This is a genomic window from Campylobacter concisus, from assembly GCF_902460845.1.
Classification (GTDB): Bacteria; Campylobacterota; Campylobacteria; order Campylobacterales; family Campylobacteraceae; genus Campylobacter_A; species Campylobacter_A concisus_X.
In genome coordinates, this window is record NZ_CABPVS010000007.1 from 1 (window position 1) to 51,971 (window position 51,971).

Below are 51,971 nucleotides of genomic sequence, written 5' to 3' on the forward strand. Positions count from 1 at the left end.
ATTATATTGATAATCAAAAAGCTATTTTTTGATAAAAGCTTATAATTCGCTTTTTACAAACTATTGACATTTGGAATTTATATATTTAATTAATATATTTTTTTCTTAAAAGATAAAATTTCTCATATAAAGTTATATCTTATAAAGATAGTATATAATCACGTAAAAATTTAAATAATACAAAAAATAATAATAAGGAGTAATCTTGGCTAAAGAAGCTGGAGTAGTAAAATTTATTAGTGGCAAGGCGGTCGCTATCGATCAAAACGGAAATGAGAGAGAGCTAAAAGTAGGTGACATCCTTTATATGGGGGAGAGTATCAAGACAAGTGATGCCGCTGATAAAATAACAATTGTTTCAAATAATGGAAAAGAGATTACGATTGTAGGCAATGATACACTTGCTTTAAATCAAAGTACTATAGGTGCGGAAGGCTTGGCAGATGTTAGTGATTTGCAAAATGCTATTTTAAATGGTGGAGATTTAACAAAACTTGAAGAGACCGCAGCTGGTGGAAACACTGCTGCTGGTGGTGGAGATGGTGTTAGCCTAAGTGACGCTAAATTTGCTGAGGGTGGCCACTACTCAAACATTAATGCAACATATAGAAATTTAAGTGATACAAATAGAGCTTTTGCATCATACGATAGCCCAATAAGCGGATACAATGGTGGAGATGATACTATAATCCCAAGCGATCCTCTTGTAACTTTTATAAGCGATCTTAATAACGATGGTACTTTAAGTAGGGTTGAGCATGCACGCGATACAAATTTAAATACATCAAAAGTTCTTATTACAATTCCAAATGATGGCACAGTAAGGGCTGGAGATATACTAAATATCACTATAACTAAGCCAGATGGTAATACTGAAAATAAAACAATTCCTATCACTCCAACTATCATAAGCAATGGTTATCAGTTTGATGCACCAATACAGACTGGCAAAATTTCAAAAGTTGATGCAACTATTACAAATTTCCAAGGAAATGTTAGTGGTAGAAGTGAAGATAGCGTAACTTCAAGTGGCTTTAGTGCTCCAGAGGTTAAATTTACAGAAGATAACAGCCCTGATAATAATCTATTAACATATACTGAAAATGCTAAAGACGGCAAATTAAATGAAACTCCAGTCCTTATAACTGTAAAGGATGTGATTGTTGGAGATGTGCTTCACGTGACTTTGACAAAACCTGATGGCAAAACTGAGGTTAGAGATGTACCTATCGATCAAGACATAATAAATAATGGATATAAGATAGACAATATGCCAGTTGAACATAACGAGCCTTCAAAAGTAGAAGCTTTTGTATCAGATCGTACAAACACAATGAGAAGTGCAACTGCAAGTGACTCTACTACTCTTGATGTAAAACCGACTTTGAAATTTGATGAAGATCTAGACAACAATGGCTATTTATATGATCCAGAAAATAGTAAAGATAATGACTTTAGAAGCACAACAGTAGAGATAACTTTACCAAAAGATGTAGTTGTTGGTGATAAGATCGTTATAACTTATACTGATCCACTAACTAAGCAAGATACAACAAAAAAGATTTCTCTTACACAAGAGATGGTGGATAATCAAAAAGTGAATACATCTCTTCCAATATTTCCAGGTGTGAAGACTACTGCTAGTGTTCATGTGGTAGATAAAAACAATGTTCTAAAAAGTGAAGAGTCGGCTCCAGATAGTGTAGAGCCTATTGGTAGAAATTTAGAAATGACATTACCAGAAGAAAAGACTCTTCATGAAATTTCAAGACAAGAGAGTATGGATGAGCATGAAGTAAATGAGACAACAGCTCTTATAAGACTTCCGAATAAAATAGATAATGGTGACATAGTTACACTTACTATAAACGAGCCTACAAATGGCGTTTATACAAGAAATTTCACTATAAATATGAATGATAAAGGTGAGGTAACAAGTATAACAGAGATCGGCAATGGCGGACAAAATTTCCCATTGACAAAAGAGAGTTATAATCAATACTCATTTAAAGTACCAGGCTTTGATCTAAGAAATGGACAAGATACGACTATCAGAGCTAGCATCACAAACATGACACCAGGCAGACATACATCTATAAATGAGTCAGAAGTATCGGCTAGTTTAGAATATGTAAAAAAACCTGAAGTTATCTTTGGAGAGGCTAATGGCACTAGGAGTATGAGCAGAGAGCAAGCTATGAGTGATGGTGATCTTGATAGCACAACAGTTACCATCAAGCTTCCTAAAAATGCAGTAAGTGGAGATAAACTAACTGTAACTATAAAAGAGCCAAATGAAGCTACTGCTAGAGAAATAAAATACATTATTGGAAAAGATAATAATGGTAAGTTCTTTGTAAAAGATAGCGATGGCAATAAAATAGATACAGAAATAGATGGTAGAAGCTTTAAAATTTCTGGCATTAAAACAGCAACTGGTCTAGAAACTAAAGTAACAGCTGAGATAAAAGATAAAGATGGTATTCAGCATGCAGAAGATACAAGCACGGTTACTATCTCAAATATAAACGATATGGCAGTATATTTCAAAGAGGATGCTGACCGTAACGTATCTTTAACGAGAGCAGAGAGTAAGGACCCAGATGGTGACCTACACAAAACGACAGTGGTAGTAAAAGTGCCAAATAACGTTATAGCTGGTGATGTGGTAACTATAAAAATAGATAATGGCACTCCAAAAAAGTATAGTGTTATAAGTAATCTAAATGGAGAAATAAAGTTAGAACATGTAAAAGGCGATGGCACTAAAGAAACTATTACTACAAATTCCACAAAGAATAATGAGATAGAAATTCCTGGCGTAGAGATCATTGCTGGCAAGACCATCAATGTAACTACTGAGACTACCGATGCAAGCGGTGGTAAAAAAGCTGAAGCACAAAATCATAACACTCTTGAAACGCTTAATAATGATATGAAAATCACTTTTGATGAAGATAGTGATAATGATGGCATCTTATATAATGCTGAGGCAAATCGTGATCACAACGAAGACACAACAACAGCAACTATCAAGCTTCCTTCAAATTTTGTTTTAGGTGATAAATTAATAGTAGAGTCACATAACGAAGACACACCAAATAATAAAACAACTAAGACATACGAGATAAAAAAAGACAATAACGGCAAATTGATAGCCAAAAATGGTAGTGAAGAGCTTGATATTACCGATGATGCTGATGGCAATAAGGTGGTCAAATATACACTTGGCTTAACAGAAGATCATAAGACTATCATTAATGCCAAGGTTACTGATAATACTGGTGCTGATAAGGTTGAGACAAATAGCGATATTACGCTTGATGCTCAAGGTAGCGGATCTGGAACAGGCTTTAGGCTATTTATTGATGAGGATAAAGATAGAAACGGAGTTCTAAGTAGAGATGAAGCTATGAAGGATGGAAAATTAAATACCACTTCGGCAACACTTCAAATCCCAACCACTGTAAATAGTGGTGATGTTATAAAAGTCAAAGTAAATGGTGGAGTAGAACAAGAATATACTGTTGTTTCAAATGTCGGCAATCGCATTACTCTAAAATTTCCAGATAATCACACTGAATTACTTCCAACAGATAATAAGCTAAAAATTTCTAATGTTCATATCGATAAAGATAATCCAGCAGTGGTTAAAGCTACTATAAAAGATATTAATACAGGAAGTGAAGTAGTAAAAACAGCTAAAGCTACGCTTCAAGCGATAGACACAAAAGGTATAAAAGTCGAATTTGTTGAAGATAATGCAAGTAGAGACAATGTAATAGACAGAGATGAAGCTATTTTGGACAATGATATAAAAAAGACAATTATAAGCGTTCAGGTGCCGCATAATGTCACAAATGGTGATAAGGTAGCAGTAACAATAAAAGAACCTCAAGCTAATGGTACAACAGGGTCTAGAACCATAACTTATACAGTTTCAAAAACTGCTAATGGTAAAATTTCATTAACAGACGATAGTGATCGTACTCATACTCCACATGAACTAGAAAATAACACTATAAAAATTCCTGGCGTTGCTATGCTTCCGGGTCGTTATACTAGTGCAGAAGCTACTATAACAAATGGTTCTGAGACTACAACTAGTAGCGAAGCAAAAGCTAAACTTGCTCCTTTAAGTGAAGCGGGATTAAGTGTAAGCATAGTTGCTGACAAAAATGACAATGGTATTATCTCAAGAGATGAGTCAGGTAGTAAAATTTCAAAGGTTCATGTTTCTATCCCAGGAAGTGTTGTAGCTGGTGATAAGATAGATGTTAAGATAACAAATCCTGATGGATCTACTGCGACTAATCATTACGAAGTTATGAAAAAAGATGTAAATGGAAAAATTACACTTAAAAATTTAGATGATGGTTCTCAACAAACGCTTGATAGAGATAAGCCACTTGATCTCAATGCTACTATCGCAGTTGATAAAGAAACAAAAGCTGAAGTTACCCTAACTGACACATTTGGTGAGAGCAAAACAGTAAGCGATACGGCACATGCTGAAATCGATGCTATAAGAGGTATCATGTTTAATAAAGATATAAAAACCTCAGAAAATGGCGAAAGATCTACTACGGTTAAAGTTTATCTTAATGAAGATGCTAGAAATGGAGATACAGTAGAGTTTAAATACACTGATCCAGACAACCACCATGCACTAACTAAGACTGCAACACATACTTTATCGGCTGAAGATATAACAAAAGGTGTATTCGAGCAATCATTAGATATTAATGCTAGATCAGCTTATGATTTGGAAGTCAAAGCTACTCTTAAGACCTCGGATTCGGATGGCTTAGAGTCTAAATCTTATGAGCCTTATAAACCACTTCATATAGGCGTTGAAAACTATACGGTTAAATTTGACGCAAGTAAAGACATGAAAGGTGGCAAAGGCAACGATACTTTGGTCTTTGATGGCGACAAAGTTAACTTTAACAATATTTCTAATCTTGATTCAAAAGTGGAAAGCTTTGAAAATCTTGAGCTTAAAGGAAAGACAGAGATCAAATTTAATGTACAAAATATCCTTGATATCACTGATAACCCTGATACGGTGCTTAAGATAAAAGGTGGTGATGTTGATGCTAATGGCAATAAAATCACAAAAGTTGATCTAGATCACAAATGGGATCGTGACTCTAACTACGACGCTAGTGGCTTTAAAGGCTACTCAAGCATAGATCAAATAAATGGAAAAACTATCCATATCCAAATAGACGACAAAATCCACACCGATCTTTAATCCCAAAAATGAGTGCGTAAATTCGCACTCATTTCAAACTCAAACTCACATTATTTTTTAAGTCTTGTTTTACTAATATTTGCTCCTTAAAGGAGAAAATATGAAAAATTTAATAGCCGTTATTATAGTTATTGCTGCACTTGCTTTTGGCGCTTTTAAGTATATAAATTCATTTGTTGCACTTGATGAAAATGTAAATGCAAAGTGGTCACAGGTGTTAAATCAATATAAAAGAAGAGCCGAGCTTGTGCCAAATTTAGTTGAAACTGTAAAAGGCTACGCAGCTCATGAGCAAAAAATTTTTGAAGATGTGGCAAATGCTAGAAGTAAGAGCATGCAAGTAAGCGTTGATGCAAGTGGCCTTAGCGATGAAGCTAAGATGAAAGAATTTATGACAGCACAAAGCTCATTTGGTTTGGCTCTTGGTAGGCTTATGGCAGTTAGCGAGAACTATCCAGAGCTAAAAGCAAATCAAAATTTCTTATCTCTTCAGAGTCAGCTTGAAGGTACGCAAAACCGCATAAGCGTAGCAATGCATGATTATATCGAAGCTGTAAAAGAGTATAACGTAGCCCTTAGAAGCTTTCCAAATAAATTTATAGCAAGTGCTTTTTATCCTGAGCTAAAGCCAAAACAAAATCTTGAAATAAGCAACGAAGAGAAGATAAATCCAAAAGTTTCATTTGAGAAATGATGAAGAAAATTTTTGCTCTTTTATTTTTTACATTTTGCTTTTGTTTTGCCATAAATTTTAAAGAGCAGATAAATGATGAGGCTCAAATTTTCTCTAAAAATGAGAAAGCTGAGCTTTTAAACTTAGTGCAAAATTACGAGCAAAATAGTACGACGCAAATTGCTATAGTGACTCTTAAATCACTAGAAAATAAAAGCATAGAAGAGATCTCTCTTGAGGTAGCTAGAGGCTACAAGCTGGGACAAAAACAAAGCAGCAACGGAGTGCTTTTAATAATCGCTCCAAACGAGAGAAAAGTGCGTATAGAAGTTGGTTATGGGCTTGAAGGTGTGCTAACTGACGCTATATCAAGCCAGATCATAAATGATGTGATAGTGCCTAAATTTAAGCAAGGAGATATGGGCGGTGGCGTGATAAATGGCATAAGAGCCATCATAAAAGTAGCTAGTGGTGAAGAATTTGAAAGTATGAGTGATGATGAAGAGATACCGTTTGGAATAGTTGCCTTTTTTGCTGGCATGATCTCGTGTTTTATCTCTGGCTTTTTAGGTAAATTTTTTATGCGAATTGGCTTTAGTGCGTGTTTTGCAGGGCTTACATCTACGGTATTTGAGCAATTTTTTGGCGTGCAAAATTACTTCATTGTCTTTGCCATTGTATTTATAATATTTTTTATTATTTTAAAAAATGCCTTTAAAAAAAATACTCAAAGCAAAAATGCACATAGTGGCTTCAGACGAGATAGATCAGACTCAAATAGCAGTGGCAGTGGCCATTCAAGCAGTTCAAGAGGTGGTGGCTTTAGTGGCGGCGGAGGCGGTTTTGGCGGAGGCGGGGCAAGTGGCAGCTGGTAAAATCTCATCAAAGATTAGCTTGTAAAGCTTAAATCCTTTAAAATATATAAAAACTTAGGAGCAAAGATGCTAGCTAGCGAACTGCTTAAAAGCCATTTTGCTAAATTTGATCTAGTGGCGGTGCTTAGTAAATTTTTAGAGCAAAGTCATTTTAATAGAGAAAAATTTGATCTACTTAAACAAAATAACTTTAAAAATTTAGATAAAAATATAAAGCAAGAGATAGTTGGTACTACTGGTTTTAAAGAGTTTTTTGACGATAAATTTCAGAGCTTTTTATGCGAGCTTATGCAAAGTAAAGTTTTGATTGTTTCTGGCAAAGAGTATAAATTTAGTGAGCTTGAAATTTATACTTGTTTTGACGCAAATACCTACAAAAGGCAGTGTGAGGCAGGAGAGATTTACTTTCACAACTTTGGCTTTGACATATCTTTTAAAAGCGAGCCATCGCTTTATGGTGGCATTTTAGTAAGAAGCCTAAAGCCCTTAAACGGGCAAAATTTTATCTTTGGGCCAAGAAAATGTGCCTTGCATATCTTAAATAGCAAAATTAGTAATTTAAACTTTGATCTAAAAGAGGTTGATTTTAGAAAAGATGAGATTACTTTTACGTCACGTATTAGATCATTTAGTGATAAAAATCAGCAAGAAAATGATTGTCTTAGAGCATTTACTGCTGAGTTTGAAAAAGCCTTAGAGCTTGATGAAAATTATAAAAAGAGATTAAATGCCTATAAAAAGGGGTGAGATTCATCTTCTTATCGGCTTTTGCGGTGAGAAATTTAGCCCAAAAATGCTAGATAAGAAAGATCACAGAAGAGTAAAAAAATACCCAAATTTAATAAAACAAAACTCATTTAAAATATCTCGCTACTTAAAATTTAAAGCAAAGATGCGAGGTAAAATCTGTCTTTCTCATAAAGAAAATATCGCAGTTTTAGCCATTTCAAAAGAAAAGATTGGAGTCGAAAATTTAAAAAAGAAATTTTAGCTCTAAAATCAATGAAGGATTTTAAGAAATTTATGCTTGATGAAAATGCAAGTGTGGCTTACGCGAGCGGCTTTGTAAAAGGGGCGCAAAGTGATGAGGTGCTGAAGCGCCACAACGCTTTTATCCTAAATTTTGCTGACTCGCTAAATGAGAGCCTAACTCAGGCAAAAGAGCTTGCTCTAAAGCTAAAAATAGCAGCACTTGTGATCGCGTTTTTACTGCTATGGTTTTTATTTTAGTGCGCTTATCTCGGCACCTGTGATGGGCATCATCATCCTTGGTGTGCTTCTTATGCTCTTTATTTTTGCTATTTTTGGCATAAATTTAAGCATTTTTGGTGTATTTGGGCTAATCCTTGCAAGCGCTGTTGGGATTGATTACATGATATTTGCGCTAAATAATAGCCTTAGCGAAAAAGAGCGAATTTATGGGATATTTTGCGCATTTATTACGAGTTTTATCTCGTTTTTCACACTCTCGTTTAGCCAGACCGCCGCTCTTAGCGTCTTTGGACTAAGTGTTAGCCTTTGCGTGCTGATATATGGGCTATGTGCTAGCGTTTTATCTTGTAAAAATATAAAAATTTAGCTTTGTTTTTATGCCACAAGCGTTTTGGCTAGCTCGGGGCTTTGATGGTTTTTGTTATTTTAACTCATTAAATTTCGCGTAGGGGGGGGTTTATAAAAGATAAAATTTATGCGAAAAATATCTCACTTTTTAGGCGAAGCAAGCATAGATAGGCACTTAGCACGCTTTGCTCTCTTACGTAGTTGCGCTCCCCTTTTAAAAGAAGCCTCTCAACCTCGATGTTACCGTCTCTATCGCCAGCCGCAACATATACTGTGCCAACTGGCTTGCTAGCTGTGCCACCACCTGGTCCTGCTATACCGCTAATAGCAAGTGCAAAGTCCGCATTTGTCGTGCTTAGCGTGCCTTTTACCATCGCTTTTACGCAAGGCTCGCTCACAGCTCCGTAAGTATCTAAAATTTCATCCTCAACGCCTAGCCACTCGTGCTTTATGTGGTTTGCGTAGGTTACTAACGAGCCATCAAAGCTAGCTGAGATGCCGCCATATCTTGCAAATTTAGCTGCCGCCAGCCCAGCCGTGCAAGACTCGGCAAATGAAATTTTAAGCCCCTTTTGCATGAGCCTCTTTGCTACAAATTCGATCACATCTTTTTGCGGGATAAATTTTTGCGAAAATAGCGTTTTTACACCTTGTAAAAAGCTCTCGATCTGGCCAAATTTATTACTTTTTGCCCTTACTAGTATCAAATTTGGCAGGATCTGCGCAAGGGTGATATCGACCTCGTAAGTTTTAGCAAGTGGCAGCATAAGGATCTTAGCACTATCAGCGTCAATGTCTATTAGGTGAAAGTAGCTAAAATCAGGCTCGTACTCGGTAAGAAACTCGCCTAGCTCTTCATTTGGATTAGCTTTTATGAGATTTATCTGAGCGTTATTTAGGCTTGCTAAAAAGCTATTTTTAGAGTAGTCTAAGCTATCTTTAAGTGCAAGTGTTGTGCTATCTTTTAGCTCAAGCGAGCCCCCTGTTAGCGTCGCTATGATCTTTGCGGCGATGGCAAAATTTTCATCTGAGCCAAAAATGCTTACAAAGTCGTAATCTTTTGATAAATTTTCGATGATAAAAGGTAGCTCTTTGCTATTTTTTGGAGCAAAACTGACAACTCCAAGCTCGCCAAAATGATCCTCGTAACTTTGAAAAATGTAGTTTAGAAATTCTCTATTTATCTCAAGATCTTCGCCTATTATCAAGATACTTTGTCTCATTTTTAAGCTCCTTTTTTTGCCTCATTATACTATTTTTCAGTGTGATTTAACCAGCACAGGTGTAAAATTAGCAAATTTTAAAATCAAGGTAAAAAATGGACTACAAAGAGACACTTTTACTCCCAGAGACAAATTTCCCGATGCGCGGAAATCTCCCACAAAATGAACCACAAAGACTAAAATCATGGTACGAAGACCGCAAGGTTTATGAAAAAATGAAGAAAAACCGCCAAAATGCGGCTAAAAGCTTCAACATCCACGACGGCCCTCCGTATGCAAACGGACACCTACATATCGGCCACGCGTTAAATAAAATTTTAAAAGATATCATCACAAAAACGCACTATTTTTACGGCGAAAACGTCCGCTACGTGCCAGGCTGGGACTGCCACGGCTTGCCGATCGAGCAGCAAGTAGAAGTTAAGCTTGGCGATAAGAAAAAAGAGCTTAGCAAGGTCGAGATCAGGGAGCTTTGCAGACAGCACGCGAGAGAATTTATAGACATTCAACGCAATGAGTTTAAAACTCTTGGCATCATCGGCGACTTTGAAAATCCATACATGACGATGAAATTTGAGTTTGAGGCTGACATCTACAAAGCACTTTGCGAGATCGCTAAAAAGGGCCTTTTGGTAGAGAGAAGCAAGCCAGTTTACTGGAGCTGGGCGGCTAGATCGGCACTGGCTGAAGCTGAGGTCGAGTACGAGGAGAAAGAGGACTATTCTATTTACGTAGCGTTTGAGCTTGATAGCGACGCACTAGAAAAGCTTGGTGTAAAAGAGGCGAGTGCAGTTATCTGGACGACCACGCCTTGGACACTTCCGGCAAATCAAGCTATCAGCCTAAATCCAGATGAAATTTACGTTCTAACGGCTGAAAATTTAATCTTTGCAAAGCCACTACTTGAGAGTATCATGAAGAGTGGACTAAGCAAAGGTGAGATCAAAAAAGAGTTTAAAGCAAGCCTGCTTGAAAAGGCTCACGCGATAAATCCACTAAACGGCAGAAAGTCTAAAATTTTACTAGGCGATCACGTCATGATGGACGGCGGTACTGGACTTGTTCACACAGCTCCAGGACACGGCGAGGACGACTACTACGTCTGCTTAAAATATGGCTTTAGTGAAATTTTGATGCCAGTTGATGATGGTGGCTGCTACGATGAAAGCATAAAACATCACGGACTATTTAGAAGTGACGTGGTAGATGAGTTTGTCGGTATGCACATCTTTAAAGCAAATGAGAAAATTTTAGAGCTACTTGGCAAAAATTTACTTAGCGTCTCTAAATTTAGACACTCTTATCCTTTCTGCTGGAGAACGCACAAGCCTGTTATCTATAGAGCGACAAAGCAGTGGTTTATAGCTATGGACGAGCCAAAACTAGGTGGCAAAACGCTTAGACAAACAGCACGTGCAGAGCTTGAAAAGGTTAAATTCTACCCAAGCGTTGGCATAAAAAGAATAGGCTCTATGATAGAAAATCGCCCAGACTGGTGTATCTCTCGTCAGCGTGACTGGGGCGTGCCGATCGCATTTTTTAGAGATAAAGCGACAAAAGAAGTTATATTTGATAGTGAAATTTTAGACCACATCGTGGCTATCTTTAAAGAAAAAGGCGCTGATGCGTGGTGGGCGCTAAGCATAGACGAGCTTTTGCCAAAGGGCTCAAAATACAAGGCTGAAAATTTAGAAAAAGTGATGGATATCCTTGACGTTTGGTTTGACAGCGGCTCGACATGGCATGCGGTCTTGCAAAGCGACAACTACGATGCTGGCAAATACCCTGCAAGCATGTATCTAGAGGGTTCAGACCAGCACCGTGGCTGGTTTCAAAGCTCGCTTCTAGTAAGCACAGCTATAAATTCTCACGCACCTTATGAGAGCATCCTAACTCACGGCTTTACAGTCGATGCTAAGGGTGAGAAGATGAGCAAGAGCAAGGGCAACGTCATCGCTCCACAAGACGTGGCCAAAACTCACGGCGTAGAAATTTTACGCCTTTGGGTTGGCATGAGTGATTACTCAAGTGACCTAAAAATAAGCGAAGATATATTAAAGCAAATCAGCGAGCAATACCGCAAAATCCGCAACACAATCCGCTTTTTACTAGCAAACGTAAATGACCTAGAAAGCCTAAATACAGAATTTAACATCCTTGATAAGTGGATCTTAGCACGCGCTAAAAAGGTCTTTGATGAGACGAGCGCTTGCTTTAGAAACTACGACTTTTCAAAGGGCTTTAACATCCTTTTAAATTTCCTATCGGCCGATCTTAGCGGCGTATATCTTGATGTTTGTAAAGATAGACTCTACTGCGACGCAAAAGACGCCCCAAGAAGAAGATCAGCTCAAAGCGCAATGGCGATTATCACAAAGGCACTTTTGCCACTCATCGCTCCAACGCTTACTTACACTGTCGATGAGGTGATGGACTACGCTCCGAAAATCATCAAAGGCGACGCAAAAGACGCGTTTGATCTAGTCTATGAGCCAATCAAATTTGACCTTAGCTTTGAAGATGAGCTGCTTTTTGCCAGCAGGGAGAAATTTAACGAGATCGTAGATGTTCTTAAGAAAGACAAAAAGATAAAATCAACCCTAGAGCTAAGCCTAGAGACCACAAACCACAACATCACAAGCTACGACGAGCGCGAAGTGGCCGATCTTTACATGGTAAGCTCAGTTAGATCTTACGATGATAGCGAGCCATTAGCCGAGTTTGAGCTTGAGAATGATAAATTTAAGATCATAGCAAGCAACCTTCACAAATGCCCAAGATGCTGGAAATTTAACGCTAGCAAAGAAGACGCGCTATGCCCAAGATGCGAAGAGGTCATAAGTGCTAAGTGAGCCAGTAAGCGTAAGCATCATAGTCACAACGATCGCTGCGGTGGTCGTTGTTAGCTTGTTTGGCATATTTTTGGTTAATAAATTTAAAGGATAAAAATAGTGGTAACTTTAAAAGAAGCTTTAAAATTTTCAGCTGAAGAGATAAAAAAATTACGAGCTGAACTTGAGGCAAAGATCATAAAAGAAAAAGAGCTTGGCGCTTATGTCGAGCAGCTAGCAAATTTAGAGATCGCAAAACTAGGCGAGGGCGTACCTATCGCTATAAAAGATAACATCCAGGTAAAAGGCTGGAATGTAACAAGCGCTTCAAAAATTTTGCAAGGCTATGTGGCACCATATAATGCAACTGTCATTGAGAAGCTACTTAGTAAAAATTTAGCTCCATTTGGCCGCACAAATATGGACGAATTTGCGATGGGAAGTACGACTGAGAGCTCATTTTACGGCAAAACACTAAACCCACTAAATCACGCTCACGTCCCAGGTGGCAGTAGCGGTGGCTCAGCAGCAGCAGTCGCAGCCGGCCTTGCAGTAGCCGCACTTGGTAGCGATACTGGTGGCTCGATCCGCCAGCCAGCGGCATTTTGTGGATGCGTAGGACTTAAGCCAACTTACGGCAGAGTGAGCAGATATGGCCTTGGTGCCTACTCAAGCAGCCTTGATCAGATAGGGCCGATCGCTCAAAACGTAGAAGATGCAGCCATTTTATATGACGCGATCGCTGGACACGACCCAAAAGATAGCACGAGTGCAGATGTGCCGTTTGTGAGCGTTAGTGACAAGATAGATGGCAACAAAAAACTAAAAATTTGTGTCATCAAAAACTACGTAGAAAACGCAAGCGAGCAGACAAAAGCTGCTTTAAATTTAGCTATAGAGAAGCTAAAATCACACGGCCACAGCGTAGCTTACACAAATTTTGAAGACTCAAAATATGACGTCGCAGCCTACTACATCATTGCAACCGCAGAGGCAAGCGCAAATTTAAGCCGCTACGATGGCGTGAGATACGGCAGACGTGCAGATGCTAAAAATTTAAAAGAACTATATGTAAATTCACGCTCAGAGGGCTTTGGCGAAGAGGTAAAAAGGAGAATTTTACTTGGTACATTTGTGCTAAGTAGCGGATACTACGATGCTTACTACATCAAAGCGCAAAAAGCAAGAGCGCATATAAAAGCTCAGTATGAGAAAATTTTAGAAGAAAACGATCTCATCTTCATGCCAGTTGCCCCAAGCACAGCTTATAAATTTGGAGCACACAGCGATCCGCTTCAAGCCTATCTAAGCGATATCTACACGATTAGCGTAAATTTAGCAGGCCTACCAGCTATCTCTGTGCCAGTTGGCAAAGATGATCAAAATTTAAACGTGAGCGCCCAGCTCATCGCAAAAGCGTGGAACGAACAGACCTTGATAAATGGTGCCAAGAGCTTAGAAAATTTAATAAAAGGATAAAAATATGAAGATAGTAAAGAGAGCTTTAACATTTGAGGATGTGCTTCTTGTGCCGCAGTACTCTGAAATTTTGCCAAAGCAAGTTGATGTCAAAACCAGGATCAGCAAAAACGTCACGCTAAATATCCCGATCGTCTCTGCTGCGATGGATACAGTGACTGAGCATAGAACTGCTATTATGATGGCGAGGCTCGGCGGTATCGGCGTAATACATAAAAATATGGACATCGAGAGCCAAGCAAAAGAGGTCAAACGCGTCAAAAAAAGCGAAAGTGGCGTCATCATCGATCCTATATTTATAAATCCAGAAGCGACCGTGGCTGAAGCTCTAAGCCTTATGTCAGATCTTCATATTTCAGGCGTTCCAGTCATCGACAAGGACCGTAAACTAATAGGAATTTTAACAAATCGCGATCTTAGATTTGAAACAAATATGAGCACTTTGGTAAAAGACCGCATGACAAAAGCACCGCTCATCACTGCACCAAAAGGTTGCACACTTGATGATGCGGAGAAAATTTTCTCTCAAAATAGAGTTGAGAAGCTACCTATCGTCGATAAAGATGGCAGACTTGATGGGCTTATCACCATAAAAGACCTAAAAAAACGTAAAGAGTATCCAAATGCAAACAAAGATAGCTACGGCAGACTTCGCGTGGCTGCGGCTATTGGCGTGGGTCAGATTGACCGTGCTAAAGCACTAGTTGATGCTGGCGTAGACGTCATTGTCATCGACTCGGCTCACGGCCACTCAAAGGGTATCATTGATACTTTAAAAGAGGTGAAAGCAAATTTCAAGGTTGACGTTGTAGCTGGTAATATCGCAAACCCAGCGGCCGTAAAAGACCTAGCAGAAGCAGGCGCAGACGGCATAAAAGTGGGCATTGGACCAGGATCTATTTGTACCACAAGGATCGTTGCTGGCGTTGGCGTGCCTCAAATTTCAGCGATTGATGACTGCGCAAGCGAAGCAGCGAAATATGGCATCCCAGTTATTGCTGATGGCGGTTTAAAATACTCAGGCGACGTGGCAAAAGCCCTTGCGACAGGCGCTGCTTGCGTTATGGCAGGAAGCTTGCTAGCAGGTTGCGAAGAGAGTCCAGGTGAACTTATAACATACCAAGGTCGCCAGTACAAAGTATATCGTGGCATGGGCTCAATAGGCGCTATGACAAAGGGCAGTTCGGACCGCTACTTCCAAGAGGGCACCGCTCAAGACAAGCTTGTGCCTGAAGGCATCGAAGGCCGTGTGCCATTTGCTGGCAGCATAAAAGATGTGATACATCAGCTAATAGGCGGCCTAAGAAGCGCTATGGGCTATGTTGGCGCAAAAGATATCCCAACTCTTCAAGAAAGAGCTGAATTTGTCGAGATAACAAGCGCTGGACTAAAAGAGAGCCACGTCCACGACGTAGTTATCACTCACGAGGCACCAAACTACAAAGTTAATTAGTGTTAAATCTGCAAACTAGAACTATTAAATTTAACGAGCCACTCTATCTTGAGAGTGGCCGTATACTATCAAATTTCAAGCTTATTTATGAGACTTACGGCACACTAAATGCTGATAAAAGCAACGTTATCGTGATCTGTCACGCCCTAACTGGCTCGCACCACGCAGCTGGCACCTACGCAGGCGATGAGAAAGCTGGCTGGTGGGACGGGCTAATAGGCAGCAAAAAGGCGGTCGATACCGATAAATTTTACGTTATCTGCGTAAATATTTTAGGCTCATGCTTTGGCTCGACCTCGCCGCTAAGCGTTGATAGAAGTAGCGGCAAAGAGTATAGGCTAAATTTTCCAGTCCTTGCCATAAGCGACGTGGTAAAGGCGCAAATGAGGTTATTTAGCGAGCTTGGCATCACAAGGGCAAGAGCCGTGATAGGTGGCAGTCTTGGCGGTATGCAAGCACTTTGCTATGCTATCGAGTTTCCAGAATTTGCCCAAGATATCATAATGCTAGCAAGCACCTACCAGACTAAGCCATGGGCGATAGCGTTTAACAAAATCGCCATCGAAGCCATTTTAAACGATGAAAATTTCAAAAATGGCGAATACGACGTGGAATTTATAAGAAAAAATGGTCTAAAAGGCATGGCTTACGGCAGGATGGCAGGGCACATCAGCTTTTTAAGCCCTGATAGCATGGATGAGAAATTTGGACGAAACTACGTCGAGACTGACGGCCTTTACGAGCTTTCCGGACGTTTTCAGGTAGATCGCTACATGGAGTATAATGGCTACAACTTTCCAAAGAGGTTTGATCCACTAAGCTATCTATACATCGTAAAAATGATGAATATCTTTGACTGTACAAGGCACTATGACAACTTAAAAGACGCCCTTGCGCCGATCAAAGCAAACTTGCACCTAATCGCTTTCAAAGGCGATCTACTCTTTCCGCCATGCTGTATGAGAGAGATTTATGACACACTTTGTGAGATGGGGCGAGGAGAGAATACAAATTTCGTAGAGATAGATAGCAACTACGGCCACGACGCATTTTTGGTCGAGATAGAAAAATTTGATGGATATATAAAAAATATATTAAAAGGATAGAAAATGGAGCAAAAAGAGCAAAGCTTTGAAGAAAAATTAGCACTAGCAGATAAAATTTTAAACGATCTAAATAAAGATGATGTGAGCTTAGAAAATAGCATAAAGCTGCACGAACAAGGCAAAAAGCTACTAAATGAGGCAAGAGAAATTTTAGAAAACGCAAAACTTAGCATAAAGCAGGTGGATGATGAGTAGAATTTGTGCTCTTCAGCTACCAACTCAGCCTTTAAGTGAGGCAAGGCTTGATTATTATCTAAAAATTTGTGCGGACGAAAATGCAAGGCTTGTTGTGCTTGGTGAATATGTGCTAAATAGCTTTTTTAAAGAGCTCATTAGCATGCCAAAAAGCCTTATAAAAGAGCAAAGCGAGCGCAAAAAAGAGGCTCTTTTTGCAATGGCAAAAAAGTATGATCTAAATATCGTTGCACCCATTGTAAATCTAAAAGGCAAGGAAATTTTTAAAAGTCTAGCCAAATTTACCCCAACACAAGTCAAGCTATATGATCAGCAAATTCTCATGCCTTACGCTCACTGGAATGAGGCGAAATTCTTTAATAACACAAGCGATGAGCTAAATTTGCCTATCTTTACCTATGATAAATTTAAAGTTGGCGTCATGTTTGGCTTCGAGGCGCACTTTGATGTGTGCTGGGCCTATATGAGCGCCAAAAAGGTCGATATCGTGCTCGTGCCAACGGCTTGTACATTTTTTTCTCAGGCGCGCTGGGAGGAGCTTTTAAAGGTTAGGGCCTTTACAAACAACGTCTACGTTCTCCGCGTAAACCGCGTAGGAAGCCATAAAAGTGACGATGCGCAGTGGAGCTTTTACGGCGATTCGATGCTTATTAATCCGTTTGGTGAAGTCAAAAATAGGCTTGGTAAAAATGAAGAGATGATGATAGATGAGCTTAGCAAAAAGGAGCTTAGTGAGGCTAGAAGCACTTGGGGTTTTATGCAGATAGAGGCGAAATTTAAAAGATAAAATAAGTCCGTAACCGGATTGGAAAGCGAGCTTAGCAAGAATGAGCGCTCTTTAAAGGAATTTTGGAGTGAAATTTGAAACGAAGTGACGTTGAAAAATATATAAAAGAGAAATTTGACATTTTGGGTGAGCAAATTTTCCCAAAATATCCAAAATTTAGCGTCTTTCGTCACAAGAAAAACAAGAAGTGGTTTGCGCTGCTTATGCAGCTAAGCGCTAGCAAGCTTGGTCTTGAAAGTGACGAAATAATCGAGGTTTTAAATCTAAAATGCAGCCCAGATCTAGCCATGGTGCTAGTTGATGAGCGACAAATTTTTAAAGCATATCACATGAATAAAAAGCACTGGATAAGTGTAAATTTAAACTCCAAAATCTCACAAAAAACCGTTTTTGACCTGATAGATGAAAGCTTTAGCTTAAGCAAATAAAAGCCATTTTTCAGCCTTAAATTTAGTAGTTTTTGTTAAAATCACGAAAAACTTAAGGATAAAATTTGCAAGAGCTAAACAATGATATCAAAAAAGTCCATTTCATCGGCATCGGCGGCATCGGCATCTCAGCCATCGCTAGATTTTTACACGAAAAAGGCCACAAGATAAGCGGCAGCGACATCAAAGAGAGCAAAACGACGCTAGAGCTAAAAGATGAAGGTATCGAGGTCATCACGCCGCACTGCAAAGAGGCGATAAAAGACCAAGACTTTGTGGTCTATTCAGCTGCGATAAAAGAGGATAATATCGAGCTAGTGGAGGCCAGACGAAAGGGCATAAAGTGTTTTTCTAGAAAAGAAATTTTGCCTTATGTGCTTGAGGATAAGTGCGTCTTTGCAGTAGCTGGCGCACACGGCAAGAGCACGACTTCAGCGATGCTAGCAAGCCTAATAGAAGGCTCAGTCATCATCGGCGCCATCTCAAAGCAGTTTGGCTCAAATATGCGCTACGCTAAAAGCGATAACGTCGTATTTGAGGCGGATGAGAGCGACTCAAGCTTTCTAAACTCAAACCCATATCTAGCCATCGTCACAAATGCAGAGCCAGAGCACATGGAGCATTACGACTACGATCTAGCTAAATTTTACGCAGCCTACAAGGGCTTTTTGGAGCGCGCGAGAGTTAGGGTGATAAACGCTGAGGACGAGTTTTTAAGTACGCTTAAGCTTGATGCGATCAGGCTTTATCCAAGCACTGACATCACCGAGCTTACAATGGTTGTAAGAGACTATCAGCCATATACCAGCTTTAATCTTAAAAATTTAGGCAAATTTGAAGCCTTTGGCATGGGTGAGCACATCGCCATAGACGCATCTTTAGCCATCCTTGCTGCGATGCATGAGACACCGCTTAAAGACATCAGAGAAAATTTACTAAATTTTAAAGGCATCAAAAAGCGTTTTGACATCCTTAGCGCAAACAAAAATTTCGTCCTAATCGACGACTACGCGCACCATCCAACCGAGATAAAAGCAACGCTAAAATCAGTCTTTGAATACGCCAAAATTTTAGGCATAAACAGTGTTACAGCGATATTTCAGCCACACCGCTACACAAGACTTAGCACAAATTTACCTGGCTTTAAAGAGTGCTTTAAGGGTGTTGATGAGCTTGTCATTTTGCCAGTTTATGCAGCTGGAGAAAATCCGATTGAAGTTGATATGAAGAGCGAGTTTAGCGAGTATAACCCGATCTTTACAGACAAGGTCGAGAGGGTAGAAGAGGGGATAGAATTTACAGATGAATTTGGCGTGAAAAACCGCCTAAGTGATGGCATTGTAGTTGGCTTTGGAGCGGGCGATATCAGCGTGCAATTAAGAGGCGGATATTAATGGACCTAAGTACTTTTAAGCCTCAAGATGAAAATGAAATTTTAAAAGAGATAAATGAAAAAGAGTTAAGCGAGGATGAAATTTCTACCCTTATAAATTTAGGCAAAAAAGATATCTTAATAGCGCTTGCAAGGTCGCAAAAGCTAAATAGCGCTCAGATAAAAGATATGCTGCTAAATGCCTCGTATATGGCTGTTTGCTTGTTAGTTGAAAAACAAGATATCAGTGAGGTTAAGGCTGAAATTTTAGAAAAGATCGAGCCTCATGCTGAGCTTTACAAAGAGCTAATCACAAAATATAAAGGCGTAAAATGGTAAGAAATTTGATAATAATCGCCGGTGTGATGCTGCTTTTTGGAGCGATCTGGGCGATAAAAGATGAAAAGATCAGCAAAGGCGTTAAAGCGTTTGTTAGCGCGGTGCTTGTAGCGATCCTTGTTTGTGTCTATTTTTATGAGCAAAATTTATCAAAAAACGAGGACGCCATCTCAAAGCTAGTTAGCGATTTTAAACAGGGCAAAACACTAAAATGTGGCGAATACAACGTTAGCGCTGAGAAATTTAACTACGAATTTGGTACGGCGTCATTTTTAGCTAAAAGAGAATTTAGCGATCTCTCAGGCGTCATCGTACCGATAAAAAGTTGTGAGCAATGACTGAAGAGATATTTTTAAAGCTCGATCTGGGCGAGTATTTAGAGAAATTTAACTCTTTTTTAGCAAGGCAAAAACCGCTATTTTTACAAGGTGACAGCAAAATTCACTTTGAAAACATAAACGAGCTTTCCAAGTATGATTTTAAGGCGCCTGAGGAGATAAAAAACCTAGATGACGCGCTAATTAGACTTAGCAAGCAAGCGGTGCTTCATATCAGTGAAATCTACGAGTTTGCAAAGATCATTAAGTATTTTTCATATCTAAAAAAGCAAAAATTTGAAGGTAGGCTTGGCGAGTGGATCACAAAAGTAGAAATTCCTGAAGCGATGAGCACTTTGGCAAATAGTTTTGATGAGAACGGCGAGTTTAGTGACAGCGTGGACGAGAGATTTTACGCGATAAAGCAGGCGTTTAGCGAGAAAAAGCGCCAGATAGATGCCGAGCTTAAAAAGCTCATCTACTCAAAGCACATCACGCCCTATCTAGTCGACACCCAGACGCACTATATCAACTCACAAGAGGCACTTTTGGTACGTGGCGGTTTTAATCACGCCATAAAAGGCACTGTGATCGCTAGAAGCTCAGGCGGCTACTTCTACGTTGCACCTGCAAGTACCGAGCGCCTAAAAAAGGAGCAAAGCGAGCTGCTTGATAGAAAAGAGGAGATCGTTTACGAGCACTGCAAGAAATTTAGCTTGCAAATGGGTAAGAGCTTGCTCTTTTTGAAATTTATAAATAACGCTTTTGATCAGTTTGATGCATATCAGGCGCGCGTAAATTTGGCTAGATCGCGTGACTATGAGTTTGTTTTGCCAAACAGCTCGCACGCTATCAAACTTGAGAAATTTGCCCATCCAGCGCTTAAAAACCCAAAGAGCGTGAGCGTAGATTTTAGTAAAAAAGTGCTTTTAATAACCGGCGTAAATGCTGGTGGTAAGTCGATGCTTTTAAAATCAATCATATCAGCCACGCTACTTGCAAAGTATCTGCTGCCTATGCGTATCGACGCAAACCGCTCAAGCATCGGCTCTTTTAAAGAATTTGACGCGATTATAGAAGATCCGCAAAGTGTGAAAAACGACATCTCGACCTTTGCTGGCAGGATGGTGCATTTTGCAAAGCTTTTTACTAAAAAATCGATCATCATAGGTATCGACGAGATCGAGCTTGGCACCGACTTTGAGGAGGCTGCGAGCTTATATGGCGTCATGATAGAGCGCCTCATCACTCAAGATATCAAAATGATCATCACGACCCACCACAAGCGCCTTGCGATGCTATTAGCTAAAAATCCAGAGGTTGAGCTAGTGGCGGCACTTTACGACGAGGCGGCTCAAAGGCCAAAATTTGAGTTTTTAAAGGGTACGATCGGCAAGTCTTACGCCTTTGAAACAGCGGCAAGATACGGTATATCTCAAAATTTAGTGGCTCAGGCAAAGAAAATTTATGGCGAAGATAAAGAGAATTTAAACGAGATCATCACAAAGACGCTAAATTTACAAACCAAACTTGATGAAGGGATAAAAGAGGTTACGGCAAAAGAGGAGCGACTGGAGCGCTTGCTTGAGGAGCAAAAAGAGCTAAAAGAAAAAAACGAGATCAAGCTAAATGCGACTATTTCGCGCCTGGAAAAAGAGTATTTTGAAGCAATAAATGCGGCAAAAGCGGTTATAAATTTCAAGGATATAAAAGACAAACAAAGGGCGCTAAACGTGGCAAATGAGAAAAAAGCTGCCATTGTTAAGCCTAAAAAAACTGAACGCGAGAGCCTAAAAGTAGGCGATAGAGTGAAGTATGAAAATATCAAAGGTACGGTTTTAAGCATCTCAAAAAATGATGCAATGATCGAGTCAAATGGCATAAATTTACGCGTGCCACTAGAGCTTTTAAGAAAAAATGGCAATGAAGTGGAGCTACCTAAAAAAGGCGGCGTAAGTTTAAGTGTGGATAAGCCAAAAACGGCCTCGCTCTCGATTGATCTGCACGGCATGAGAGCTGACGAGGCGATAGCAAAACTTGATAAATTTATCTCAGATAGTCTTGTTATAGGATTTGACGAGGTTAGGGTATTTCACGGCATCGGTACTGGCAAACTCGCCTTTGCTGTTAAAAATTTCTTAAAAGAGCATCCAAGCGTGAAAGAATTTTTTGATGCACCGGCAAATCAAGGTGGATATGGAGCTAAAATAGTCAGGCTTTAACTTCTTCCCAAAAGTTAAAATTTATTTTAAGGTTGATATAATCAGGGCAATTACACAAAACAAGGGAAGTAACTTTTGAGTAACAAGGACGAGCAAACGGGTAAAAATCTAAACATCACTAAAACGATTATAGGTTTAGTGTTTGTTTTGGGAAGTATTTTTTTAGTCGAAAACCTGGCAGTTTTTTATTTTAAATTTAATAATGCTTCTGCTGAAAATGGTTTTAATCTTCGAAAGAAAGTTGATTATTTGACATATCAATATGTTGATTATTTTAAAAATGTCAGCAAATATGATGTCTCAAATTTCCAATCTTACATTAACGATAGTGCTATGGGTGATGTTCTTTTATTAAAGGATGATAATAAAAATGGATACAAGGTCGTAGCGTCTTCAGATAAAAGAATAATAAATCAAGAGTTTAATGACAAAAGCTGTGGAAATATCTTTGCTCATAATTTCCAAAAAGATTATTTTTGGGCAAAAATTTTGCCAGAAAATGCTGCTCAAGTTTGTATGTTTGTGCCGGTTGGAGAGTATATATTAGGCTTTAAAGGAAAGGTTGATCAACGTATTACTGGTACGCATGATGAGTACTTTTTTGAGTGGCTTTTAAATAATATGGCTTTAACATTCATCTTAAGCCTCGTTGGTGCAATAGTTGCTTTGTCTACTTGTATATGGTACGCGGTTAAATATATAAAAGAAAAAAATAACTATAACGCATTAAAAACAGATACTAAAAAACAGATAGAAGAGCTTGGAGAAAAGCTTTATATCGATCCGATGACTGGACTTTTAAATAAAACAGCATTGGTGCGTGATATTAATAGCTATGAAAATCCTAAAGTAGTGCTTATAGATATTGACGATTTTGGCAAGATGAATGACTTTTACGGTAAATTTGCATGTGATCAGATTTTGGTCAAGATGGCTGATTTGATCAGTGAATTTGCCAAAAACGAGAATATGAAGGCTTACTGTATAGAAGCAGATAGGTTTGCTCTGGTAGAAGATAGCGATAGCTTTATCGATAGATATGAAGATATGGTTGAAGATTTGATAGAAATTTTTAAAGGTCGTATGCTAAGTATAGTAGATGAAGATGGTAGGGAGATAGAAGGTATCGAGATACATAGTACAATAGGCTTTGCTCTTGATAGTGACCAAACGCTAAGAAAAGCAACAATAGCATTAAAAACAGCAAAAGAGCAAGATAAAGACTATGTTTGTTATTTCAAAGGGCTAAATCAAAAAGAGGAATATGCAACTCAAATAGAACGCTCTAAACTGATACAATACGCCACTATAAACAACAATATTGTTCCTTATTTTCAGCCGATAGTTAATGACCAAAAGGTACCTGTAAAATACGAATGCTTGATAAGACTTTTAGATAGAGGCGACGTTATATCACCAAATGTCTTTTTAGATATCTCAAAGCGCATTAAGCGTTATGCTGATCTTGAGAAACAACTCATTGTAAAGTGTTTTAAGCAGCTTGTAGAGGATAAGAATTTAGTACTTTCTATAAATTTAAGCAGTAGAGATATGATCGATGGTGATGTTAGCTCACTTGTTTTAAATTTATTAAACAAGCACAATGTTGCTGGTAGAGTAGTATTTGAGATCGTTGAAGATGAAGAGCTTAAAAATTTAGAGAGAGTTTCAAATTTTATCGAGCGTGTAAAAAGCATGGGTGCAAAGATTGCTATCGATGATTTTGGCTCAGGATATTCAAATTTTTCTTACATCATAAAGATTAAGCCTGACTACGTGAAGATCGATGGCTCTATTATAAAAGATATAGACATAAATAAAGATTCACACTCTATCGCAAGTGCGATCGTGGCATTTGCAAAAGACCTTGGTATAAAAACTATTGCTGAATATGTGCATTCAAAAGAGATATTTGAAATCTGTAAAGAGATCGGCGTAGATGAGTTCCAGGGCTTTTATTTTGGTGCACCAGAGCGTGCTGGCTCATAAGGTACTTAGTGGTAATTAGCTTTTTAAAAGAGCTTTTAAGCTTTCGCTCTATCACACCTAATAATGCTGGAAGCTTAGAATTTATCGCTAGATTTTTGCCTGATTTTGAGGCAAAATTTATAGAAAAAAACGGCACCAAAAATCTCATACTCTCTAAAATTTATGGTGATGGCGAGCATCTAGCTTTTGCTGGACACGTTGATGTCGTGCCTCCAGGTGAGGGCTGGGATAGTGAGCCATTTACTCCACTAGAAAAAGATGGCTACATCTATGCAAGAGGCGCACAGGATATGAAAAGTGGCGTGGCTGCTTTTGTTTGCGCTGCTAAAGATGCGAAATTTAATGGTAAGCTAAGTCTTATTTTAACAAGTGACGAAGAGGGCGATGGCACATATGGTACGCCTTTAGCACTTGAATATCTGCGCAAGATAGGCGATCTACCAAAATTTTGCGTCGTTGCTGAGCCAACTTGCGATAAAGAATTTGGTGATAGCATAAAAGTTGGTAGACGTGGCTCGATAAATGGCAAGATCGTGATAAATGGCATTCAAGGGCACGTAGCATATCCTGAAAAGTGTGTAAATCCGGTAAATTTGATAGCTCCACTTTTAAGTAAAATAGCTGATCACGATATGGACGCTGGAAGTGAGTTTTTTAGTCCAAGCAAGATTGTGATAACTGATATTAGAGGCGGCATACAAGTTTGCAACGTCACGCCGAGCGAGCTTAGCATAATGTTTAATGTGAGAAACTCAAATTTAACCGACGTAAATGACGTTGAGAGCTATCTTAGAGAGGTCTTAAAAGGGCTTGATTACGAGCTTAGTATAAAGCAAAGCTCAAAGAGATTTTTAACAAACAAAGATAGCAAAATCGTAAAAAATTTAATAGCTTCTGTCAAAAAGATCACCGGAGTTACGCCGGTTCTAAATACAAAGGGCGGCACGAGCGATGCAAGGCACTTTGCTAAATTTGGTGTAGATGCGATAGAATTTGGCGTGAGAAACGATCGTATACACGCCAAAAACGAGCGAGTTAGTGTTGGTGAAGTAAATAAACTTTATGAAATTTTTAAAGATTTTATAGAAAAATTTTAATCCATAAATTTCATTATCCTTAAACCAAAAAGTTATTAAGTGTCTAAAAAATATTTTCAAAAGCTATTTTGATTAATATTTCTTGTCAAAGAATTTTAAAAATAAGAAATTTTTTATTTGGCAATATTGCTATTATCTGTTACAATTCATGAAATAGCTGGGTTTTGGCAATTTCAAGTAAAACCTAATGGAATACTCTTTTTAACGAGCATAAGGCAGAAGTTATAAATACATTTGTGGGCGAGAAATATATCCAGTATAATCCTGGCTTTAAAGATGGCATGGATATCATTTCTAATTTATAAAAAGTAAAATTTTCAAATAAGTAAAAAATGCAAGTAAAGCGAAAAATATACAAATCTTTTCAATACGAGAAAATGAGACATAGCTTGCGAGCCAGATTGTTCTTTTTAGTCGTGGCAATCGTGATTTTAGCAATCGAAATTTATATCGCAGTTTTTGTCAAAGGTGGCTTCGTGCGTCATTATTTGGGTGATGTGCTAGTTACGGTGATGCTTTACGCATTTGGACGAGCCGTATTTAAAACTACACCAAAAATTTTAGCATTTGAAATATTTGCTTTCTCACTATTTATAGAAATTTTACAATACTTTAAAGTGCTTGAAATTTTAGATATTCATAATTTAATAATACGCATAGTCTTTGGCGGAACATTTGACGTTAGCGACATCGTATGTTACGCATTGGGCTGCTTGCTGGCTTATTTGACTGATGCCATTTGCTTTCTGCAAAAGTATAAAAGTCCAAAGATATAGTGATAAATTACAACTTTATTTTTAAGTATAAAGCAGGAACTAATCATCTTAAAAGCTCCAGCAAAATTTATCTATCTATTTTAACTCGCCCCAGTTTTTGGCGATATTTAGCGATGTTTTAAGTGGCACATTTAACGTGTAAATTTCCTCCATTGTCTTTTGCGTCGCCCTACCAAATTCCTGTGCAAATTCGTCTTTTACTTCAAAGATCAGCTCGTCGTGGATCTGAAGTAGCATTTTTGCATTTTCATCTAAATTTGCTCTAACTTTTACCATTGCCATCTTAACTAGATCTGCTGCGGAGCCTTGAAAGACCGTATTTACCGCCTCGCGCTCAAACATAGCTATTTGCATAGGTGTAGCACTTTTAAAGTCAAAGTAGCGCCTTCTGCCAAGTAGCGTCTGCACAAAGCCATCATTTTTAGCTGAAATTTTTATCCCCTCCAAAAACTCTTTGATCGTCGCAAATGCCTTAAAATAGCGCTCTATATACTCTTTTGCCTCGGCCCTTGTGATGTTTACTTGATTTGCTAGCTTGCTTGAGCCCATGCCGTAAATGAGGCCAAAATTTATACTCTTTGCCACGGCTCTATTTTGCCCGTCGCTGCTACCAAATATACTAATGGCCGTCCTTGCGTGGATATCCTCGTCATTTTTAAACGCCTCAAGAAGCGCAGGATCTTGGCTAAAGTGAGCTAGCAGCCTAAGCTCGATCTGGCTGTAGTCAAGCCCCACAAAACTATACCCCTCGCGCGCCTCGAAACACCCTCTAACATCCTTTGCAAGGCTGCCACGAGCTGGAATATTTTGTAAATTTGGATTTTTACTTGAAAGCCTGCCAGTGCTTGTGCCAGTTTGCAAAAAGCTCGTGTAAATTCGCGAGCCCTCATCCTTTTTCGCAAGTGCCAAAAGTGGCTCGCAGTAGGTGCTTTGTAGTTTATATAGCTCTCTGTAGGCTAAAATTTTCTCGATCACTGGGTGAGCGTCTATGAGCTCAGCTAGCACGCTCTCATCGGTGCTATATCCTGTTTTTGTCTTCTTTTTCGTTGGAAGCTTTAGATGCTCAAAAAGTATGACGCCAAGCTGTTTTACTGAGTTTATGTTGAAATTTTCACCGCTTAGCTCGTAGGTTTCACTTGTTAGTGCCTTTAGTTTGGTGTCATTTTCAAGGATGAGCTTTTGCATTTTGGCTTCATTTATCTTGATGCCGTTTTGCTCCATGTCAAAGAGCGTGAGGATGAAAGGAAACTCGTGCGTATCGGCAAGGGTGAGTAAATTTTTATCAAGCGTGTTTAAAAAAGTTTTATAAAATTTAAGTGTTATCCAAGCATCCTCACTCGCGTATTTGGCTGCATTTTCTAGCGGCACATCGCCAAAAGTCTGCCCCTTTTTGACCACATCTTCAAATTTGATCGTGTCGTAGTCATATAGCCTCTTTGCCAGCGCGTCCATGCCCACACTAGAGTTTGGATCGCTAAGCCACGCAAGGATCATCGTGTCTTTAAAATTTGCTGGGGGATTTAGACCAAGATTGTTTTTCACGATCTCAAAGTCATATTTTAAATTTTGTCCGATCACGCAGCCTTTATAAATTTGCCCTATCGCCCAAGTGGCAAATTTTAGGCTGATTTGCTGCGGCACACCAAGGTAGTTGTGAGCTACCGGCACGTAGTAGGCGTCCTCATCGTTAAAGCAAAAGCTAAATCCAACGATCTTTGCGCTCCTGCTATCAACGCCCGTGGTCTCAGTGTCAAAGGCGACGATGGTCTCTGGTGTGACGTCTGATAAGAGCTTTTCAATGCTAGCTTCATCAAGGAGTAAATTTGCTCTAAAGCCAAGCTTAAATTCAGCATTTTCCTCTTTTTGCAAGCTCTTAAGAAGTCTGTTTAGATCGTACTCTTTTAAAATTTCTGAGATATTTATCAGAGGATTTTGCTCTGGAAATTTAGAATGCTCAAGATCAAATGAACTAACTGCGTCATCAAATAAAGTGGCTAGTTTTTTGCTCAAAAATGCTTCTTCTTTTGCGGCAGCAAGCATATTTTTAGTGCGCTCGTTTCTAAGAAGGGCTAAATTTTCATAAATTCCCTCTAAGCTTCCATACTCAGCTAAAAGTTTCTTGGCTCCAACTGCGCCGATGCCTTTGACACCTGGGATGTTGTCCGAGCTATCGCCTGCGATCGCTAGAAAGTCCCTTACCTGCGCTGGATAGACGCCGTATTTTTCAAAGCAGCTTGCACTATCATGATCGATTTTGCTTTGTGGGCTGTAGATGCTCACTTTGCCGTCCTCTATGAGCTGGTAGAGGTCTTTATCGTGGGTGACGATACGCACAAATATATCTTTGTCTTTGCAAAATTTAACTGCGCTTGCGATGATGTCATCGGCCTCATAGCCCTCTCGGCTAAGGCTGTAAAGCCCCATTTTTTCTATCATATCTATGCAAACCGGAAGCTGTTCTTTTAGCTGAGCTGGCGGCTCGTTTCTGTTTGCTTTGTAATCACCTAAAATTTCGTGACGTAAGGTCTTGCCTTTGCTGTCAAGTGCAAAGATGAGATAGTCACTTTGGTATTCATCCTTGAGGCTTGCTATAAAATTTGCAAAGCCGCTCACCATTCCGCTTGGCTTTCCCTCGCGGTTTTTAAGTCCGCTCATGGCGTAATAGAGCCTAAAAAAGAAACCAAAAGTGTCAATAATCGTAAGTGTTTTCATTTTTATCCTTTGTGTAATTTTATGAAATTTAGGCAAAAAATAGGCTGATTTATAAAAATTTTTGATATTATGGCGGACATTACAAATAAAAAATCACAAAAATAAAAAGCTTAAGGTCATGAAAAAAATAGTTTTTTTACGTATCAATCCAAATGCAGTAGGTGGTGCCGAACGCTATTTAAGAAGGCTTACCAAAGCCCTAAAAGACGTAGGTATAGACACATCTATACGCTCATACTTAGGAGAGGCTAGGATCTCGTCATGGAAAAAGGCTTTGAGATTTAACGCACAAGTAAGACGTCAAAAACAAAGCGATGAGATTTATTTTAGCTTGGAGCGAGTGAGTTGTGCGGATATTTACAGAGCAGGGGATGGCGTGCATAAAATTTATCGTGCTACAAAGCCATTTTGGTGGGTTAATCCTCTAAATTTTGTCTATCCGTATCTAGAAAAACGTTGTTTTAAAAATTCTAAAAAGATAATCGCAAACTCAAACTACATAAGAGAGCAAATCATTTCAGCTTACGGTATCGATGAGTCAAAGATCGTTACCATTTACAACGGTATAAATTTGCCACAAAAAGTAGAAAAAGGAGAAGCAAAACTTAGTGTATGCGAAGAATTTGGACTCGATTACAATTTACCAATTGTGCTTTTTGTCGGAAATGGCTTTAAAAGAAAAGGGGCAAAGGACTTTTTGCTTCTTATCTCAAAGCTAAAAACGCCAGTAAATGCGCTAATAGTAGGCAAAGATAAAAATTTAAATTCATATAAGAAGCTAGCAAAAAAGCTAAAGATAAATGCATTTTTTACAGGTGAGCAAAAAATGACTGCAAAATTTTATGAAGCAAGCGATATTTTTATATTTCCAACACACTATGAGCCATTTTCAAATGTCGTTCTAGAGGCACTTAGCTTTAAAAATATTGTCTTTACAACGGCTCAAAATGGGGCAGCTGAAATTTTAGAAAATCGTTTTATCATGAGTGAACCAAATGATGAAAGTATACTGGAGCTAGCGGAGCAGGTGCTTAATGATAATGACATGATGAGAGAGCTGCAAGAGAAGTCATTTTTACTTTCGCAAAAATTTAGTATAGAAGAAAATGCAAGCAAAACTCTTGAAATCATAAACGAAGTACTAAATTTGGAGCAAAAGTGAGAGTTTTTATAGAGCTTCCAACTTGGCTTGGAGATGCTGTGATGGCTAGTGCGGCGATAGAAAATTTAAGTAAAAATGCTAAAAATATTGTATTTTTTGGCTCTTATGCGGCCTGTGAGCTTTACAAATCACATCCAAAGTGCGAAAAAGTAGTAATTGATGATAGTAAAAAACAAAGCTCAAGATATTTAAGTCTTATAAAAACGGCTAGCAAGCTTGGAAAATTTGATATCGCTATTAGCTTTAGGAGCTCATTTGCTAGTAAATTCTTGCTATTTTTTCTAAAAGCAACGCAAAAATTTTGCTTTAAAAAGAGTAGCGAGAGCTTGCATCAGGTACAGAAATACCTAAATTTCATAAAGCAATGCCTAAATTTAAAAGAAATTTCAAACGAACTAAAAATTTATTATGAAGTCAAAAAAAGCGAGCAAAAGCTCCTCGTGCTAAATCCAGGTGCTAGCTACGGAAGTGCCAAAAGGTGGTATCCGCACTATTTTGCAGAGGTTGCACTACACTTTAAAGATGAATTTGATGTAAAGATCACTGGCTCAAAAGCCGAGCTTGAAATTTGCAATGAAATCGAGCAAATACTCTTGCAAAATGGTATGAAATGTGAAAATTTGGCCGGAAAAACAAGCATAAAAGAGCTTTGTGAACTAATAGGCTCTATAAAAAATGGCGTCTTTTTGACAAACGATAGTGGTCCTATGCATATCGCAGCTGCCTATAAAGTGCCACTTGTGGCTCTTTTTGGACCGACTAAATTTAAAGAGACCAGCCCTTGGCAAGATGAAAGTGCAAAGATAGTGCACTTAAATTTAGAGTGTATGCCATGCATGAAGCGAGTATGTCCTATAAAAACACATGCCTGTATGAAAGAGCTTGTACCAGAAATAGTCATCACTGAAATAGAGCTATTAAGAAAGAAATTAAATTTTTGAAATTCTAAAGATATTAAATATATACATACAAAATTAAAAATTTTAGTTTTTATTTGATTACATTTTTACCAAACATTTGACATTGGTTATCAATATAGCTATAATCACGCAAAAATTTTTTACTAAGAAGGTATTATGGAGCTAATTAAACATCACATTGATCATGTAATTATTGCGATTTTAGGCATTATGAGTTTTTTTGTACTTTGGTATACGATTGAACGTATTATTTTTTATTCACGCGTTGATATAAAAGGCTACAAAAGTATCGAATCGCTTGAAGAAGCACTAACCAAAAATTTAACCACACTTTACATTATCTACTCAAATGCGCCATATGTAGGACTTCTTGGTACAGTTGCTGGAATTATGATCACATTTTATGATATGGGTATGGCAGGCGGAATCGATACTAAAAGCATAATGGTCGGTCTTTCTCTTGCGCTAAAAGCAACTGCTTTTGGACTACTTGTGGCGATACCAACTTTGATGATTTACAATGGTTTTGTCAGAAAAGTAGATGTGATGCTAAATAGATATAAGGCTGAAAATGCGTCTAAATAAAAAAGATGGGTTAAATATTGTCCCATTTATTGATATTATGCTTGTTTTGCTTGCTATCGTGCTTAGCATTTCGACTTTTATTGCTCAAGGCAAGATAGCTATTGATCTTCCAAGTGCAAACAGTGCTGAGCAAAGCAAAGAGGACGATAAAAAGGTAAGCGTAGTAATTGATAAGGATAATAAATTTTTTATAGATGATGTAGAAATTTCTGAGAATGAACTCAAAGATAAGCTAAATGCGGTCGATATAAAGACATTGATCGAACTAAAAAGCGATAAAAATTCGAAATTTGATAGCTTTGTCAAAGTAATTGATATATTAAAAGAGAAGGGCCACGAAAATTTTGCAATCCAAACAATCTCTGAATAAAATTTCAAATTACAGCGGCTTAGCTGTTTCGCTTATAGTGCATGGAGCAGCAGTATATTTTTTGCTTTCACATAATTTTGATGAGATAAAAATAGGTGAGCAAAAACCGATAAAAATAGCTCTTAATTCATTTACTCCGGTGCCACAAGTCTCAGCACCTCAAATAGCGGAGCAAATGCTTATACCAGAGCCAACTCCACCAGCTCCACCGCCACCACCAGAGCCTCCAAAACCTGAGCCAAAGCCAGAACCAAAACCTGAACCTAAAAAAGTGGAGAAACCAAAGCGTGAAATAAAAAAGGTAGAGCCTAAAAAAGAGAAAAAAATAGAGCCAAAACCTGAACCGGTAATTGCTCAGCCAGTGCAGCCTATTGTACCGCCAGCTAGTGTAAATACAAATTTACCAGCCAATAACAAGTCTATCGCTGCAGCTCCAGTCCAAAATGTAACACCTGAGCTAAATTTATCAAATTCACAAGGTGATGAAGATTTTACGAAGGTTATAATCGCAGTTAAGAGGCATAAAAGTTACCCAAATAATGCTAGACGTATGAAGCATCAAGGCGTTGTAGAAGTTAGGTTTTTGCTCAGGCAAGACGGTAGTATAGATGAACTTAAAGTTAGCAAAAGCTCTGGTTTTGAGTCGCTTGATAATGGTGCTTTAGAAAATATTCAAAGAGCAAGCTCTGAGTTTCCAAAACCTAAACAAGATCGTTATCTGCGCTTTCCTATTTCATATACACTAAAATAAATTACAAGCTTATTTAAGCTCGTAATTTATTATCTGCTTTGTAGAATTTCTTTTATATTTCAAGCCAAAATAGAAAAACATAACTTATTTTATTTAAAAAAGTGTGTATTTTAAACTTGCTTTAAATATTAAACATGTATAATCTGACTTTCTTTAACGGGTGGTTGGATAGCTCAGTCGGTAGAGCAGCAGACTGAAAATCTGCGTGTCGGCAGTTCGATTCTGCCTCTAACCACCATTTCCTTACTAATCCCTATTTTATCGATATTTCAAAGCTTTAAGGTTTGGCCGGGTGCCATCTTGGGTGCCATTTATTAGTCCGTTTTCTACCAAAAAGAAAAACTAATACACGGCGAAATAGAAGATAAAAATAAAAATTTTAAAAATATTTTTTGTTAAAATCAAACATTTCAAAAAGCTTAACATTTTCAATAATGTTTTTATAGCCTAGTTATAGCAAACGCCAAATTATTACACAGATCCTAACTTTTTATTTTGGTACATAGACAATATGGTAAAAACTAACAACTTTTTTCGCTTGGGCGAGGATACTTTTTGTCTGACATGCAGACAAAAACCTCGTTAGGGGTTGCCCCTAAAACCCCATTTAGGCATTTAAAATTTTAGCGTTAAGATATTATTTTTTATTATTTTATAAAAAAATTTAATACTACTGGAATAAGACACTAATGTATTATAAAGATTGAATCTTGGAGTAATATTACTTGTATGGTTATTTGTGTGCAAAATGGTCTTGCAAATAAAATATAAGACCATTATAGGAAATCAATTTCGGCAGTTTTCTGAGGAATTTTGTTTTCTGTCTTTTGTGATATTTGATATTGTGACTGAGATTTTTGATTATATTGATTTATGATGTTTCGGCGTCTTGCGACAATTTCATCAATGCCTCGCTCTGTTTTTGCATAAAGGCTCCTAAGTCCTGCAACTCGTATTCGAATGTTTTTAATTCCTGAGATAATGGACTCAACTTGTTTGACAATACATTGCACACTTGTAACAATTGACATAAAAGTTCCATTTTCTCGCTCTCTTGCCTCTCTTTTTCTTCTAATTCTATTAATAATGTTTGCTCTAATAGTGTCATTATCTATCCTTTTATCAAAAATTGTGATTTTATTTTTTAGTTGTCGCCATTTATATATTTTTCTATATAACGATTCATCCCTTTGTTCTCTTTTTCTAAAGACGATATCTCTATTTTTGTTTTTATCAACCATGTTGTTATAAATATTATTATCACCAATAGTATCAATGATATGATTTTGAAAGCCTTTGTTTTGTTTAGGTTCTCTTTCAGCTTGACTTTTAAGCCATCGATCTCTTTTTTGAACTTGTTTAATACAAGCTGCTTTGAGTCTATCAAGCTCTTTTTCTCGCTTTGATACGACTCTTGCATCATTTTCATTTCTTGATAAATCTCTTGTATCTTTAAATTCTGCTGCTCTTGCATCTGCTTTACTTCTGAGTTGCTCCATTGCCTCAATGCTTGTAAATTTTTCATTAAACATATCTCCTTTAAATCTTCTTGCCTTCTTTGAATTTGGAAGCTTTACACTAACATAGTCTTCTCCAACCCTAGTTATTTCTATATTGCTGTCGTTAAATGCTTTTAATATGTCGCTCCTGCAAGTAAATTCTTGATTTATGAACTTATCTATTAATATTCTTTCAAGCTCAATATAGTCTTTGATTAGGCTAAGCTCTTTTCTTTGGCCTTGAAGTATATGGCTCTTAGCTGGGTCTTTTGGGTCTGAGAAGTTATATCTTAAATTTGTATAGTTTTGCCAACTGTCTATTAATGGCATATCTGCTTTGTGATAATACGGATTAAATGCTAGACCACTTTTCAAGTCTATTTTTGGAATAACAAAATTTAGTTCCAGCCTTCCTTTGTCTATATGCTCAACCCAAAGAATATTGAATCTTCCTCTGTACATACCAAACAGTATTCTTTCAAATTCGCGTATTAACTCTTTTTTACATTTTGATCAATATTGTCTTCTTCAAACGACAAACATCCAATACAAGTTTTTGTCTATTCTCAATATTATTTATAATCTGTCTAGTAACATGCTCATTTCCTTTTATGACATAGGCTGTTTTATCGGCAACTCTACTGTTTAGTAGATAGTCTATACCTGATTCACCACCACCGCTATTGGTTTTAAAAAACTTAATAAGCATGCTACTTAGTCTTGCTTAACAATCCATCCAGGTCATTATCAATAGATATTATGTGTTTTAAGACAATTTGATCTATGCTTTTGTTTAAATTAACATACCTTGCAATCTGATTTAAATTGTTGCCTATCTTTGATATTTTTACCATCATAGCTCTATCAAATTTATGAATGGGTGGCTTAGAACTAGATACGGCATTTCTTATATAGCTAGAGACAGTAATGCCGGCCATTGCAGCATTTAATTTAATATTGTTCTTTTGATCTTCACTGAAACGTACTGATATCTTACAGGTATGGTTTGGTTGTATCATAACACTATCTCTTTACTTCAATAGCGTGGTACTCAATCATTCATCTAGCTTGGTTCTATCGTATCTTATGATCTTATTTATTTTAGAAAACGGTATTAAGCCTCTCATGCGATATTTTGCTTGAGTATTTATGCTTATTCCATACTCTTGCACAACATCCTTCGGCGTTAGCCAACGATTTTGTTTTATAGGATTATTCATATGATATCCTTGTTATCTTTTCGGACATCATAGTAAAAATCAAAAATTTAAAAGCACAAAGAATGGCCAAATTTTTTCAAATTTTTGCGCTTTTATCAGACTTTGATTAAAATATTTTTCTCAAATTCTAAGTTATTTTCCTCAAAAGTGTAATCTATCGCATTATTTAAAGCTACTATATATTTATTTCGTTTAATTTCTTGAGATATTTTTAAATTTCTAAATTCTGATATTTTCTTAAGTGTTCCGTTTATAATTGTTATATATTTCTCATAATTTTTAGAAAAGCAGTCTTGGTATTTTTCATCGTGATCACCAAATGGAAAATTTTGCTTCCTTAGTGTATCAACTGCATCAAAAAAATCTTTAAAATATTGATTCTTGGAATATAGGATACTGTTAAGCTTTGTTACTATATACAAAAACGTGTGCCATGCCAATTCTTTAATAAAAATATCTTGATTTGTAAGATATGGGGATAATTTCAATATTTCAATGTCTCCACCAAACATACCCTTAACTTTTTCCATGTTTTCTACCGTTTGGCGAGGATCAATAGTGCAGTAAGAATCATCCTCTTCAAAGTATACAAACTGTGCTGAACCAAGGTCGTCTAATTTGTCTTTATCAACTTTTTCTACGACTATAAAATTTTTAAAAATATCCATTATTTGAAGTTGTGCATTGTTAATAACTCCATATACATAAAAAGCACTTATAAAAAATTTTTCGTTAATAAAAAATTCGCATATATGTAGTATTAAGTTTGATGTTAACTGCGAAAAAGCATTCTTAGGATCATAAGTAAAATTTATAACATTATCAAAATTCATAATCTTCCTTTATGCTATCTAGTAGCTCAAGAGCCTTACAGCTATTTATATAGGTATCGTAAGTTACGTAATTTTTATACGTCACGCCGTCACGTTTGTGGGTGAGATGATCTTTAATAATGTCACTATTCGCACCAAGTTCTTCGAGTGCCGAACCGCTTATGTGTCTAGTGCCGTGTAGCTTAAAATCATCAAAACCCACAAATTTATCGAGTTTCATCTTTTGTCTATCCGTATTTTTAATAGACTCGCCGGTTTTTGGACTTGCAAATACTAAGCTGCATCTATCTGCAGGTATTTGCATTATGGCCTCTTTTACAAGAAAAGGAAGCGGCTTTTTATAGTCGTTTCCGTTTTTTGTATCTATTAGATAATATACGTCATTTTCTAGATCAACATTTTCCCATTTTAAGCCAACAACTTCTCCTTTTCGCCTACCATATAAACAAAACAAGAAAAATCCCCTCCAAAACGGATCATCTTTATAAAGCTCCAAGATAGCCGTTTTTAACTTATAAAATTTACCGACTGCATCTTTTACTATCGTTTTTCTAGTCGTTTTAGCTATTTTAGTTAGCAGAGTGCACGGATTTACTACTATTAGCTGATTGCGAAGCGCTATATCAAACATCTCGCCTAAAATTCGCCTTGTATTATCATATGCTGTACGCTTTGACAATACCCGCACTTTTCCCATTATTTTATTAAATTTTCCATCGTACATTAGATTATGGATAATATCGTCTATTTGGGCAGCTATAACGTCTACTACGATCTCTTTGCCGATACTATCTTGCAAATAGGTCTCATAAAATGCAATGTCGCTAGCTACCGACTTTTTGCTGGTATCTTTTTTGTCCTTCCACAGCTCAAATAAGTCATTAACCTTAGTGGTATCTTTAAATTTCAGCCCCTTTGCCTGCTTAGTTACGCCATCTAACCACTTTACAAGCTCTTTTTTGGCTTCATTTTTATATTCTCTCATGCTCCAACCACTACGAATTTCAAGCGTAAGCACTTTTGTAAAGTACTTGCTTCCTATAACCTTTCTTAGCAAAAAGACGTTTGGTTTTTCTTTATGCATGAATAAACAAGTTTCGACCTTTTTATAATCGCTCTTTACTATGGCCATCTCTTACCCCATAAATCCAAACGGCAATGCAAACATATCGTCATCTAGCTTTATAGCCGTATCTCCAGCATAAAAAACTATGCCCTTATCAAATTTACTTTGCAAATTCTCTTTTAGATGATGAATGTGCTTAAAGTCATCCTTACTGATAGTTTTTGAGGACTTGACCTCTATGGCTATGAGTTTGCCTGATATCTCAAGGATAAAGTCTATCTCTTTTTGATCGCTCGTTCTATAATAATATATATTTGCTCTTTTTTTGCTACTTGTATTTGCCTTTAGTAGCTCATCAAATACAAATGTCTCATATATGGCACCTTTATATGAAGAATTTGCAAGCTCTTGTGCTGAAGAAATTTGTAGTAAGTGTGCCAGCACCCCTGTGTCGGTAGCAAAAATTTTAGGTGTTTTTATGAGCCTTTTTAGAGCGTTATTAAAATACGGTTGCAGCTTTTGGATCTGATATGTATGTTCAAGCACGCTAAAATAGCTATCAAATGTCTTATTGTCAAGCCCAGACTCTAGACATAGCTCGTTTTTATTAAAGATATTGCCACTTCTTAGCATACACAAGCGGTACATCGTGATAAATTTATCCATATTTCTTATGTTGCCTATCTCTTTGGCGTCTGATTCTATATATGTTCTTATGTACGAGCTAAACCATAGGTATTTTGATTTCTCTGAGCCTATCTTTGTGATCTCCGGGTAGCCGCCATTTATGATCTTTTCAGATAAGCCGTCGTTGTCATACTTCTTTAGCGCAAGATGGCTTATATCGCCACTTAAAATATCTATCAAATTTTCATCACTATGGCTTAACTCTTTTTGAGAAAGCGGATAGAGTTCCACTATGCCTATCCTGCCAGCCAAAGAGTCTGAGATATCATTAAAGCCCTTTAAATTTGCAGAGCCGGTTAATATAAACTGACTGTTTGTTCTGTTTTTATCTACAAATTCTTTTATGGCAACAAGTAGTATTGGTACTCTTTGTATCTCATCTATCACGATAGGCTTATTGCAATGCTCTATAAAGCCTTTGGGATCGTTTCTTGCGGATTCATATATGTTTATGTCGTCAAGCGTTATGTAGTTTGGTATATCTAAATTCAAGGCAAGTGTTGATTTACCGACTTGTCTAGCTCCGCTTATCAAAAGCACAGGAAAGCTTTTCATATACTCTTTTATTTCGTCGCTTATGGCTCGTTTGATGTACATAGTATTTTATCCTTAAATATTTAGGAGTATAATACTACAATTTATATAAATTTACAAGGATGGTTTGGTTAAGTTCGTCACATTGTTAAAAAAGATCAATCCTATTCTAAAATTTCACAAAGTAGCCAACCAAACGGCTGTTTATTTATAAGCCAAGCTGTCGTCTCTTCCTCTTGGATAGATGGTTTTTGCCCTTTACCTTTCATGATTTTTATCTTTCTGGCGCCATCTACTGTAACAGCTCTTGCACCACTATGTTTACCGACCCTCAATAAAAATTGATTGCCTGCAAGTTTAAAATTCTCATATTTTTCAATAAATTTATCAGATAGAGCTTCTCGGGTAAATTCGTCCGTTTCGTAGCTAAACTGAGAGGCAAATATCGGCAAATAGTGAGAGTTGCAAGCTTTTATTAGCTCGTCAATGCCAAATTTATTGTTTTTTATAGTAAACGTTGTTTCAAATTCGCTTTTTGAGTTTATTACCTCGTATCTTACTGGTATGCCTTGACTACCATTTTGTCCTCTTGGCTCTCTGTTTCTTTTTATATTTATAGCAACTGAAGCAAAAGTATGTGACTCTATCACCTCGCTATCAGCTACTAGAAAATCACTAAAATACTCTTTTGTATCATAACTTTTACTCTTTTTTAAAAGCATTTCGCCAAAGGCTGTCGCTATTGCACCCTTTAAAGAGCTTCCGGAAATAATGGCTTTTTTTAAATTTGGAGAGACAAGTGTCTTTTCAATAACCAGTTGGTTTATGACTTTTTTACCACCACCCTCTCTTTGAACAACTTTTCCTATTTTTTCGTTATAGTCTTCTGTGATATTTTTTAGCGCCTGTACTTTGTAGTAAGATATTTTTTTGGCCAGAGAATTCTTCTCTTTTATAAATTTTTGCAACTTAAGTATACCCACATCCGTAGCATCTGAGGCTATTTTATTAAATTCTTCTTTAGACTTATCATTAAGTCCTTTAACAAATTCAAATTCATCAAAAACATACATATAGTATTTATCGTCCTCACCTTTGTCTATGACGTAGTTCATAGGCTCATAGGCTTCGCCGGTACCTATATGTATCGGACTTATAGGCTTTAGTTTGATTTTATAGTTTTTAGTTTCATCACGCATTTTTTATCTCCGTAGCTATTAGTATGCTATATCCTTGGTGTACCGTATTTGCGTTCGCGGAGTGTCCGCTTATAGCCTTTCCCGCATACTCTCTTTCGCAAATTTCATCATATACTACCACGCTACCGCTATCAGCCATTAGAATAGGACTTTTAAAAGGATTTGTACTTGCAAGCCCTCCGCCATGTTTGCCAAATCTCGTAAACGGCTCATAGAAAAACTCTTTTAAATTTTCATCATCTATCACAACAGGACTAAGCGTCATAAAGGCATTTGAGCTCTTTTTTACGGATACTTTTTCAAGCGTGCTATACTCAAACGCTCCTTTGCCTATGCTAGCTCTCTTGCCATAGCCGCTTTTAGATATAAGCCTAAACGCCCCTTCTAGCTCTTTTAGCTCAAATTTATCATCTAACAAAAAGTAGATATCTTGCTTACTAAATTTCATCTCCATTAAAGCATAAGGCGCAAATTTACCGCTATCATCTGTTGTAAATGTGAGATAATTTATGGAATTTTTGATCGTAGCTGTCTTTTTAAGCTCGTAGCTGATCTCGTAGCTTGTTTTAGCATTTTTGAAATTTCCGCTTTGCAGATCCTCCATGCTAAGCCAAATTTTCTTTCTATTTTCTTTTTTTAGCTCCAAATTTTCGCCCAAAAGATGACTTGGAATGCAGGGCTTTGACACATATCCGCTAGCAAAACCATCAGATACTATCAAAAATGGCTTTTTGTCGTAGTCACTTAGTAGCTCATTTAGCCTATATTCCCCGAGCACATATCTGATCGCCCAGCAAATTTGTCCAAACAAAGTATCGCCCTTTAGTGGCGTTGTAAAATTTGACTTGGGTGTTATGGTAGTTTTATAAAGCGTCATTATTCCCACCTTAAATTTTCAAATTCAACCCTTCCGTAACCTCTTGAGCCGCTACCGCCTAGATAGTCGTTTTGTATTAGCTTGAGTCCGCTCTCAACCATCTCTTTTAGCTCGTTTTCGTTGTCGTTATAAGGCTCTTTTTCATCAAAAACTTTTAGTCTGATAACAAGGTCAAATTTCACTCCAGCTGGCACACGCTCGATCTGGCGAGGATGCTCTGCAGTTCCGCTTTCTCTGTTTATCACGTTTTCATATTTTGCTTCGCTTAGTTTTAGCCCTTCACTCTCGCTAGACAACAAACAATCCCCAACGCTTATCCTAGTAATGCCAAATTTATTCTCTTTATCGCCAAAAATTTTTAGTAAATTTTGTGCCGCTTTTTTATCTGGCTCTGGTACTTTTTCTAAAATTTTAGAGTTAAATACTTCTCCTTCACCATAACTAACTAGCCTATTATTCCACTCTAGCAAGCTTCTCATTTTACCTTTTAGTGAGCTTCCTGGGATATAAGGCTTATTTGTGTTTATATCTTTTATCACTTGCGAGTCTATACCGCCTATCTTCATAGTATCATCGCCGCCACCTATATGAAGTCCGCTTAAAAGCTCTATTTGTCCCTTTAAAGTTAAAATTTTCATATTTTCTCCTTATTTCTTAGAAAAGCCTATAACAGCCTCAAAAAAGAGTTTAAATACCCTTAGATCATCTTTTGTTCTTACCTGAGCCACGCACTTGTTTATCATCTCAACAAATTCGCTAGTAGAATGTCTCCTGGCATTTGAATAAGCCGCCTTTGAATTTAGCATCTTTACAAATGGCAAAATTTCGCTAAAGTCTTCGGTGTTTGATTTTTGTTCTAGCTCTATGACATAGTCATAAAATGCTCTCATTTGCGTAGCTTTTGTTCCCGATATTTTCTCAGCAACCGTTTTTGCCGTAGTATCAAACAAATTTAGATCTTTTTTGTAGTCTAAAACGATTAGCGGCAAAGAGTTTGCTTGCGGTTTATTGCCAGCATTATAGTTACCACCGCCATTTCTATATCCATTCATCGTTCTCTCCTTTTATATATGTATTCACAAATAGCCATTTTGCTCTCCTTTGGATTGTTTTCTATCACATTGTTTAGCATAAGAAGTAGCTCATTCATCTCGCCGCCACCTTGCATATTTCGAGTAAAGCTATAGCTTAGCTTTGACTTCCACATCGTATTTTTTACATCCTCGCATACGTTTTTGCTCATTTCGCAAAGCTCAAGCAGTCTATATAAAAACGCCGTATTGTCTATATTAAATTTAGTAAATTCATCTAAAATTTGACTTCTGACGCTTAAATAGCTATCCCATTTGGCAGTCTCTCCAAAGATACTAATCGCATCTTTGCCATCTATCTCTTTTGAGCTCTCCAGCCATTTTTCGCTAGTTTGAGCTAGAAAGCTTATCGGCGTAGATGGTTTTGCCAAAATGATGCCAAAAGATATGCTCAAGCCTTTTGTCTTTACAAATTTCATAAATTCTTGCCTTACAAAAAGTGCAAGCTCTATCATCTGATCATAGCTTCCAACTATCAGCAGATCATCGCCGCCGGCAAAGACCGTATAGCTATTTTCAAATTTTTCCCTCATCTTTTGTGGCACGTATAGAGAGAAAAAGTTATTTATCCCCTTTGAAAATGTGTCAAAATTTGCAAAACTTTGCGTCACGTCGCTATTTTTTATGAAATTTCCCATATTATCCACGTCAGCTTTTATCACGGCGATCGCATTATCTCCGCGCGATTTTTTAGCCAGATCTTCAAAGTCCACTATGCTGCCCGCATTTTTAGCGACGTATGATCTTGTATTTTCGCTTATCTCAAGATCCACGTCCATAAAGTCTATGCCTATATCTTTGCTATTTATCTTTTTGCTATCGCCAGCTAGCTTTTCACCAAGACGCACAAAAGCGGCACAAATTTCGCATTTATCTTTGTCGTGAGCTATCTTTCTTATATTACAAATTCTGCAAAGAGTTTGATTTGTTATGCCCTTATCATATGAAAGCACCGGCTCTTGCTCTTTTAAATTTAGCTTTTTAAATTTCTCTAGCTCAACAGCCTTGCTGATCTTATCCCTTAGCTCTTTATATCGCTGAGGCTCCGTAAAGTCCGCTCTCTCACACTCCACGCAAGATAGACTAACACCACTAACGCCAAAGAAATTTTTTATAAAATAAGCATTTACAACGCCTTTTATCTCTTTAAAAATAGCTTCGTCGAATTTTGGCGATAGTATCTCAAATTTACCAGCCGTGCATGACAAGATACATTTTTCATCTATGCTAAATTTTTGGCAGATAAATTTAGACAAAACCACCATGAAAAGCTCGCAAAATGCAGACTTTGCCCTTAGTACTTTGGCTGCGTTTTTCGAGCCTAGATTATCAAATATAAATTTTTGTATCCCGTAAAAATCCCCGCCGATCAAAAACATCTTGTCTTGCAATATCTCATCTATATCTTTTGATCCTTGCTCCAAAGCAGCAAACTCATCGCTAAAATAACTGCTAAATTTGCTCATTCATATCCTCCGTTTTTATTTTTCCTAATCCAAAAACAGTTTGCTTTCCTGCGCCTATTATCTCGCCTAGCTTTAGCAGCTCCATGCACTCTTTGCTAACGCCTTTTATCTCCAAAGAGCCCACTAGTCCGCCAAAATTCATAGTCGTATTTTGTCTATTACTACGCCTAGTTAGCTCCACGTATTTTAGATCCTTTTTGGTTATCTCGCCTTTTACTTCAAATGGCAACGCCTCATGATCTTGTCCAAAGAGGCCAAGCCTTCTTTGGTAGATGGAGTTTAGTATCTCTTTTAGACTTATATTGTCATTTTTTAAAAAAAACATTATCTTTTTTTATTCTTAACGGTGTTATAAATTTGACCCTGACATCACCTCCGTCATCATCAAAGCTAAATTCTCTCACGTACTCTTTAGGTAGGCTTATTTTATCCTCCGCCAAGCACGCCTCACCATTTACAAACATATCAAATTTATCATACCTAACCCTATCTTTACCAAGGCCATATCTCTTTAGCATCATATATGCCGCAGAGGCGATATATGGTAGTTTTTCGCATGCGCTCTCTAGCAAAACTATACCAAAGTCATACTCTTTGGCCCCTAGCTCAAAGTCCAGCCTATATCTATGGTAGCTATTTTTCTTCTCATAAAAGTCGTGGTACAAACAGCTCTCGCCTGCAAAGCACTCGTCGCACTTATGGGCGTGATTTATACAGCTTACGCTTTTTAGCGCATACCCAAAGGCTCCTCGCACCTGCGAGCCTATAAAAAATGGCGGCTTTTGTGATGGCTCAAATTTCACTCTAAGCTCGGCGTACCTCATCAAAACTCCTTATCTTCACATAGTCTAAAACCGCGCCTACCATGCTCTTTTAGGCCATTTTTCTATTTGTTTTAAGTTTGGGGATAAATTTATTAAGATCTGGTAATTTTATCGGCACACCAAGACCATCTCTTGCCGCCCTTATATTGTGAGAAAAGGTCAAAATCATATTAGTTTCGTTATTCACTTCAACGCTCGATTTTAAAATTGTCTTATTATATATGAATTAAAGGCAAATGTTTATATTTTTTAAATTTTTGTTTAAAAATTATTATTTTTTGCATATTTTGTACGCACATTTAACACTTTTGGCTTTTAGCTTAAATTTCCATCTTTTTTGCTAAAATTTCGAAAATTTGTGATTATAAAGATATTTAAAATAGGTTCTTTTACTTATCATTGTTAAATTTGACCCGATCAAGGGGATTGAAACCCACTTTTTCCGTATGTGTATCCGATCACTTCAAAAAGCGCGGAATTTAAACAAATTTGACCCGATCAAGGGGATTGAAACGCTAAGTTTAATGTATCATTTGATAACATTTTGTTTGATTTAAACAAATTTGACCCGGTAAAGGGGATTGAAACCATAAGCTTCCAGCCTAGATATATCCTGCAATAAAATTTAAACAAATTTGACCCGATTAAGGGGACTAATGAAATTTGGAAAGTATATGTGGTGGATTATATTGTTATTTGTAAAAATAAATGGGTGGTGCTTATATGCGTTTATTGGATAAATTTAGATAAGAATAGATTGGCTTAGGCTTATGAAGGACTGCAATAATGATAGATTTTTGCGATTTGCGTAGATAAATAAAAGCTACGACAACGACTCCCGCAAGATAAACCAAAAGAGAAATTTATACGCCACCAAGATCGCCTCGGATTCTACGCTTCATATCAATCAGATCGGAGTCCATCTAGGTCTTAGCAAAAACAAATTTGTCATAAAACAATACGGCAAAATTTATAAAGAATTTCCCATTTCTAAAATTTCCCGCATCATCGTTGATAGCGAGTATATCTCGCTATCTTCTGCGGTGATCTGGCGCTGCACAAGGGAAAAAATCCATATCGACTTTATAGACAAGCACTACGTCCCATACGCCACTTTGCTAGCTTACAACAGCGTCTCTGCGCAAACTACGTACAAACAAGCCATGCTCCTAAATACGCCGGCCCAGCTATATCTCGCCACCTCTTTTGTTGAGGCAAAGATAAGAAACCAAACCAACTATCTAAAATACCTAAACAAATACCATAAATTTCTAACTCCAAACATCCTAAAACTAGAAAATATCCTGGCTAGAAAGCTAAAATACGTCAAAAACACAAACGAGCTCATGGGATTTGAGGGCTCGGCTGCTGCCATTTACTGGGACAGCATAAAGAGTATATTACCGCTAGAATTTGAAAAGCGCATAACATTTGGTGCCAAAGATATCGTAAATTCCTCACTAAACTACGCCTACGCCATACTCTACTCCAAAGTCCAAGAGTGCCTATATCTAGCAGGGCTTAGCCTACATATCTCATTTTTACATGCGCTTGACAGCACAAAGCCGACCCTAGTCTTTGACATGATAGAGCAGTTTAGTACATTTATGGTAGATAGAGTCATCGTCTCGATGTTAAACAAAGACGAACCCATCTCACTAAACAAAGAGGGGCTTCTCACCGACGCTTCTAAAAAGCTAATAGCGCAAAATATGAAAGAAAAACTCGGCAGCTACACTATGTGGAAAAAAGAGTCTTGCAAATGCGAAAACATAATCATACAAGAGTGCTACGAACTAGCTCGCTTCGTAAACGGCGAGAGCAAAAGCTATAGACCTTTTGTAGGGAAATTCTAATGAAATTTGTAATAGCCTACGATATACAAAGCGATAAAAATCGCAAAAAGCTCTCAGACATCCTTGAAGGCATCGGCTACCGCGTAAATTTTAGCGTCTTTGAGTGTGAGCTCAATGAAGCCAAGCTCAAAAAACTGATAAAGTCCGCCAAAGCTTTGCTAAATGTCAAAACAGATAGCCTAAGATTTTACAGACTATGCGAAAACTGCGTGGGGAAAAGCTTTGAGCTATGCGATAAAAAAGGTATCTTTGAGATGCAAGAGCTCTTTGTCTAGCTTATGTTGTTCTTAAATTTCTTTTGGATTTTTGATTTGCGAACTTTTTTAGCTGAAATTTGACCCTTTTTAGCTAAAATCTCGCGAAATAGGTTCGCAAATCTAGTTTTTTTCAAAATATCTCTCATACATTTGCGAACTTTTAGTTATGCCTAAGTTTAGGATAGCCTATTTTAGGACCTTGCGAAACTTATATACCGCTTAAAGTTCGCAAACCTATAAAATTTGAAATTTTTAAAAGAGATTTGCGAACTTTTTTAAGATGACAAATGCCTAAATTTATGGGTTCTTTCACTTATCATTGTTAATTTTATGGAGTTAGTATTTTTAAATACCTATACATTTGCGAACTTTTTTGAGATTTTCACGAATTTTAGGTATCTTTAAAGCCGGTTTCTTAAATAATTTTGCTAATTTTTCCTTTGCAAAAATAGTCTTTTAGGCTATTTAAACAAATTTGACCCGATCAAGGGGATTGAAACCAAAATCGCATTAAACATTGCTCTTTTTCATCAAAATATTTAAACAAATTTGACCCGATCAAGGGGATTGAAACAACTCTGATTTTGCACTTTTAGATAATTTTGCATTATCAACATTTAAACAAATTTGACCCGATCAAGGGGATTAAAACAGCTCACTTTGTAATAGGTCGTGAGGCATTGGTTATTTAAACAAATTTGACCCGATCAAGGGGATTGAAACTCATCGTAATAGTCTGCGTGCTTAGTTTCTCTATTCTTAATTTAAACAAATTTGACCCGATCAAGGGGATTGAAACGATGTTAGAAATCAATTTATACTTAAAGGAAAAATTTATTTAAACAAATTTGACTCGATCAAGGGGATTGAAACCAGATCTTTCGATCTTCCCTCCGTTCATTTCTAATATAGATTTAAACAAATTTGACCTGATCAAGGGGATTGAAATCAGATGTTTGCAAGTAACGGCGCGGCAACTCTTTCGTCATTTAAACAAATTTGACCCGATCAAGGGGATTGAAACGTGAATTCGTCTTTGTCTAAGTACCAGAATGGTTTTTTGTTTAAACAAATTTGACCCGATTTAGGGGATTGAAACTTTAATGCGATCTTTGATCCGTCGCTAGCGGTTTTTAATTTAAACAAATTTGACCCGATCGCGGTTTTTAATTTAAACAAATTTGACCCGATCGCGGTTTTTAATTTAAACAAATTTGACCCGATCAAGGGGATTGAAACGATGTTAGAAATCAATTTATACTTAAAGGAAAAATTTATTTAAACAAATTTGACCCGCTCAAGGGGACTAATGAAAATGGTAAAGCGTAGGCGCTTTATGTTGTTATTTGTAAAAATAAATGAGTGGTGCTTATATGCGTTTATTGGATAAATTTAGATAAGAATAGATTGGCTTAGATTTATGAAAAACTACAATAAAGATAGGTTTTTGCGATTTGCGTAGATAAATAAAAGATACGAAAACGAGCCATGAATTTTGCTTCATGGCTGCATGGGCCAACTATTTAGAAGTTGGCTTCATGCGAAATGTGCCCTTAGTGGTTTGGACTTTGGTATAGCCACCAAAGCTTTGACCCACTTTTTGATGAGCACGAGCAGATGAGTAAGACCTGCTTGAAGACGATGAAGAAGACTTTGAATAAGAACGTGAATAGCATTTTGCCATTTTAACCCCTTTGTGTTGAATTATTTTGTTTTGTTGGGTGAATTATAAAGTGGTGTGTGGACATATTGTGTATAATTCTTAATAACTTTAGAATATAAAGGATAAAGTAATGGACGCCCAAACCAGGATACTATGGCTACTTAAAAAGCTAAATCGTGGCGAGATAATCGACACCGCGCAAGACGAGCTATGGGTAAATGAAAAAGACGAAACGCCAAGACTAAACTACAAAACCATAAGACGAGACTTTGACGCGATAAAAAGTGTTTTTGGTGAGATAGAGATAAAGCGAACAGATCCTGGCTGCTACCAGGCTATCAATACAAATTTACTTGATGATTTGCTCGATGAGAGAAAGAGAAATGTCCTAAAGATAATCTACACGATGCTTGCCAAAAACTCTCAAAAATTTAACGAAACCAGCAAGAAAACGGCTATATCTCAAACTATAAATGAATCATTGGGCGTTTATGACTTTGTCACAAGCCCGATCGAGACGGAACTAGACAAAAGCGTCATAAAAACACTAGAAGATGCGATACGCTATAGAAAAAAGCTCGCGATTGAGTATACCCCGACAAATAGGTCTGATAGCAAAAAATTTAAAGAGGTAAAGCCATATAAAATTTTACTGATCAACGAAAATTTATATCTGGCAAATAGCAACAACGAGTATGATTTTTCACTTTTTAGGATAGCTGGGATAGTAAATTTAGAGGTTATTAAAGGCGAAACATTTAACCACGACTACAACATCGACGACTTTATAAAAAACATCCAGACGCCGTTTGCGGTTTTTTCTCATGAGTGGAGAAGCTCACTCATAGAAGTGCAGCTTGAGATCAGCCCTAAAAAAGCCTTTTTGTTTGAAAGAAAAAACTTTTTTCAGTCGCAAAATATAATAGAGCAAAAGCCAGACGGTGCGATCGTGGTTAGTTATCATTTTACGGATCTTAAAGAGATAGAGTTTTTTATAATAGAGTTTTTGGGATACGTTAAAATTTTAGCCCCAGTGGAGCTAAAACAAAAGATCATAAAAAAAATAGAAGAAGGTAAAAAATTACTTTAACTAAAATAGTCTTTGAGGCATGCTTTTAACCAGTCTAAAACATGCTTCAAGTGACTTGTCGCCTATGCCAGGAGCTTTTAATAAAGCGCTTAGAGAATGATATAGCCCACTATCTATCGCATCTTTGATGGCTTGAAATCTTATATTTTTTACGCCTAAGGCTTTGGTTTGCCTTTTTAGCTCGTTGATATCAAAATTTAGAGCAAAGTCATCGTATAAATCATCACTTGCTTTCTCGTCAAATTCCCAAATTTCACACTCTATATTTAAAGGCTCGAGAAATTCCATCATCAAATTTATAACTTCATCTTTATCAAGTCCACCATTTGCAGCGCCAAGAAGCGGAAATGCTATGTGATTAATATTCTTACTTACGTAAGTATTTGTAAATTTTTCAAGACCAGCTTTTATGTAGCTCATTTTTGACGGATCTTTCCAGTGCTTTTTGGTAGGGAAATTTAGCACCTGTCGCCCATCAGCTGCTTTATATAGCCATAGTTTGCCTATTTCTATTTTATTTGGGTTGCCCTCACTGCAAAGCTCAACATATCGCGAGAACATTTCAGGATAGCGCAATCTAAATTCATACGCTATGCCAGCGCCCATTACGCCTACGCAGTTGATAGTGTTTACGATGGTGTCCGCTTTAGTGTTAAATATATTTCCACTTTTTAGTGTTACCATTTTTATCCTTAGAAAAATTTAGCTGGATTAACTATGACGTTGATATTATACATCTTAAGATCGCCAGCCAGCTGCTCTTCAATAGCTTTTTTACTAGCTTGATCTTTAACATATATAGAGCGTATGTAACGGCTATAAACTACATCATTGATCAAAATTTCTGCCATCATTTTTTGTTTGATATCATTGTTTGCAATGCCATTGTTGCACCATCTTGGAGAAAAGACATCATCAAAATTTATAAAATTTGGATCTTGCAAGTCGGGCAAATATCTGCTAAATCTAGCTTCATCCGCAGATGCATTGCGATTTGAGATCAAAAAGCCATCTTGGTGATCTTTTATAACCCGAACGTCAAGTCCTAGAATGATAACGCGAGCATTGTTTCTATTTTTATAAAGCATAGCGTTGCGAGGATTAAAATAAAATGGGACATAGTCGTGAATTTTATGTCCATATATGTGCTCAACCTTTTCGCGTCTTGCATTAACCTCTTGGTTGCTAATATCTACTTGCCTATAGGAGTTGTAATGATTTTGCAAGCCATGTAATAAAATATTTTTCAAGTTGCTAGAGTCTGTCATATGAAAAATTTCGCTCATGCCGTCTAAGAAAGTTTGGTTGCTCATTATAACCTCCGTTATTTTTTCGGAGATTATAAGAGGCATTATAGACATATAGTGTCTATAAAAAATATTAAATAGCTAACTATCTTGTATTTTTATAAAGTCTTGATATTTGTCAAATAGCTTTTTTATCTCTTGTTTGATATGGCTAAATTCCTCTTCTCTGATATTACCATGTGCGAAGTCGTTGCGCAGGTCATCTAACTGCTTGTGATATTTGCTCAGTTCGTTGTTTGAACCAAATTTTGTGTTTATAACATCCCTAATCTCTTTTATTTCTTCTTTTGAAAGTTCAAGATACTTTAAATTTTTCATAGTCCTGCCAACAAAGTCGTCATCACTCTCATTCGCCCTAGTTTTTAACGACTGAATAAAGAAATTGCTTATCAGATAATTTTTCCTAACACCCTTAGTAGAGCATTCATCTAAAATTTTCTTAAAAACAACAGGGATATTTCTTTCAAAAACTCCAACTATATAGCTATTTACACTTTCAAACAATAGCACCAGCGACTGCAGCAAGTAGCCCTTTTCAAACATATCTTTAGCTAGTTTATACCTAAAAACATAGGCACTATCACTCCAGTCGCATATTTTATTTAGCCTCTCTTTTAAATTCTTAGCTCTTGATATAAGCGCGATATCATCTATCTTATCAAGCTCCTTGATCAGCTCACCATGCGAGCTTTTCAGCTTTGCGATATTTAAGCTTAGTATATTGTATGAAAAATCATTTAAAGCATTTACTAGCGACTCAAATTTCTTTGTCTTTATGTGCTGCGCCAAAGTATAGTTTTGCGAAAAAGCCGCAATCACAAAGGCGATATTGGCGATATCCAGGTATTGCCTCAGGTCTATTATCTCATATAGCTTGGATTTTTCTATCTCCTTTGCAAACAAAATTTGATCTATTTGGGAGACGTCTGAGAAGTTTTGTATGAGTAAATCTACTAGTGCAAGCAAAGGCAAATGACGAAAGCCATGCGTCACATCAAAAATAATCTTACCGACTCCGCTTTTTACTAGATCATCTATCACTCTCTCAAATATCTCAAACAAAGCCTCAAAATTTTTCTCATCTACTATCTTATAGCTATCATTAAAATTTATCTTAAAATCAGCATAGTGCGCCATGACGGCTTCATTAAATTCCCTAGCTGCTGCTGTATATATAGGCACTATATTTTCTGTTCCAAATTTATCCGCCAGCAATGGTAACGTATTAAAAAACTCTTGCGATTTATCAGTGCTCTCACCAGCGAAATAATACCTAGCGCAACCCTCGGTTTTAATGTTCTCTTTTTGACCTTGTATACCAAGGATGGTGATAACGGCTGTTTTGTTATTGATCTCTTCACTCTGGTGTGGATTTGCTTTTTTTACTATAGTGATCGGCATTCTATTCCCTTAAATTTAGCAACTTAATAACAGCGATTATCTCGTTTTGCAACTTGCGTTTTACTTAATAAGACAATGGCTAGATCCTACAGATACTCTCTAAATTTCTCGTGCTTAAATTCGCGCTTTATTATCGTTTTCCCGTCTATTACGAGTTCTTGCGCCATGCGCTTAGTAGTAGCGTAGATAGTTTTTATCCCGATATTTTTAGCGAAATTTATCATATTATATGTAGCGCCAAAGTCCCCTTGCACCAGCAATATATCGCCAGCTTCAGCTTCAAGCATCAACTCCTTTTTATATGTGTTTAAAGCATATAGTATATTTTCATCAGATGGGCTAATGTTTGACCACGCGTCATCGGCGATATTTATGATATCTTCGACACCAAAGACCTTTAAGGCCTGACTTTTCTGCTCTTGTGTTAAGCCATGACTTATAAGCACAAACATCTTTTTCATTGCTATTCCTTTTTAAAATTTATCTCCATAAACAAGTTGGGATACTATCTAGCATTTTGGACACAATATGACAAAATAAAATCAAAACAGCCTGAGATTTTATAGACTATGCCACAAACCAGCCATCTTTGAGATGCAAGAGCTCTTTGTCTAGCTTATGT

The 51,971-nt window shown here is 37.2% G+C and carries 48 protein-coding genes and 1 tRNA gene; 30 read left to right on the forward strand and 19 right to left on the reverse strand.

Going from position 1 to position 51,971, the window contains the following annotated elements; all coding sequences use genetic code 11:
* Nucleotides 1-205: 205 nt before the first annotated feature.
* The 7 genes from F3H00_RS09370 (at nt 206) to F3H00_RS09400 (ending at nt 8,384) form a co-directional block, all read left to right on the forward strand.
* Nucleotides 206-5,257 (forward strand): retention module-containing protein, encoded by a 5,052-nt coding sequence (locus tag F3H00_RS09370; RefSeq protein ID WP_148799628.1) that lies wholly within the window; start codon nt 206-208, stop codon nt 5,255-5,257.
* A gap of 100 nt (nt 5,258-5,357) precedes the next feature.
* On the forward strand, nt 5,358-5,951 hold the full coding sequence (locus tag F3H00_RS09375; RefSeq protein WP_054196173.1) for a LemA family protein: 594 nt from the start codon (nt 5,358-5,360) through the stop codon (nt 5,949-5,951).
* Complete coding sequence (locus F3H00_RS09380; protein WP_187424094.1) at nt 5,951-6,805, forward strand: TPM domain-containing protein; 855 nt, start codon at nt 5,951-5,953, stop codon at nt 6,803-6,805. Before F3H00_RS09375 ends, F3H00_RS09380 begins: the two co-directional genes overlap by 1 nt.
* Before the next feature lie 66 nt (nt 6,806-6,871).
* Nucleotides 6,872-7,552: an ABC transporter substrate-binding protein gene (locus F3H00_RS09385; RefSeq protein WP_148799632.1), complete on the forward strand. Its 681-nt coding sequence runs from the start codon at nt 6,872-6,874 to the stop codon at nt 7,550-7,552.
* Complete coding sequence (locus F3H00_RS09390) at nt 7,533-7,796, forward strand: hypothetical protein (RefSeq protein ID WP_148799634.1); 264 nt, start codon at nt 7,533-7,535, stop codon at nt 7,794-7,796. The genes F3H00_RS09385 and F3H00_RS09390 overlap by 20 nt, the downstream gene beginning before the upstream one ends.
* A 32-nt stretch (nt 7,797-7,828) precedes the next feature.
* Nucleotides 7,829-8,035 (forward strand): hypothetical protein, encoded by a 207-nt coding sequence (locus F3H00_RS09395; RefSeq protein WP_148799636.1) that lies wholly within the window; start codon nt 7,829-7,831, stop codon nt 8,033-8,035.
* A gap of 22 nt (nt 8,036-8,057) precedes the next feature.
* Entirely contained in the window at nt 8,058-8,384 is a 327-nt protein-coding gene (locus F3H00_RS09400) for a hypothetical protein (protein WP_148799638.1), read from the forward strand.
* A gap of 106 nt (nt 8,385-8,490) precedes the next feature.
* Here F3H00_RS09400 and F3H00_RS09405 read toward each other — a convergent pair whose 3' ends face one another.
* Nucleotides 8,491-9,588 (reverse strand): CinA family protein, encoded by a 1,098-nt coding sequence (locus tag F3H00_RS09405; RefSeq protein ID WP_148799640.1) that lies wholly within the window; start codon nt 9,586-9,588, stop codon nt 8,491-8,493.
* Between the two features lie 95 nt (nt 9,589-9,683).
* Here F3H00_RS09405 and ileS point away from each other — a divergent pair, with 95 nt between their 5' ends.
* The 14 genes from ileS to F3H00_RS09475 all read left to right on the forward strand — a co-directional run bounded on the left by ileS (nt 9,684) and on the right by F3H00_RS09475 (nt 25,979).
* The gene (gene ileS / locus F3H00_RS09410; RefSeq protein ID WP_148799642.1) at nt 9,684-12,440 is read left to right on the forward strand and encodes an isoleucine--tRNA ligase; all 2,757 of its coding nucleotides are present in this window, start codon (nt 9,684-9,686) and stop codon (nt 12,438-12,440) included.
* Between the two features lie 99 nt (nt 12,441-12,539).
* Nucleotides 12,540-13,898 (forward strand): Asp-tRNA(Asn)/Glu-tRNA(Gln) amidotransferase subunit GatA, encoded by a 1,359-nt coding sequence (gene gatA, locus F3H00_RS09415; RefSeq protein WP_148799644.1) that lies wholly within the window; start codon nt 12,540-12,542, stop codon nt 13,896-13,898.
* Between the two features lie 4 nt (nt 13,899-13,902).
* Nucleotides 13,903-15,351 carry an IMP dehydrogenase gene (gene guaB / locus F3H00_RS09420; RefSeq protein ID WP_148799646.1) on the forward strand — a complete coding sequence of 483 codons (1,449 nt, stop codon included), beginning with the start codon at nt 13,903-13,905 and terminating at the stop codon, nt 15,349-15,351.
* A complete protein-coding gene (metX, locus tag F3H00_RS09425; RefSeq protein ID WP_148799648.1) occupies nt 15,351-16,457 on the forward strand; it encodes a homoserine O-acetyltransferase MetX in 1,107 nt (368 codons plus the stop codon). Before guaB ends, metX begins: the two co-directional genes overlap by 1 nt.
* Before the next feature lie 3 nt (nt 16,458-16,460).
* Nucleotides 16,461-16,652 (forward strand): exodeoxyribonuclease VII small subunit, encoded by a 192-nt coding sequence (gene xseB, locus F3H00_RS09430; RefSeq protein ID WP_004317712.1) that lies wholly within the window; start codon nt 16,461-16,463, stop codon nt 16,650-16,652.
* Complete coding sequence (locus F3H00_RS09435) at nt 16,645-17,439, forward strand: carbon-nitrogen hydrolase family protein (RefSeq protein ID WP_148799650.1); 795 nt, start codon at nt 16,645-16,647, stop codon at nt 17,437-17,439. The genes xseB and F3H00_RS09435 overlap by 8 nt, the downstream gene beginning before the upstream one ends.
* A 74-nt stretch (nt 17,440-17,513) precedes the next feature.
* Nucleotides 17,514-17,867, forward strand: a complete 354-nt coding sequence (locus F3H00_RS09440; RefSeq protein WP_148799651.1) for an MmcQ/YjbR family DNA-binding protein — start codon at nt 17,514-17,516, stop codon at nt 17,865-17,867.
* Nucleotides 17,868-17,953: 86 nt separating this feature from the next.
* On the forward strand, nt 17,954-19,261 hold the full coding sequence (gene murC, locus F3H00_RS09445; protein WP_148799717.1) for a UDP-N-acetylmuramate--L-alanine ligase: 1,308 nt from the start codon (nt 17,954-17,956) through the stop codon (nt 19,259-19,261).
* Nucleotides 19,261-19,578: a hypothetical protein gene (locus tag F3H00_RS09450; RefSeq protein WP_148799654.1), complete on the forward strand. Its 318-nt coding sequence runs from the start codon at nt 19,261-19,263 to the stop codon at nt 19,576-19,578. The genes murC and F3H00_RS09450 overlap by 1 nt, the downstream gene beginning before the upstream one ends.
* Entirely contained in the window at nt 19,572-19,916 is a 345-nt protein-coding gene (locus tag F3H00_RS09455; protein ID WP_148799656.1) for a hypothetical protein, read from the forward strand. Before F3H00_RS09450 ends, F3H00_RS09455 begins: the two co-directional genes overlap by 7 nt.
* The gene (locus F3H00_RS09460; protein WP_148799658.1) at nt 19,913-22,117 is read left to right on the forward strand and encodes an endonuclease MutS2; all 2,205 of its coding nucleotides are present in this window, start codon (nt 19,913-19,915) and stop codon (nt 22,115-22,117) included. Before F3H00_RS09455 ends, F3H00_RS09460 begins: the two co-directional genes overlap by 4 nt.
* Nucleotides 22,118-22,192: 75 nt before the next feature.
* Complete coding sequence (locus F3H00_RS09465) at nt 22,193-24,106, forward strand: EAL domain-containing protein (protein WP_148799660.1); 1,914 nt, start codon at nt 22,193-22,195, stop codon at nt 24,104-24,106.
* An 8-nt stretch (nt 24,107-24,114) separates the two neighbouring features.
* Nucleotides 24,115-25,203 carry a succinyl-diaminopimelate desuccinylase gene (dapE, locus tag F3H00_RS09470; RefSeq protein WP_148799662.1) on the forward strand — a complete coding sequence of 363 codons (1,089 nt, stop codon included), beginning with the start codon at nt 24,115-24,117 and terminating at the stop codon, nt 25,201-25,203.
* A 377-nt stretch (nt 25,204-25,580) separates the two neighbouring features.
* A complete protein-coding gene (locus tag F3H00_RS09475; protein WP_223155279.1) occupies nt 25,581-25,979 on the forward strand; it encodes a ribosomal maturation YjgA family protein in 399 nt (132 codons plus the stop codon).
* Nucleotides 25,980-26,054: 75 nt separating this feature from the next.
* Here F3H00_RS09475 and polA read toward each other — a convergent pair whose 3' ends face one another.
* On the reverse strand, nt 26,055-28,691 hold the full coding sequence (gene polA, locus F3H00_RS09480; RefSeq protein ID WP_148799666.1) for a DNA polymerase I: 2,637 nt from the start codon (nt 28,689-28,691) through the stop codon (nt 26,055-26,057).
* Between the two features lie 118 nt (nt 28,692-28,809).
* On the opposite strand from polA, the gene F3H00_RS09485 reads away from it, so the two are divergent.
* The 6 genes from F3H00_RS09485 to F3H00_RS09510 all read left to right on the forward strand — a co-directional run bounded on the left by F3H00_RS09485 (nt 28,810) and on the right by F3H00_RS09510 (nt 32,717).
* Nucleotides 28,810-29,853, forward strand: a complete 1,044-nt coding sequence (locus F3H00_RS09485; protein WP_148799668.1) for a glycosyltransferase family 4 protein — start codon at nt 28,810-28,812, stop codon at nt 29,851-29,853.
* Nucleotides 29,850-30,794, forward strand: coding sequence for a lipopolysaccharide heptosyltransferase II (gene waaF / locus F3H00_RS09490; protein ID WP_148799670.1), 945 nt, complete (start codon nt 29,850-29,852; stop codon nt 30,792-30,794). The genes F3H00_RS09485 and waaF overlap by 4 nt, the downstream gene beginning before the upstream one ends.
* Before the next feature lie 135 nt (nt 30,795-30,929).
* Complete coding sequence (gene exbB / locus F3H00_RS09495; protein ID WP_054196205.1) at nt 30,930-31,358, forward strand: TonB-system energizer ExbB; 429 nt, start codon at nt 30,930-30,932, stop codon at nt 31,356-31,358.
* Nucleotides 31,345-31,728 carry a TonB system transport protein ExbD gene (exbD, locus tag F3H00_RS09500; protein ID WP_072593836.1) on the forward strand — a complete coding sequence of 128 codons (384 nt, stop codon included), beginning with the start codon at nt 31,345-31,347 and terminating at the stop codon, nt 31,726-31,728. Before exbB ends, exbD begins: the two co-directional genes overlap by 14 nt.
* The gene (locus tag F3H00_RS09505) at nt 31,703-32,479 is read left to right on the forward strand and encodes an energy transducer TonB (protein WP_148799672.1); all 777 of its coding nucleotides are present in this window, start codon (nt 31,703-31,705) and stop codon (nt 32,477-32,479) included. Before exbD ends, F3H00_RS09505 begins: the two co-directional genes overlap by 26 nt.
* Before the next feature lie 162 nt (nt 32,480-32,641).
* A tRNA-Phe gene (locus tag F3H00_RS09510) sits at nt 32,642-32,717 on the forward strand.
* Between the two features lie 538 nt (nt 32,718-33,255).
* Here the strand turns inward: F3H00_RS09510 and F3H00_RS09515 are convergent.
* The 13 genes from F3H00_RS09515 to F3H00_RS09575 all read right to left on the reverse strand — a co-directional run bounded on the left by F3H00_RS09515 (nt 33,256) and on the right by F3H00_RS09575 (nt 43,775).
* Complete coding sequence (locus F3H00_RS09515) at nt 33,256-34,440, reverse strand: relaxase family protein (protein WP_149703823.1); 1,185 nt, start codon at nt 34,438-34,440, stop codon at nt 33,256-33,258.
* Nucleotides 34,441-34,688: 248 nt separating this feature from the next.
* Nucleotides 34,689-34,997, reverse strand: a complete 309-nt coding sequence (locus F3H00_RS10405; RefSeq protein ID WP_187424096.1) for a plasmid mobilization protein — start codon at nt 34,995-34,997, stop codon at nt 34,689-34,691.
* Nucleotides 34,998-35,033: 36 nt separating this feature from the next.
* Entirely contained in the window at nt 35,034-35,198 is a 165-nt protein-coding gene (locus tag F3H00_RS09525; protein WP_148799676.1) for a helix-turn-helix domain-containing protein, read from the reverse strand.
* Nucleotides 35,199-35,293: 95 nt separating this feature from the next.
* Nucleotides 35,294-36,031 (reverse strand): hypothetical protein, encoded by a 738-nt coding sequence (locus F3H00_RS09530; protein ID WP_087578425.1) that lies wholly within the window; start codon nt 36,029-36,031, stop codon nt 35,294-35,296.
* Nucleotides 36,021-37,163 carry a tyrosine-type recombinase/integrase gene (locus F3H00_RS09535; protein WP_148799678.1) on the reverse strand — a complete coding sequence of 381 codons (1,143 nt, stop codon included), beginning with the start codon at nt 37,161-37,163 and terminating at the stop codon, nt 36,021-36,023. Before F3H00_RS09535 ends, F3H00_RS09530 begins: the two co-directional genes overlap by 11 nt.
* Before the next feature lie 3 nt (nt 37,164-37,166).
* Nucleotides 37,167-38,381: an ATP-binding protein gene (locus tag F3H00_RS09540; protein WP_148800743.1), complete on the reverse strand. Its 1,215-nt coding sequence runs from the start codon at nt 38,379-38,381 to the stop codon at nt 37,167-37,169.
* Nucleotides 38,382-38,482: 101 nt separating this feature from the next.
* A complete protein-coding gene (locus F3H00_RS09545; RefSeq protein ID WP_148799185.1) occupies nt 38,483-39,517 on the reverse strand; it encodes a hypothetical protein in 1,035 nt (344 codons plus the stop codon).
* The gene (gene csm4 / locus F3H00_RS09550; RefSeq protein WP_148799187.1) at nt 39,510-40,394 is read right to left on the reverse strand and encodes a type III-A CRISPR-associated RAMP protein Csm4; all 885 of its coding nucleotides are present in this window, start codon (nt 40,392-40,394) and stop codon (nt 39,510-39,512) included. Before csm4 ends, F3H00_RS09545 begins: the two co-directional genes overlap by 8 nt.
* Complete coding sequence (gene csm3, locus F3H00_RS09555) at nt 40,394-41,032, reverse strand: type III-A CRISPR-associated RAMP protein Csm3 (RefSeq protein WP_148799189.1); 639 nt, start codon at nt 41,030-41,032, stop codon at nt 40,394-40,396. The genes csm4 and csm3 overlap by 1 nt, the downstream gene beginning before the upstream one ends.
* 9 nt (nt 41,033-41,041) lie before the next feature.
* Entirely contained in the window at nt 41,042-41,446 is a 405-nt protein-coding gene (gene csm2, locus F3H00_RS09560; RefSeq protein WP_148799191.1) for a type III-A CRISPR-associated protein Csm2, read from the reverse strand.
* Nucleotides 41,443-42,951, reverse strand: a complete 1,509-nt coding sequence (cas10, locus tag F3H00_RS09565) for a type III-A CRISPR-associated protein Cas10/Csm1 (protein WP_148799193.1) — start codon at nt 42,949-42,951, stop codon at nt 41,443-41,445. The genes csm2 and cas10 overlap by 4 nt, the downstream gene beginning before the upstream one ends.
* Nucleotides 42,938-43,276 (reverse strand): CRISPR system precrRNA processing endoribonuclease RAMP protein Cas6, encoded by a 339-nt coding sequence (gene cas6 / locus F3H00_RS09570; protein ID WP_149703824.1) that lies wholly within the window; start codon nt 43,274-43,276, stop codon nt 42,938-42,940. The genes cas10 and cas6 overlap by 14 nt, the downstream gene beginning before the upstream one ends.
* Nucleotides 43,257-43,775, reverse strand: a complete 519-nt coding sequence (locus tag F3H00_RS09575) for a hypothetical protein (RefSeq protein WP_149703825.1) — start codon at nt 43,773-43,775, stop codon at nt 43,257-43,259. The genes cas6 and F3H00_RS09575 overlap by 20 nt, the downstream gene beginning before the upstream one ends.
* Before the next feature lie 902 nt (nt 43,776-44,677).
* On the opposite strand from F3H00_RS09575, the gene cas1 reads away from it, so the two are divergent.
* The 3 genes from cas1 (at nt 44,678) to F3H00_RS09590 (ending at nt 48,641) form a co-directional block, all read left to right on the forward strand.
* Complete coding sequence (gene cas1 / locus F3H00_RS09580) at nt 44,678-45,631, forward strand: CRISPR-associated endonuclease Cas1 (RefSeq protein WP_223155281.1); 954 nt, start codon at nt 44,678-44,680, stop codon at nt 45,629-45,631.
* On the forward strand, nt 45,631-45,906 hold the full coding sequence (gene cas2 / locus F3H00_RS09585; protein ID WP_087578414.1) for a CRISPR-associated endonuclease Cas2: 276 nt from the start codon (nt 45,631-45,633) through the stop codon (nt 45,904-45,906). Before cas1 ends, cas2 begins: the two co-directional genes overlap by 1 nt.
* A 1,775-nt stretch (nt 45,907-47,681) precedes the next feature.
* Nucleotides 47,682-48,641: a helix-turn-helix transcriptional regulator gene (locus tag F3H00_RS09590; protein ID WP_148800825.1), complete on the forward strand. Its 960-nt coding sequence runs from the start codon at nt 47,682-47,684 to the stop codon at nt 48,639-48,641.
* Here the strand turns inward: F3H00_RS09590 and F3H00_RS09595 are convergent, their stop codons facing one another.
* The 4 genes from F3H00_RS09595 to csx20 all read right to left on the reverse strand — a co-directional run bounded on the left by F3H00_RS09595 (nt 48,642) and on the right by csx20 (nt 51,810).
* Complete coding sequence (locus tag F3H00_RS09595; RefSeq protein WP_149703826.1) at nt 48,642-49,325, reverse strand: macro domain-containing protein; 684 nt, start codon at nt 49,323-49,325, stop codon at nt 48,642-48,644. It abuts the gene before it with no gap.
* Between the two features lie 8 nt (nt 49,326-49,333).
* Nucleotides 49,334-49,954: a DUF4433 domain-containing protein gene (locus F3H00_RS09600; RefSeq protein WP_187424135.1), complete on the reverse strand. Its 621-nt coding sequence runs from the start codon at nt 49,952-49,954 to the stop codon at nt 49,334-49,336.
* A gap of 75 nt (nt 49,955-50,029) precedes the next feature.
* Nucleotides 50,030-51,349 carry a CRISPR-associated DxTHG motif protein gene (locus F3H00_RS09605; protein ID WP_149703827.1) on the reverse strand — a complete coding sequence of 440 codons (1,320 nt, stop codon included), beginning with the start codon at nt 51,347-51,349 and terminating at the stop codon, nt 50,030-50,032.
* Nucleotides 51,350-51,435: 86 nt separating this feature from the next.
* Complete coding sequence (gene csx20 / locus F3H00_RS09610; RefSeq protein WP_148800818.1) at nt 51,436-51,810, reverse strand: CRISPR-associated protein Csx20; 375 nt, start codon at nt 51,808-51,810, stop codon at nt 51,436-51,438.
* Nucleotides 51,811-51,971 lie beyond the last annotated feature (161 nt).

What these genes read in the sequence shown, in the direction of transcription:
- ileS (WP_148799642.1), top strand. Translation starts at nt 9,684, where the DNA reads ATGGACTACAAAGAGACACTTTTACTCCCAGAGACAAATTTCCCGATG.
- F3H00_RS09455 (WP_148799656.1), top strand. Translation starts at nt 19,572, where the DNA reads ATGGTAAGAAATTTGATAATAATCGCCGGTGTGATGCTGCTTTTTGGA.
- F3H00_RS09535 (WP_148799678.1), bottom strand. Translation starts at nt 37,163, where the DNA reads ATGGCCATAGTAAAGAGCGATTATAAAAAGGTCGAAACTTGTTTATTC.
- csx20 (WP_148800818.1), bottom strand. Translation starts at nt 51,810, where the DNA reads ATGAAAAAGATGTTTGTGCTTATAAGTCATGGCTTAACACAAGAGCAG.
- F3H00_RS09385 (WP_148799632.1), top strand. Translation starts at nt 6,872, where the DNA reads ATGCTAGCTAGCGAACTGCTTAAAAGCCATTTTGCTAAATTTGATCTA.
- F3H00_RS09545 (WP_148799185.1), bottom strand. Translation starts at nt 39,517, where the DNA reads ATGCGTGATGAAACTAAAAACTATAAAATCAAACTAAAGCCTATAAGT.
- F3H00_RS09525 (WP_148799676.1), bottom strand. Translation starts at nt 35,198, where the DNA reads ATGAATAATCCTATAAAACAAAATCGTTGGCTAACGCCGAAGGATGTT.
- F3H00_RS09530 (WP_087578425.1), bottom strand. Translation starts at nt 36,031, where the DNA reads ATGAATTTTGATAATGTTATAAATTTTACTTATGATCCTAAGAATGCT.
- F3H00_RS09600 (WP_187424135.1), bottom strand. Translation starts at nt 49,954, where the DNA reads ATGAGCAACCAAACTTTCTTAGACGGCATGAGCGAAATTTTTCATATG.
- F3H00_RS10405 (WP_187424096.1), bottom strand. Translation starts at nt 34,997, where the DNA reads ATGATACAACCAAACCATACCTGTAAGATATCAGTACGTTTCAGTGAA.
- csm3 (WP_148799189.1), bottom strand. Translation starts at nt 41,032, where the DNA reads ATGAAAATTTTAACTTTAAAGGGACAAATAGAGCTTTTAAGCGGACTT.
- csm4 (WP_148799187.1), bottom strand. Translation starts at nt 40,394, where the DNA reads ATGACGCTTTATAAAACTACCATAACACCCAAGTCAAATTTTACAACG.
- cas10 (WP_148799193.1), bottom strand. Translation starts at nt 42,951, where the DNA reads ATGAGCAAATTTAGCAGTTATTTTAGCGATGAGTTTGCTGCTTTGGAG.
- csm2 (WP_148799191.1), bottom strand. Translation starts at nt 41,446, where the DNA reads ATGAATGGATATAGAAATGGCGGTGGTAACTATAATGCTGGCAATAAA.
- cas6 (WP_149703824.1), bottom strand. Translation starts at nt 43,276, where the DNA reads ATGTTTTTTTTAAAAAATGACAATATAAGTCTAAAAGAGATACTAAAC.
- F3H00_RS09435 (WP_148799650.1), top strand. Translation starts at nt 16,645, where the DNA reads ATGAGTAGAATTTGTGCTCTTCAGCTACCAACTCAGCCTTTAAGTGAG.
- F3H00_RS09605 (WP_149703827.1), bottom strand. Translation starts at nt 51,349, where the DNA reads ATGCCGATCACTATAGTAAAAAAAGCAAATCCACACCAGAGTGAAGAG.
- F3H00_RS09380 (WP_187424094.1), top strand. Translation starts at nt 5,951, where the DNA reads ATGAAGAAAATTTTTGCTCTTTTATTTTTTACATTTTGCTTTTGTTTT.
- exbD (WP_072593836.1), top strand. Translation starts at nt 31,345, where the DNA reads ATGCGTCTAAATAAAAAAGATGGGTTAAATATTGTCCCATTTATTGAT.
- F3H00_RS09515 (WP_149703823.1), bottom strand. Translation starts at nt 34,440, where the DNA reads ATGTACAGAGGAAGATTCAATATTCTTTGGGTTGAGCATATAGACAAA.
- F3H00_RS09460 (WP_148799658.1), top strand. Translation starts at nt 19,913, where the DNA reads ATGACTGAAGAGATATTTTTAAAGCTCGATCTGGGCGAGTATTTAGAG.
- F3H00_RS09375 (WP_054196173.1), top strand. Translation starts at nt 5,358, where the DNA reads ATGAAAAATTTAATAGCCGTTATTATAGTTATTGCTGCACTTGCTTTT.
- F3H00_RS09405 (WP_148799640.1), bottom strand. Translation starts at nt 9,588, where the DNA reads ATGAGACAAAGTATCTTGATAATAGGCGAAGATCTTGAGATAAATAGA.
- F3H00_RS09475 (WP_223155279.1), top strand. Translation starts at nt 25,581, where the DNA reads ATGAGACATAGCTTGCGAGCCAGATTGTTCTTTTTAGTCGTGGCAATC.
- F3H00_RS09540 (WP_148800743.1), bottom strand. Translation starts at nt 38,381, where the DNA reads ATGTACATCAAACGAGCCATAAGCGACGAAATAAAAGAGTATATGAAA.
- cas2 (WP_087578414.1), top strand. Translation starts at nt 45,631, where the DNA reads ATGAAATTTGTAATAGCCTACGATATACAAAGCGATAAAAATCGCAAA.
- guaB (WP_148799646.1), top strand. Translation starts at nt 13,903, where the DNA reads ATGAAGATAGTAAAGAGAGCTTTAACATTTGAGGATGTGCTTCTTGTG.
- polA (WP_148799666.1), bottom strand. Translation starts at nt 28,691, where the DNA reads ATGAAAACACTTACGATTATTGACACTTTTGGTTTCTTTTTTAGGCTC.
- F3H00_RS09395 (WP_148799636.1), top strand. Translation starts at nt 7,829, where the DNA reads ATGCTTGATGAAAATGCAAGTGTGGCTTACGCGAGCGGCTTTGTAAAA.
- exbB (WP_054196205.1), top strand. Translation starts at nt 30,930, where the DNA reads ATGGAGCTAATTAAACATCACATTGATCATGTAATTATTGCGATTTTA.
- F3H00_RS09450 (WP_148799654.1), top strand. Translation starts at nt 19,261, where the DNA reads ATGGACCTAAGTACTTTTAAGCCTCAAGATGAAAATGAAATTTTAAAA.
- xseB (WP_004317712.1), top strand. Translation starts at nt 16,461, where the DNA reads ATGGAGCAAAAAGAGCAAAGCTTTGAAGAAAAATTAGCACTAGCAGAT.
- F3H00_RS09400 (WP_148799638.1), top strand. Translation starts at nt 8,058, where the DNA reads ATGGGCATCATCATCCTTGGTGTGCTTCTTATGCTCTTTATTTTTGCT.
- F3H00_RS09485 (WP_148799668.1), top strand. Translation starts at nt 28,810, where the DNA reads ATGAAAAAAATAGTTTTTTTACGTATCAATCCAAATGCAGTAGGTGGT.
- F3H00_RS09595 (WP_149703826.1), bottom strand. Translation starts at nt 49,325, where the DNA reads ATGGTAACACTAAAAAGTGGAAATATATTTAACACTAAAGCGGACACC.
- F3H00_RS09390 (WP_148799634.1), top strand. Translation starts at nt 7,533, where the DNA reads ATGCCTATAAAAAGGGGTGAGATTCATCTTCTTATCGGCTTTTGCGGT.
- F3H00_RS09590 (WP_148800825.1), top strand. Translation starts at nt 47,682, where the DNA reads ATGGACGCCCAAACCAGGATACTATGGCTACTTAAAAAGCTAAATCGT.
- F3H00_RS09575 (WP_149703825.1), bottom strand. Translation starts at nt 43,775, where the DNA reads ATGAGGTACGCCGAGCTTAGAGTGAAATTTGAGCCATCACAAAAGCCG.